The sequence below is a fragment of the Ciceribacter sp. L1K23 genome (assembly GCF_018122705.1).
GTDB lineage: Bacteria > Pseudomonadota > Alphaproteobacteria > Rhizobiales > Rhizobiaceae > Allorhizobium.
The window spans coordinates 2,926,569-2,982,438 of record NZ_JAGRRC010000001.1 but is presented as its reverse complement, the minus strand read 5'-3'; the positions used below and the strand labels follow the sequence as shown (position 1 = coordinate 2,982,438).

Here is a 55,870-nt window from a genome sequence, read left to right as displayed (position 1 = left end):
GGCACGGACGAAGGCGCCCCCGGTCTGCGGCCATACCACGCCCATTTCTACGCCTGTTATGTGCGTGACCCGGACGGCAACAAGCTCTCGGCCGTCTGCGAGAAGCCGGAATAACCTCTTCCGCTATTTTGCCGGAACATCGTCCGTGGCCACCGCCTTCCGGTGGCCCGAGACATTGGCGCCCGTTTCCGGTGGCAGGGCCAGGAAGGGCAGGACGGCCGTTAGCGACAGGACCGCGACCACGCCGAAAGCGGTATGGAAATCCGCAAGCGACAGAGCGGTGCCCTTCAGATGCGTGCTCGCCTCCAGGATGGCCGCCGCTGCAGCGACACCGAGCGCAAGGCTGATCTGCTGCAGTACCGAGCTGGTGGCAGTCGCCTGGCTCGCTTCCCTGTCATCGATCTCCGCATAGGCAAGTGCATTGATGCCGGTGAAGAAGAAGGAACGGCAGAAGCCTGCCACCAGAAGCACGCCCATGATCAGCGCGATTGATGTGCCCGGGTGAAAGAACGCATTGGCGGCGGTGGTCGTGGCACTTGTCACGGCTGCGGTGATCAGGACCGTGCGAAAGCCTGCCGCGGCGAACACCTTGCGCGCAACCGTTTTCGTCGTGATCGCGCCGATGGCGCCGACGAAGGTGATCATGCCGGATTCGAATGGCGTCATGCCGAAGCCGAGCTGCAGCATCAGCGGCATCAGAAACGGTATCGCGCCGGCGGCGATCCGAAAGACCGACCCGGCCGTCACCGAGGCGCGAAATGCGGGTTTTGAAAAAAGGCTCAGGTCTATAAGAGGGGCCGGATGGCGACGCGCATGGCTGACATAGAGCGCCGCCGCGATCAGTCCGATCAATGTGGTGCCGATACCGAGCGCCGGGGGAAGCGCCGGAAGGCTGACAACGGAAAGGCCGAACACCACGCCTGACGCCGCCAGCGCCGAGTAGACGAAACCCAGCCTGTCGATTGGCGGCGGGTTCGTCGACGGCACCTCGGGCAGGAATACGGTCGCTGCCCAGATGCCGATCGCGCCGATCGGCACATTGATCAGGAAGATCCAGTGCCATGAGAAATAGGTGGTGATGAAGCCGCCGATCGGCGGTCCCGTCAGCGGTCCGACGAGTCCCGGAATCGTCAGCAACGCCATGGCGGAGACGAGGTCACTGCGTTTCGTTGTCCTGAGCAGGACGAGGCGCCCGACCGGCGTCATCATCGCGCCGCCCATCCCCTGGAGGAAACGGGCACCGACAAAGAACGCCAGCGAATCCGCCATCGCGCAGAGGATCGATCCAAGCACGAAGACGACGATGGCGAGCCGGAACACACGCTTGGCGCCGTAGCGGTCGGCGATCCAGCCTGAGATCGGAATGAAGATCGCGAGCGCCACCATGTAGGCTGTCAGCGCGAGTTTCAGCGTGATCGGCCCGACGCCTAGATCCGCCGCAATCGCCGGAAGGGCCGTCGCGATCACGGTCGAATCCATCTGCTCCATGAAGAGGGCGACGGCGAGGATGAGCGGGACGATTCGGTTCATGAGCCGACGGTCGCGTGAGGGAAGGCGGGTTCTTTTACCGTGTGTCTTCGGTCGTGCCAATCCATCGCGGGGCCATTCCCCACGAGGCCCCGCCGCCTCCCGGTCACGGAGAGTTTATCGAATTCCGCAGGAACCGACCTCGCATTGCTTTCGTTTGGCCGCTTTCATCGTGCCGCAATAGGTACACGCCCGTGGAGGAGTGGGTAGAACCCTGCCGTGGTTCGTCAGGCGACGTTTGCGGTTCGTACCGAAGCGTCCTGACGATCTGTAACATCGGAGACGACATGGACGTTATGCCTATCAACGCGCCCGGGGAGCCGGAACCCGAAAGCGTCCATGTGCTCGCTGAAGTCGCGAGATGGATCCTGGAGGTCGAAACGTCAGGCATGATGGCCTTGGACCGTAGCGAGACCGCCACCGCGGAAGCCGCGTTCCTAGCCGACATGCTTGACGGTTGACGGTCTCCACTATTGGCCCGTCTCCACCGTTCCGGATCACGTGTGCGTGAGCCCCGCTTTCCGCGGAAGCCATGCCATCTAGTTTTAGCCTCGCGCACACCGAGAGGCGCCTTTCTAGAGATTTTGGAGGATGAGATGATTTCGCTGAAAAGAAGAGGTTTGCTTGGCGGCGCTGGTATGGTTCTCGCAACGCCGATGCTGATGAACCGCGCGGCCTTCGCCCAGCAACAAGTGGCTCAGGATCCCTCCAAGGCCGCTGACATCGACAAGATCATGCCGCCGGATACCCACCGGTTGAAATTGGGTAGCTTTGAAGTCGTCGTGATCAAGGATGGGTCTCGAGCCTCGGGCGCACCTCAGGAGACTTTCGGAACGAACCAGTCGGCCGATACCGTCGCTGCGCTTCTCGAACAGAACTTTCTTCCGGCAGATAATTTCGTCAACAGCTTCTCGCCCGTTCTTGTGAACACCGGATCTGACGTGATCCTGTTCGACACCGGACTTGGTGAGGGTGGCCGCGCCAACGGCATGGGTCGTCTGATCGAAGGTCTGATGGCCGCAGGCTACACCCGCGAGGACGTGACCGTCTTGGTCATTACCCACATGCATGGCGACCACATCGGTGGCCTGATGGAGGGCAGCGAGCCCGCTTTCCCGAACGCACGCTACGTTACCGGTCAGGCGGAGTATGATTTCTGGGTCGATCCGGCTCGAGAGGGAACGGCTGCCGAGGGCGGCCACAAGACCGTGCTCGCAAAGGTCAAGCCGCTCGCCGACAAGATGACGTTCATCGGCGATGGTGGCGAAGTGGTATCGGGCATCACCGGCATGGCGGCGTTCGGGCATTCGCCGGGCCACATGATCTACAACCTCGAATCGGACGGTCGACGGCTGCTTCTCACGGCCGACACCGCCAATCACTTCGTTCTGTCGCTGCAACGGCCGGAATGGGAGGTTCGCTTCGACATGGATAAGGCGGCGGCTGCGGCGACGCGCAAGAATGTCTTCGATATGGTCGCTTCGGATCGCATTCCGTTCCTCGGCTACCACATGCCGTTCCCAGCTGTCGGCTATGCCGAAAAGCTCGATACGGGTTATCGCTTCGTGCCTATCAGCTACCAGTTCGACATATAGGATAACGATGGCCGCGCGGGTTGTCCGTGCGGCCATGTTGCATGTCAAACGCGATAATAAAGTTCGTCTGCTGCCTGTTCGAGGTACTGGTGCATGCGGCTCGCGATCTCGGCCTCCTGCACGGGAACCCGCGCGTTGGCGAAGTCCTGGCGAATACGGTCGAGCAGCCGGTGCGGTTCGACGATCTGAGTGGTCGCGAGCGACCTGGCATAGGCCTCGACGTCATCGATGCCCATGACATAGCCTGCCCAACGTCCGATCATAGCCGCGCCACGCGCGTCGGCCTTGAAGCGAAGTTCCTGCTGGCGGGCGAACTGGGTTTCGAGCGCACGCGCCCGTTCGTTCAATGCGGTCATTTTTTGCCCCTTTTGTTGATGCGTCCGGTTGCCCCCCGCAACGCATGAGCCCGTTATAGACGGGGAAGTTTCAAGCCTCGTATAAACAGAGGCTAAAATTTGAACGTTCTACCGGATTTCTTTCCCCGGGCGCGCTTCGCCTGTCGCGATAATAAGTCCAAGACGTTTTGCTATTCCCTTCCTGTCATGAACGTGTTAACAGCCCTCGCCAACTTCCAAGCATTTCATGCAGAAGCGACCCGGTGAGGACAGTCCTTTTCCGGTGGACTCTGCCTATTCGAACGAAGGACTTTGGCAATGGCACGCATCGTAATGTCGGCAACCGGCGCGGAAGCGCTCACTTTTGACGACGTCCTCCTGCAGCCGGGGCACTCCGAGGTGATGCCGGGGCAGACGAATATCGCGACCCGGATCGCAAAGGACATCGACCTCTCCCTGCCGATTCTTTCCTCCGCTATGGACACGGTGACCGAAAGCCGCCTGGCGATTGCCATGGCGCAGTCGGGTGGCATGGGCGTGATCCACCGTAATCTCACCCCGGTCGAGCAGGCCGAGGAGGTCCGCCAGGTCAAGAAGTTCGAAAGCGGCATGGTCGTCAACCCGGTGACCATCAATCCGGAGGCAACGCTCGCGGAAGCGCTGTCACTGATGAAATCGCACGGCATCTCCGGCATTCCCGTCGTCGAGAACGGTGGCCGCCCGGGTCGCCTGGTCGGTATTCTCACCAACCGCGACGTCCGCTTCGCCTCGGACCATTCCCAAAAGATCCACGAGTTGATGACGAAGGAGAACCTCGTGACCGTCAGGGAGAACGTCGATCAGCAGGAGGCCAAGCGGCTTCTGCATTCTCACCGCATCGAAAAATTGCTGGTGGTCGACAATGACGGGCGCTGCATCGGCCTCATCACCGTCAAGGACATCGAAAAGTCCCAGCTCAATCCGAATGCCGCCAAGGATCTGCACGGTCGTCTGCGTGTCGCCGCCGCCATCTCGACCGGCGATGATGGCCGCGAGCGCGCCGAACGCCTGATCGAGGCGGGTGTCGACGTGATCGTCGTCGACACGGCCCATGGCCACTCCCAGAAGGTCCTGGATGCGGTTGCAGTCACGAAGAAGATGTCGAATTCGGTACGCATTATCGCCGGCAATGTCGCGACGGGCGAGGGTACTCGCGCCCTGATCGACGCCGGAGCGGATTGCATCAAGGTCGGCATCGGGCCTGGTTCGATCTGCACCACCCGCGTCGTCGCCGGCGTCGGCGTGCCGCAGCTGGCGGCCGTCATGGCTGCCGTCGAGGAAGCCAACAAGCATGGCATTCCGGTCATTGCGGACGGCGGTATCAAGTTCTCCGGCGACGTCGCCAAGGCGATCGCCGCGGGCGCCTCTGCCGTCATGGTGGGTTCGCTGCTCGCTGGCACCGACGAAAGCCCGGGCGAGGTCTATCTGTACCAGGGCCGTTCGTTCAAGGCTTATAGGGGCATGGGTTCGGTTGGTGCGATGGCCCGCGGCTCGGCAGACCGCTATTTTCAGGCTGAAGTCCGTGACACGCTGAAGCTGGTGCCCGAGGGTATCGAAGGCCAGGTACCTTACAAGGGTCCGGTGGCGGCCGTCCTGCATCAGCTCGCCGGCGGCCTGAAGGCGGCGATGGGGTATGTCGGCGGCGTCGATATCAAGGATTTCCAGTCGAAGGCGACCTTTGTGCGCATCTCCGGCGCAGGTCTTCGCGAAAGCCACCCGCACGGTGTTACCATCACACGCGAAAGCCCCAACTATCCGGGCGCAGCTTGAGGCTTTGAAGGCTCGGGCGGCACAGTCGCCGCCCTCCTTCCAAATGCATACTGAAAGACATTTGGATGACTGGTTTCGAGATATTCTGGCCGATCCTGGCGCAGGTTCTGCTTGTCTACGCACTCTACGGTCTGCTTCGTATTCGCCGCCGCAGCATGGTGCGCGAGGGACGGATGGACGACGACGGCATTCGCTGGAGCGCAAATGATCCCCCACAAAGCCTTGTCGTCAAGAACTGCATCGCGAACCAGTTCGAACTGCCCGTTCTGTTTTATGTATGCTGCATCCTGCTCTACATAACCGAAGCGGACAACCTGCCGTCGGTTGTCGCAGCCTGGGCGTTCGTGGCGTCGCGTTATGCCCATGCGGCCGTGCACGTCACCAGCAACCGGGTGTCGGTGCGATTTCCCCTTTTCATGGCCGGTTTTATCCTGCTTGGCGGCTTGTGGGGCTGGCTCGCCCTTTGGATGGCGACCTCCTGAACATTGACATCTCACGCGCTTGTGTCTTTGCGCGCGGGGCGCCTGTCCTATCTTCCTTCCCGCCGGCATCGAAGCCGGTCCGCGACAGGAGGAAGACACATGACGACTCCGGGTATCACCCAGGCGATGATCGATGCCTATGACGAGTACACGCACCTGACACTCGATCGGCGCGGCTTCATGGAGAAGCTTACGAAGCTTGCGGGCTCCGGCGCTGCCGCGGCGGCGATCATGCCGATGCTGGCCGCCAACAAGGCCAACGCCGCAATCGTAGACGAGGCGGACGCGCGCCTCGCTGCAGAGGACATCACCTATCCAGGCGCCGGCGGCGAGATGAAGGGCTATCTCGCGATACCGAAGGATGCCGCTTCCACATTGCCCGCTGTCATCGTCATCCACGAGAACCGGGGGCTCAACCCCCACATCCGGGATGTCGCGCGCCGCATGGCGCTCGAGGGTTTTGTCGCGCTCGCACCCGATTTTCTCTCCCCGCTCGGGGGCACGCCTGAGAATGAGGATCAGGCGCGGGAGATGTTCGGCACGCTCGACATGCCGGCGACGGTGGCGAACGGCGAGGCGACGCGTGCCTTCCTGGCTGCCTACGAGAAGGTGAACGGCAAGGTGGGCGCGATCGGCTTCTGCTGGGGCGGCGGCATGGTCAACCGCATGGCAGTCGCCTCTCCGGAACTGGGAGCCGGTGTCGCCTATTATGGCTCACAGGTGCCGGCCGATCAGGTGCCGCAGATCAAGGCGCCGCTGATGCTGCACTATGCCGGTCTCGACGATCGCATCAATGCCGGCATCGAGGCCTACAAGGCGGCGCTCGATGCGAACGGCAAGACGTATGAACTCCATATATATGACGGCGTAAACCACGCCTTCAACAATGACACGTCGGCCGCACGCTACGACAAAGCCGCCGCCGATCTGGCCTGGAGCCGGACCGTGGAATTTCTGAAGAAACACCTGGCTTGAGCGACGGCGAGGGGCGAGGCGTCCGCGTCGCCCTTTCGTGACCGTTTCATGAAACTTCGTCGCCATTGATATTGATCAAGCGACCGCGCGTCTCGCCCCTCTACCTTCCTGTCACGCCCGCATCGACGGATGCGGAACACCGATAGCGTGACAGTCAAGGAGTCTAGACATGGCATCGACAATGAAAGCCGCAGTCGTCAGGGAATTCGGAAAACCTCTGGTGATCGAGGAAATGCCGATACCGGAGCCGGGCCCCGGCCAGATTCTGGTGAAGTACGAAGCAACAGGCGTCTGCCATACCGACCTGCACGCCGCCAACGGCGACTGGCCGGTGAAGCCAAATCCTCCGTTCATCCCCGGACACGAGGGTGTTGGTTATGTCGCGAAACTGGGTGCCGGGGTGTCGCGCATCAAGGAGGGCGACCGGGTTGGCGTTCCGTGGTTGCATACGGCCTGCGGTTGCTGCTCTCCATGCCGCACCGGCTGGGAGACGCTCTGCGGCAGCCAGCAGAATACCGGCTATTCCGTCAACGGCACCTTCGCGCAATATGGCCTGGCCGATCCCGATTTTGTCGGTCGGCTGCCTGATAATCTCGAGTTCGGTCCTGCTGCCCCGGTGCTTTGCGCCGGCGTCACGGTGTACAAGGGCCTGAAGGAAACCGAGGTCAGGCCGGGCGAATGGGTTGTCATCTCCGGCATCGGCGGTCTCGGCCATATGGCCGTCCAGTATGCCAAGGCGATGGGCATGCATGTCGTTGCCGCCGATATCTTCGATGACAAACTGAAACTCGCCAAGGATCTTGGGGCTGATCTGTGCATCAACGGCAAGGCCGCGGATGCAATCGACCAAGTGCAAAAGGCGACCGGCGGCGTTCATGGAGCGCTCGTCACCGCCGTATCACCAAAGGCGATGGAGCAGGCCTACGGGTTTCTGCGGTCCAAGGGTACGATGTCACTGGTCGGCCTGCCGCCCGGCTTCATCTCCCTGCCGGTCTTTGAGACGGTGCTGAAGCGCATCACGGTGCGCGGTTCGATCGTCGGAACAAGGCAGGATCTTGAGGAGTCTCTGGTCTTTGCCGGTGAAGGGAAGGTCAAGTCTCACTTCTCCTGGGACAAGATCGAGAACATCAACGACATCTTCCACCGGATGGAAGAGGGCAAGATCGACGGCCGTATCGTGCTGGATCTCGCGGCCTGACAGGGCGGTGCAATGCGAGCGGAAGCCGGTAGAACTGCTTCCGCTCGCATTTTAAGAAAACCGGAGTAGAATCGTTCAAAAAGTGTGAATTCGCCTGCCTTATAACGTGCCATCAGGTCCACGATCGGGCCTTTTCCGGTGGGGGAGTGCGATGAGCGGGGGAAAGAGCGGCAAGGCCGGGGGGCGTTTGCAGCTCAGGAAAAGACCGCAGCAGGAGCGGAGCATTCAGCGGCTTGAGGCAATCCTCGCCGCAGCCCGCGAGCTCGTTGCCGAAAAAGGCGTCGAAGGGTTGAAAATGACCGAGATCGCCGCCGCCGCCGGTATCCCGATCGGGTCCCTCTATCAGTTCTTTCCGGAGCGCGCTGCTGTCATTCGTGCCCTTCACGATCTCTACACGTCTCGGGTTGAGGAAGGAACGCGGCGCGTTTTCTCGCAGATCACCAGTCTCGCTGCGGCGGAGGAACAGCTTTCCTGGGCTATCGACACGGCCTATGACTCTTTTCGAGGCGATCCCATCTACCTGCCGGTCTGGTTGTCTTCGATGTCAGATCGGGACCTGCAGACCTTGAATGTCAATCATCAGCAGCGCCTGACGCAGATTCTCTGCGATGCGTTCAGACCGCTTCTGCCCCAGGGCAGTGCGATCGATCTGGAAACGCGCGTGATGCTGTTCGTCTATCTTTCCGGAGCGGCAGTCCGGCGGGCCATGATCGAGGACGACGCAACGGCGCGCCGCATCCTTGACGAGTTCAAGGCATCCGTTCGCAAAACGCTGTTTTCCACCTGACGCGTTGTCTTACCAGCCGGGGATCATGTGTCCGGCGCGAAGGCGCGGATAGTAGCGCGGCAGACCCTTGATATCCCCTTCGAGCTCGTCGTCCACCGCCTGGGCCGGGGTGATGTTGTCGAGGCAGGCCGTGATGTGGTCGGTGATCGCATTCATCAACGAGCTGGAAAGCCCGGGTCGTTTCATCAGGCCGATCTGTACCGGTGGCAACGGCGGGAAACCATCCGACTGCGTCAGCACCTTCATGCCGGTTCGCAGGGCCGATTCTGGCAGGACCGACACCGCCATGCCGGCAAGGACGGCGGCGGCGACGACGGTCGACGACCAACTCGTGAACAGCACCTGATAATCGCGACCATCCGCATCCAGGGCCGAGCAGGCAAGCTGGCGCCAGTTGCAATCGCGGCGGCCGACAGCCAGCGGCACTGGGGCGTCGTCGCGAAGCGGGTGGTTGGCGGAGGCAACCCAGCAGAGCGGTTCGGTCCGCACGACGTCGGATTGGCGCAGCCTCGGATTGTGCGTTACAAGCGCGATATCGAGCTCGCCGCGGGACATCTTTTCAGAGAGGTCCACCGAGGGCTCGCACACGATGTAGAGCTCCACATTCGGATGGGTCTTCGCAAATCGCCCGATGATCTCCGGCATGTATCGGTCGGCGTAATCGTCGGGCGTTCCGATCCGCAGCGTCCCTTCCAGTCGATTGTCGTCGAAAGCGGCCAGCGCCTCGGAGTTCAGCCTTATGATGCGACGCGCATAGTTGAGGAGCTTCTCTCCCTCGGCAGAGAGGCGGTTTCCTCGGCCGTCCTTGACGAACAACTGCTTGCCGATCCGCTCCTCCAGGCGCCGCATCTGCATGGAGACGGCCGACTGTGTCTTGAAAACGCGACCGGCCGCTTTCGTGAAGCTGCCTGTATCCACGATCGCTATGAAGGTCTGCAATTGGTCGATATCGAGCGGCGCTGACATGGTTTCTCCCATCAGAAGGGCTGATGATAACTATTAGAAACATTCGTTGGACTGATCAATAGGTATACTTCATTCTCACCACCGTCACAGAGAGCGCAGGGGCAGATGCCGGATTGGCCGGCACCGGCAGCCAGTGAACTTTCCCGCCACGTGGGAGAGAGCGCCTATTTGTGCCTGGACGAGGAAGGACCAACGCCATGACCATGACAGGACGGCTACTCGAACTGGATATTGAACGGCCGGTTGCGCAGCGCGGCTTGGGCGTCAATCGTCTGTGGTCCCTCCTTGCCGATGTGTTCAGGGCGCTCGTCAATCGCCATGCCGCCACACGTCTCGCAGACCTCGATGACGCGCTGCTGAACGACATCGGTCTCACCCGTTCGGACGTGGAAAGAGTGCTTCGTACGTCGCCTCTTTCCGAAGACCCGACGCGGCGCCTGTCACTCGTGGCGCGGGCGCATGCGATGCGGGCCTTGCCTCCAGTTTGATCCACCGCACCCATCCCCGCAGGGTTGTGCCAATGCACCCTGCTCCTTGCCCGATGAAAGCCGCCTTTCATCGGGCTTTTTTCTTTCAATTTAGGACAAATTGATCCGATTTCGGCTGTGGAAAAGCCGCTGTGGTAACGGATTTCTAACCGCGTCACGTGATGCTGGTTTCAACCATTCATACTCGTGCGCCTTCTGAGCCGGAGCCTTACTCATGCGCCTTTCCAACAAGCTTCCCTTTGCGGCGGCAATGTTTGCCCTTGTCTCCATCGGAGCATCTACCGTCGCGAGCCTCTATCTCGAATACGGGCAGCTGCAGCAGCAGGTCTATGAGAAACTGGAAGCCACGGCCGACGGCCGCCGGAACGAGGCGCGTGGCTATCTGGAAGGTGTCCGCCTCGACATTTCGTCGCTGTCTTCGAGCTTTACCACCCAGCAGGCGCTGTTCGGCTTTAGCGGCGGCATGAATTTCCTCGGTGACGATCCGGCCAAGGAGTTGCATGCGCGATACATTGACGGCAATCCGAACCCGGAAGGCGAGAAATACAAGCTCGATACGGCGAAGAAGGACGCCTACGACCGCGCTCACAAGCAATATCACCCAGGCTTCCTCAAGCATCTTCAGGCGCAGGGATATTACGACGTCTTCCTCATCAATCCCGCAGGCGTCATCGTCTACACGGTGATGAAAGAGAGGGATTTTGGAACGAACCTGCTCTCCGGACCCTACAAGGAAAGCGGTCTGGCCAAGGTATTTCAGACCGCCATCCAGTCCAAGGACGGCACCGTTTCCATGTCTGAGTTCGAATCCTATGAGCCGTCAGCCGGCGCCGCCGCGTCGTTCGTGGCCTCTCCCATTCTCCAGAACGGTCGGCCGATCGGTGTCCTCGCCTATCAGTTGCCGAACGACCGCTTCAACCGGCTGTACGCAAACAGCAAGGGTCTTGGGACAAGTGGCGAAACCATACTGGTCAGCACGCGCGGCGAGGTCATCAACGACAGCGTTCATACGCCCGGAAACGATTCCCTTGCCGTGAAGGTGGATGCTCCGCTCGTCACTGCCGCGCTCAGCGGGCAAGAGTCGTTCGGCGAACTTCCCGGCTACCGCGACATGACCAGCTACGCGGCATCCTCGCCACTCGAATTTGCCGGCAGCCGCTGGGCGGTTGTCGCACTGGTCGATTCCCGTGAGGTCGCGGCAAAGCTTTACACATCCGCGATGGCCTCGATTGCCATTGGTGTCGTTCTCATCGTTCTCGGCTCCATCGTTGCCCTTGTCTATGCGCGTCGCCTGACGGCGCCGATCTCCAGACTTGTCGATGGGATGGCGGAACTTGCACGGGGCAACACGGACATCCGGCTTGATGGGCAGGAGCGTGCTGATGAAATCGGCGACATGGTTCGCTCCGTTGCCGTCTTCCGCCAGGCTGCCCTCGACAAGCAGATGCTCGAGCGCGAGGCTGACGAGCGCCGGAACGCAACCGACGCTGACCGCCGCGCCCGCGAAGCCGAAAAGGCCGCGGAGCAGGCGCAGCTCAGCGAAGCAATTGAGATTCTCGGAAACGCGCTGCAACGCCTCGCCAATGGTGACCTGACGGCCCGGATCGACCGGCCGTTCGGCTCCAATCTCGATCGTCTGCGGGTCGACTTCAACGCTTCTCTCGAGCGACTGTCGCAGACGGTTGCCTCCGTGAGAGCCAACGTGACCGAAATCAACGGCAAGAGTGGCAAGGTCGGCAGCCTCACCGATGATCTGTCGCGCCGCACCGAGCAGCAGGCCGCCGCCCTGGTCGAGACCTCCTCGGCAATCCGCCAGATCATGGAAGCCATTCGTCATTCGTCGGAGCGCGCGGAAATCGCGTCAAAGCTGGCCGCCGATGCGCGTGGCAATTCGGACCGCTCCGGCAATATCGTCGGCGATGCCGTCAGCGCCATGGAGCGTATCGAGAATGCCTCGTCGGAAATCTCGAAGATCATCAACGTCATCGATGAGATCGCCTTCCAGACAAACCTGCTGGCACTCAACGCCGGTGTCGAAGCCGCCCGTGCCGGCGAGGCGGGCAAGGGTTTCGCCGTCGTCGCCCAGGAGGTGCGGGAACTCGCCCAGCGTTCCGCGAATGCCGCCAAGGATATTAAGGCGCTGATCACCAAGTCGGGCGAAGAGGTGGCAAACGGGGTGGGTCTCGTGAAGGAGACTGGGTCGGTGCTATCGACGATCGCCGGACAGGTCGTGGAAATCAACGATCACATCCATTCGATCGCCGGTGCGGCACGGCAGCAGTCCGCCGGTCTGAAGGAGATCAGCGGCGCGGTCGTGCGGATGGAGGACTCCACCCAGAAGAACGCTCAGGCCGCGATGCAGACGAATGCCGACATGCGCCACCTCGCCAGCGATGCCGAGGGGTTGGCGGCGCTGATCGATCAGTTTACCGTGGATGGCAGCGATACGGCAGGTTTGTCGCGTCCATCGAATACCCGCTTCGAAAGTGCCGCGTCCCCGGCGCCCGCCAACATTGCCGCCCCGGCGTTCCGCGCCGCGCCGCGCGTTGCCCCCGCCACGGACAAGGCGCGACCGGTAGCCTCGCCCGCCCGCTCGCTTCTCAACAAGCTGTCGGCGGGTTTGGGTGGCGGCAAGCCGGCGCAAAACGAAAAGCCCGCCGGCGATGCGGACTGGCAGGAATTCTGATCCGGCCTCGTGAAGACCGATACAAAAAGGCCGCTTCGTTGATGACGAGGCGGCCTTCTTCGTTTCAGAGTGTTATGCCGATCATGCCGGCTTGGAGTTCTTTGGCTCCGGGCCGTCCGTTTCTTCCGAAGTCGTGGACTGGGCGGACGTCGAGGCCGACAAATAGCTGTCGAAGATCTGCTCCATGCTTTTTTGGTAGCTCTTCTGTACTTCAAGCCCGCTGTCGAACATCGAGTTGAGCATGTCCTGGAAAGCCGTTGCACCGCCGTCAGCAGAGTGCTTTGCTTCAGGACTCGGGCTCGCGGCCTGACCGGATGCGGAGCCGATCATCTCCTGAAATGCCTTGGCAAACGGATTGTCCATGAACGGATTTGCCGCCGCCTTCGATTGCGCGGTCGGCGCCATGCCCATCATCTGCTGGAATGCCTGGGTGAACGGGTTATCGAAGGGATTGGCCGCCGGTTCGGGTTTTTTCGGCGCAAAACCCGCGCTTTCCAGCCATTGCTCCATCATCGCCCCCATCGGCGTGTTGGCGAAAGGATTGGACGCGGGCAATTGCCCTGTGGCCTGCTTGAACAGCCCGCCCATCAGGGTATCTGCCATTGCCGGCATCATCTGCTTCAGAATCTCCTGGCCAATGCCCGTCATCTTTGCCGCCTGGGCTGCTATCGCCCGCGAGACCTCTTTCGAGCCGAACAGATGCTGGAGCACCGTGTTGCCGTCTGCCACGCCCTGCGGCGTGAACGCCTTCGTCATATCCTCGAAATACTTGGCGTAGTTTGCCGAGCCCATGGAGGCGAGCAGGGCGGAGAAATCGTAAGGGTTGGTCGCACTTCGCTTCAGTCCCGATGAGAAGGCCGGCGTCAACGCTGCCATCGCCTTCAGCACCTGTTCCTGCGCCAAGCCGAACTGCTTAGCAGTCGCCTCCATGGCCGCGCCGTTTTGAGCCTGTAGCATCATGTCGAACAGCGGCAACATCGGCGATCCTCTTTCGGATGGAGCGAAGCATCTATACGTCACTATATCCGGAAACGTGCGTCCGCAAACCGGCTTTTTACCGCCGGTGGCGCAAAGTCACAGTGAAATCGGCAGGTTGCGGACGATAAGCGGTCGACGTCAGTACTGGTACTCGTCGAAGACGGGTTCGACCGAACCGTTCCACCGGCCCTTGTAGAGCGACAGGAGATCGTCCGCGAGCGTCGTGCGCTTGGCGAGTATTTCGTCCAGCGACCCGAGGAAGACACTCTCGTCCTGGCCCTCGCCATTGAGCCGTCCGCGGCGCTTCAGTCCCCCGCGCGAAATCGACACGGTCTCTCGCGCGATGTCGTAAACGGTGCCTCCTGCAAGCGGCGCGTCGAGGCCACCTGTCGGTACCGCGTTCCGCAGTGCGATCACGTCGGCATGCGACCAAGATGCGGTCAGCGCATCAGCGGCGTCCAGTGCATCCTGATCATAGAGTAGACCGACCCAGAACGCTGACAGGGCGCAGATACGCCGCCAGGGTCCACCATCCGCTCCGCGCATTTCGAGGAAGCGCTTGAGGCGTACGTCCGGGAACAGTGTCGACAGGTGGTTGGTCCAGTCGCCGAGAGTCGGTTCCCAATCCTTGATCTCACCCTTCAGCGCGCCGTTCATGAACTGGCGGAAAGTGATGTGGGTACAGTCGTGATAGCGCCCGTCGCGGACGACGAAATACATCGGCACATCGAGCGCCCATTCGACGTAGTCGGCGAACCCAAAATCGTCATTGAGCGTGAAAGCCGGCACGCCGGCGCGCGCATTGTCGGTGTCGCGCCAGATTTCGCCGCGCCAGGATCTGTAACCGTTCGGCCTGCCCTCGGTGAACGGCGAGGACGCGAAGAGCGCCGTCGCGATCGGCTGCAGTTTCATGCCGACGCGCATCTTCTTGCGCATGTCCGCTTCCGAGGAAAAGTCGAGATTCACCTGGATCGTGCAGGTGCGGTACATCATGTCGAGACCGTGGCTGCCGACCTTCGGCATGTAGCGCGTCATGATTTCGTAGCGCGATTTGGGCATCCGGGGCGTTTCGGCCAGCGACCACTTCGGGCTGCCGCCGATGCCCAGGAAGCGTATCCCCATCGGCTCGGCGATCTCCCGCAGCATGGCGAGATGCTGGTTGGATTCCTTGCACGTCTCATGCAGCGTCTCGACGGCGGCGCCAGATAATTCGAACTGCCCCCCCGGCTCGATCGAGATGGCGCCCTGACCGCTGCCGCCGGCGAGCCCGATAATCTTCCCGCCGTCCATGATGGGTTCCCAGCCAAGCGTCTTTTGCATGCCGGTCAACAGCGCCGAGATGCTGGCCTCGCCGAAATACGGAACGGGAGAGTGGTCCGTCTTGAAGAAGGCGAACTTTTCGTGCTCCGTGCCGATGCGAAACGCGCTTTCGGGTTTGCAGCCCCCGGCGAGATAGTCGGCGAGTTCTCCGACGGACTGGATGGGCGTCTGGTCGGTGGTGTCACGGGCCATGTGGAATACCTTGTGGCAGTGCCGGCCCGCGGGGGTCACGGCGTATCTCTGGCTGATTGGACCGGATTGAGCCGGTTCGCAAGTGAATTTCTTTCAACGGCTTGTCAAAGGCTGTAAACGGCGGCTCGCCCTGTTATCGGAGCTATAGGGGAGTCAGGCCCAGTCCCCGACAGTCGCCTGGATAACGGCCATTGCAGCGACCGCCGCCGTGTCTGCGCGCAGTATCCGTGGACCGAGCGGGATCGCGGTGACGAAATCGCGGCTTCGCAAAAGCTGCCGTTCCTCATCTGAAAACCCGCCTTCCGGTCCGACGAGAAGCGCCAGCCTGCGTTCACGGATCGCCGAAAGCGCCTGGAGAGGGTTTTGCGTGCTGCTATCCTCGTCGCAGAAAATGATGCGCCGATCCGTCGGCCAGGCGTCGAGCAGGTCCTTGAGCTTCTGCGGCGCCTTTACCTTCGGAATTGCCAGCACCCCGCACTGTTCCGCGGCTTCGACGGCGTTGGCCTGGAGACGGTCGATGCTGCCGACCTTGCCCTGCACGTGCTGGGTCATCACGGGCTGCAGAATGCCCGCGCCCATTTCGACCGCCTTCTGCACGAGGTAGTCCATCCGCCCGACTTTGAGCGGTGCGAAGAGGAACATCAGATCACAGGGCGCAGGTTGAGGTCGCGTCTGTTCAACAGCCATCATGACGATCTTCTTGCGGCTTGGAAACTCGACACGCGCTTTCCATTCGCCGTCGCGGCCGTTGAAAAGCAGCAGTTCCGTGCCGGCCTCGTATCGCAGCACGTTGGCGAGATAGTTGAACTGTTCAGGGCTCGCCTCGATCGAAGCTCCCGCCGAGAGAGCGGCTTCGATGTAGAGCCGCTGCATCTTGTAGTTCGCACGCATGGTCGTTCCGTTGTCCCTAGACGAAGACGGCGAACATAACCCAGTAGAGCACGGCGGCAAGGCCGGCCGATGCCGGAACGGTTACGATCCACGCCGCAACAATCGTCATGAAGTGGGAACGGCGGACAAGGTATCGGCGGCGCATCTCATCCGGGTTTGGTGGACGCCGGTCTTCGATCTCCCAGCGGTCCGCCTTCATCCGCATATATTCCATGCGTCGCTTCGAGTTCCTCGTGTACCACTCGCGGAAGAAGCCGACACCGAAAACCGCGCCCACGGCTATGTGTGTGGAACTGACCGGAAGGCCAAAGGCGGAGGCGACGATGACGGTCAGCGCCGCCGAAAGCGCGACACAGAAAGCGCGCATCGGATTGAGCTTGGTGATCTGTTCGCCCACCAGCCTTATCAGGCGCGGACCGAACAGCAGAAGTCCGAGCGAGATGCCGGCCGCGCCGATCACCATGACCCAGAGAGGGATGTGAACATTGGAGGCGATCTCGTGGGATTGGGCCGAATAGACAATAGCCGAAAGTGGCCCGATGGCGTTCGCGACATCATTTGCGCCGTGAGCAAAGGATAGTAGCGCGGCCGAGAAGATCAGTGGCAGTTGGAACAGCCGCCGCAGTGACTGGTTCCGGTTTTCGAGCCCTTCCGACTGCCGCCGGATGAGCGGCACCGCGAGCACCCAGGAGGCGAAGCCGATGACGAGACCGATCAGGAGCGCGACCGGGAGCGTGATCGTCAGGACCCTGTTCAGCCCCTTCAGAGAGATGTAGGCCGCGAAAGCGCCGGCCATCACGGCGATCAGGACAGGAACCCAGCGACGCGCCGAGTCGATCTTGTCGTGCCGGTAGATGATGAATTCCTTGATGAAGGCGAGAAAGAGAGCCGCGACGATGCCGCCAAGCAGGGGCGAAATCACCCAGCTGGCCGCAATGCCACCCATCGATATCCAGTTGACGGCGGAAAAGCCTGCGGCGGCGATGCCCGCACCCATGACGCCGCCGACGACCGCATGCGTTGTCGAGACGGGTGCGCCGATCCATGTTGCAAGGTTTACCCACAGGGCCGAGGAGAGCAACGCGGCGAGCATGGCATAGGTGAAGGCATCGGCATTGCTGACAGAGGCGGGATCTATGATGCCTTTGGATATGGTGGAAACAACGTCGCCGCCGGCAATCAGCGCGCCCGCCGTCTCGAACACGGCGGCGATGATCAATGCCGTGGTCATGGTCATGGCGCGCGAGCCAACCGCGGGGCCGACATTGTTGGTCACATCGTTGGCGCCGATGTTCATTGCCATATAGGCGCCGATGGCGGCGGCCGCCACCACGAGCAAGGCACCGGGTTTGTCCACGACGGTGACGCCGGCGATAAGCGTTGCGGCGATCAGGAAGATGAGCGAGAAACCGAGCGGAGCAAACCGGCGGGAAACGTGCTGCGTCGCCTCTTCCACATAGGTGATCTTGTCCAGATCCTTGTCGAGCGTGGGCTTGTAGAGCTTCGGCTTGGCCTTTGCCATAGACAGTATCTTTCCCGTCCGGGAGCCGGTTATCCGGCTCGGGAGCTATCGTTGTCGCAAGTTCGTGACATCTGGACGTCTTTCCGAATGGAAAACCTCCATCAATGGGGAGACTGCGTAACCGCAATCCCGGCCGCGATCAACATGACATTTCTGTGACAGGCTGATATTCTCAGGAATTCAGGGGCTTCCCGCTGCCAAGGCCATCATTTTTGGCGATTTGCTGCAGCTTGTGGAAAAGGACCTTCAATTCGGGTTCCTGCACCCGTGCGGCCGCCTCCTCGCAATTGACCCATTCCAGCCGACGGGAAGCTTTTTCGGGAAAGTCCTTGGACATGTCCTTCACTTCCAGAAGATGAACCTGCACCTGACAGGTGATCTTCAGGCCGCTGTCCATGCCTTTCGGATAACGGAATGTGCCGAATGGCTCGCGCTCTGCCTTGCCTTTGACGCCAGCTTCCTCCCAAGCCTCCCGTTCGGCGACGGCGTGGGATTTCTTACCCTGCATCGGCCAGCCTTTCGGAATGACCCAACGTCCGGTATCGCGGCTCGTGACCAGCAGCACTTCGATGTCCTGTTGCTTCTTGCGCTTGCGATAGCAGATCGCGGCATATTGCTGGCGCGGTGGGCGGCGCAACATCAGCTGAACGTCATGGGCGATGCGGGTCATCAGGGTCAAGGTTGGCAAATCCTCCTACAGGAAAAGGTAATGTACGTGGCTTGCGCGACAATGGTGTGCGCAGCCCATCAAGCAGAATCGATAGTTGATATGACTATCGCTGGTATCGTTTGCTACTGGTCTGGAACCGTCAAGCCGCGTTTTCTTTGCGCACCAACGGAAAAGTGACCATTATTGGTCTAGCCAGCGGCTGAGGCCTTCCACGATACCGTCCGCCTCGTCTTTGGTGGCGTGGTAGAAGCGGGGTTCGTTCCCGACGATACGCCTGAGTTCGTCCCGACCATTCCGCGGAATGATACCCCGGACATTGGGAAGCTCGAACATGGCTGCGTCATTGCCCGTGTCGCCGGCGACGACGACTTCGTCCAGGGCAATGTCCAGTCGCCCGCATATCCAGCGGAGTGCCATACCCTTATCGGCGGTGGCAGGAAGGATGTCGAGGTCGCGGTCGCTGGAGTAGACCACCTTCACAGACAAACCCTCCGCCCGCAGGCGCGCTTCCAGTTCACCGAGGCTTTCTTCGGTCGCATCGTGAAAATACCAGCTGGACTTCAATGCATGCTGATACCGGTCGGGTTGTCGCTCAAAGCCGGGCAGGCGCTGAAGCACAGCGGCGACCCGTTCGCTGTCGTAGTTTTCGCGCAGTGTCGCCGAATAGATATTTGACAGATCCGGGTCTTCGCCCGCGTGAAGCATCGTTCCGACGCCGCCGATCACGATATCGGCTTCAGGCAGGCCTTCGCCGGCCGTGAATTCCAGTATGTCGTCGACCAGCCGGCCGCTATTGTACACGAGCAGGGGGCGGGTGGACGGATCGAGAGTGTTCCAGAAATCGGCAAAGCGACGGGACGCGTCGCGGTTTCCCGCAAGCGTCCCATCGATATCCGATGAAAACAACCGGATCGCCATCAGTCGCCGTCGTTCCACGGTTCAGCCCAATCGCCCTCGTCCAACATGGCCTGCGCTGCCGGACGGCCCTCGACCAGCGAGATCATCTGCTGCGCGATCCCGGTCCAGGTGAACAGGCTTCGGGCCTTGTGAGCACCCATGCGTGACAGTCGACCGTAAAGCCGTGAGTGCTTGAAAGGCTTCATCATCGTAATGCCAAGATCCTCCTTGTCGAAAGGATCGGCGAAAAGGGCATGTCGGCCGTAGCTGACAGCACGGAAGAGACCGCCATGTACGGTAATGACGGTTGGCGTGCCGCTTGCCATCGCCTCGATTGCGGTCATCCCGAACGGCTCGTAGCGGCTCGACAGCACGAACATATCGGCGGCCCGGTAATAGTCGGGAAGATCTTCGTCCGCGATGAAGCCTGAGAAATCCACACGATCCTCAATGCCGAGTGTTTTTACACGTTCATGCAACTCGTCCAGGATCTTCTGCTCCTGCTCGTCCAGGTTCTCCCCGCCGAGCGCAAGATGCAGGCGCGCGTCCGGCACGCGTTCCGCCATCACCGAAAATCCGTCGATCAGCAGGTCGTAACCCTTGTTGGTCGCAAGTCGACCAAGTGCCAGGACCACCTTGCCTTCGAACCCAAGGCGGTTGCGGATCATCTGTCGAGAAGCGTTCGAAACCGGATAGAAGCGATTGTCGTCATAGCCGGGCGGGATCATGTGCACGCGGCTCTTCGAAAGACCGTAGTCTTCCTGAAGCATGTCGAGCTGGATGGGCGTCGTCGCCACGACCAGCTGGCAGCTTCGGTAGATGATCAGCTCGTGCTGGATACGTTCCTTGAAATTAAACTCTTCCTCGAACTTGTCCGCACGCTCGGGATAGTCCGTCTCCATCTGGCGCTTTTTCCAAAGACCGAGAGAGTGTGGCGTGTGGATGTGCGGAATTCCCAACGCTTCCGACAGTCGCTGACCTGCCACGCCGCCGTCCCAGTAGTGGCTGTTCACGAACTGGTAGGTGAGTTGTTCGCGCTTTATGAAGCGCAACGCCTTCTCACCCCATTCAGTGAGGTATCGGTGCAGGTACTCCTTCGGAATAAAGTCTTTTCCACCGCACGGTATGCGCACGACCCTGACAAGTTCGTCAACCTCGTCTATTTCCGGCTGGTCTTCGAAGCGACGCGTGTAGATGTCCACCTTGTGGCCGAGCTGCGCCAGTTTCTTGGCGAGCTCAAGCACGTAGACGACCTGGCCTCCTGTATCCGCCGCGCCCAGAGGTGGGTGGGCAGCCACATAGCCGTGGGTTGAAACCAGCGCAATACGCGGCACTTCGGACGTGTCGTTTTGAGTGTGCATGGTGATCCAATGTTAGAAATGTCTTGCTGCTGAAGCAAGATAAAAACGCTATGGGCTCCTATTTGTTCCTTGAAAGAGAATTTTTTTTCCACCCTTGTGCCGGTAAATACTCCAGAGGCTGGCCAAACATCCCAATGTGTGGCGATTAGCAGAGTTTGGAGCGGATCAGCACTGTCACCGGTTGAGGTGCTGCGTCAGGGAGTAGTTGGTCCCTGTCGTTGCAGAAGCCTCAGCCGCGAGACACGCCCGCGTTCGTCCGCACGTTCGGCATCATCGACAGCCTGCCTGACGAAGTCGATATGAGCCTGGGCAGCGCCCTTGGCGGCGGCCGGGTCGCTTGCCATGATCGCATTGTGAATGTCCAGATGCTGAGCGAGCAGGGCAGCGCCCGAATTGCCGTAGCGGAACACGGCCTGGCGATTGAAGAATATGCCTTCGCTGAGGAGCCGGTAGCAGGCGCGCATCGTGTGCAGCAGGATGATGTTATGTGCTGCTTCGCCGATTGCGTTGTGAAACTCCACATCGGCTTTGAGTTCATCCTCCGCCCGTCCTTCGGCATGAGCCTTCCTCATGTCGTTCACGATACGGGAAAGCAGCGCCTTGTCGGTGTCTGTTGCGCGGACGGCGGCCAGTTCGGCGGTCAGACCCTCGAGCTCCCGACGGTATTCCAGATAGTCCCGGCTGGCGCGCGAATGGCGGGAGATCAGTTCGATCACCGGTCGTGAGAAAACCTGTCCGATGATGTCGGCGACAAACGTGCCGCCACCATGATGGCTGACGAGAAGTCCGCGACCTTCGAGCTGTTTCAGCGCCTCCCTCAGGATCGGACGCGAGACGTCGAGTTCTGCGGCGAGGTCACGTTCCCCCGGCAACCGGTCGCCGTCGCGCAGCACGCCGTCAAGGATCAGGCCCTCGATCTGTCGCACCACCTCGTCCGCGGTGCGACCATGACTGATACTGGAAAACAGCTTGTTGTCGTCCACGGGCGGCCTCCTCAGACGATGTCTACCGGTGCGCGGAGGCATGGTCAAATAATTGATCCACTTTGACGGCATCAGTCCGAAATGCGGCAAAAGAGTAGACTGCCGCCGGCCCCTGATATTTGTTAAGGATGAAGGAGACGGGCAACCGCTGGAGGGATCGCGTGGCAGGTGGTGGATTTGCATTTCCGGTTGCACCGGAGCGGGCTCTTGTTCTGGGGGAGATACACGCGCGTCCATACGCGCTGGTCAAAACGAGCCGCGTCATTTTTCAACTTGCGTTTATGATGGACGGCGGATCGGCTGTGCACCACTCCGTAATATCGGAACTCGCGCGCGCTCGCGGTGTTTCTCCGCCCGACAAGAATGCCAGGCATCACGCGATGGCCTGGGGGCAGGGCACGCTCCGGTGGGAGCGGCATACGGAGTTTTCAACCTTCTTCTGGGACGGGCCTCTTCCGGAAAAATTCGGCGGCGAGGTGGCGGTCCATCCGTTTGGCGACGGTTTCTCGCCTCCTGGCTCCCTGATGTCGGGAATACGCCTCGAGATCCGTCCGGATGGTCCCGAGGCAGAGGCTGCGATTGCCTGCTTCGATCCCGCAAGTCTCTGCTACAGCGATCTGAAGAAGGGGCAGGCGGCGGTTCTCACGGACTTCTGTCAGGACGGTAACGGGTTGACGCAGATTTTGCTCATCGATCACGGCCTGACAGATGCGGGGCGGGGGGCGGTGGTGCAGAGGCTGCTCGACATCGAGACCTATCGCACGCTCGCGATGCTCGGACTGCCGCTCGCACAGACGCTCTCGCCCGAGATGCGACGGATCGAGGACGGGCTGACTGCGGTGACGCAGCGGATGAAGGCGAACGCTCGGGAAGAATCCGACGCGATCCTGTCGGAGATCACCCGGCTTGCTGCCGAACTCGAGGCCAATGCCGCGCTTAGCCTATACCGTTTCGGCGCCTCGCGGGCCTATGATGGCATCGTCCGCGAGCGGGTGCGCGCCCTCGATGAAAGCCCCGTGCCCGGTTACGAAACATTGGGCTCGTTTCTGGAGCGGCGCCTGGCGCCCGCCATGCGCACCTGTCAGTCCGTGGAAGAGCGCCAGGCGAACCTCTCCCGCAAGCTTGCCCGCGCGACGGGGCTCGTCCGCAGCTGGATCGACGTGGAGATGGAGCGCCAGAACGGCGACCTACTGGCCGCGATGAACCGGCGGGCGGAGATGCAGTTGCGCCTGCAGCAGACCGTCGAGGGACTCTCCGTCGCGGCCATCTCCTATTACGTCGTGGGCCTCTTGGGTTACCTCTTCAAGGCGATCCCGCACGAGATACTGCCGGTCGATCCGGCGATGCTGACGGGACTTTCGGTGCCGATCGCAATTCTGGGTGTCTGGTGGGTTGTCCGCCGGATCAGGCGGCATCACGACGTCTGATCCGGTCGTCTATCAGGCCGTTGCCTTGAGAGCGTGTCGTTTACCCTTGCCGATCGCTGGCAGAAAGACCGTCAGCAGTCCAAGCAGAGGCAGGTAGGAGCAGATCGTGTAGACGAATTCGATGCCGTGGCTATCGGCGATCACGCCGAGCACGGCCGCGCCGATACCGCCGACGCCGAAGGCAAGGCCGAAGAACAGCCCGGCGATCATGCCGACGCGACCGGGCACCAGTTCCTGGGCAAACACCACGATCGCCGAGAAGGCGGAGGCGAGCACGAAACCAATTACGACCGTGAGCACGATGGTCAGCGTGTAGCCCGCATAGGGCAGTGCCAGCGTGAAGGGCAGGGCGCCCAGGATCGAGAACCAGATCACGAACTTCGTCCCGAACCAGTCCGACATCGGGCCGCCCGCAATCGTTCCGACCGCCACCGCGCCAAGGAAGACGAACAGCAGAATCTGTGCCTGCTGCACCGAAACGCCGAAGCGCTCGATCACGTAGAACGTGTAGTAGCTCGACAGGCTCGTCATGTAGAGGTGCTTGGAAAACACCAGCACGGCCAGGACGGCGATTGAGAACAGCACTCGGTTTCGCGACATAAGATTCTGCGGGATGGCGACGGGGCGTTTGGCGTTGGTCCTGCGATGATCCGCATACCAGCGCCCGACGCGCCAGAGGATCGTCATGCCGACGAGCGCGATGACGGCGAACCATGCGACGCTCTCCTGGCCGCGGGGCAGGACGATAAAGGCCGCGAGCAGCGGGCCTATGGCCGTGCCGAAATTGCCGCCCACCTGGAACAGCGCCTGAGCCAGTCCATGACGCCCGCCCGAGGCAAGCCGTGCGACGCGGGAGGCCTCGGGATGGAAGATTGATGAGCCCAGACCGACGACGCCGGCGCCCAGAAGCAGCATCCAGTAGCTGTGTGCATAGGCAAGCAGCACGAGGCCAGTGAGCGTCGAGGCCATTCCGGCGGCTAGCGAATAGGGTAGAGGACGCTTGTCGGTGTACATGCCGACTAGCGGCTGCAGGAGCGAGGCCGTCACCTGGAACACGAACCCGAGCAGGCCGATCTGCGTGAAGTCGAGCGCGTAGCTGTCTTTGATCATCGGGTAGAGCGCCGGGATCAGAGACTGCATCGTATCATTGAGCATATGGCAGATGCTAATCGCCATGATGATACGGAAGACAGTGTCCTCTGCCCCAGGGGCACCCACGCTCATCGTCGTATTGCTCACGGAGATGTTTCCTCGATTTGTTTTTCGTCATGTCATAGGTCGGTTGTCGTCCGGCGGCTTTCGTGATTTGGTCCAGTTGTTTTGCAAGTGGGCCAAGCCGGGAGCGCGCAGATGGATTTCGAGTTTCTGCACAGCCTGAGGGACATCGACGGTGCCAATCTACCGGTGAAGTCGATGGCGCGCCGCTACGCCGCTGGTCATCAGGTGCCTGCGCACAACCACAATCGCGCTCAACTGCTCTATGCCAGCGAAGGCGTGGTGATCGTCTCGACGAGGGAGGGACGATGGATGATCCCGCCCGAGCATGCGCTGTGGATTCCGCCCCATGTGGAGCATGCGGTGGAGATGCTGGTGGATGTGAAGATGCTGTCGCTTTACCTCGCCGCCGATATCGTGCCGGGCCTGCCGGACGCCTTCCGGGTCATGAACGTGACCGACCTCGCGCATGAGCTGCTCGTCGCCGCCGTCGAGCCCGCGCCGGAGGATGATGTTCCGGGACGGCTCGAACTGGTAACACCGCTGCTGTTGCACGTCATTCCAACGCTGCCGCAGGTGCCGCTCGGTTTGCCCTTTCCTGCCGATCCGCGCTTCGCCGCCCTTTGCCGCCGCTTTATGGCGGCACCCTCTCCCGATGTATCGATCGAGCATTGGGCGGCTGAACTCTCGATGAGTCGGCGATCCTTCACCCGTGCGTTTCGGCGACAGACGGGACTCAGTCTCTCCACATGGCGGCAACAGGCGTCGGTCTTTTCCGCCCTGCCGCGTCTGGCTGCCGGCGAACCGGTTACCGGTGTTGCGCTCGATATGGGTTACGACAGCATTGGGGCCTTCATCACCATGTTCAAGCGGGTTCTCGGCGCCTCGCCGCGCGCCTACCTGACAGCCCGTGGCGGAAATCGGTCTCAGCGTTCCCAGTAGGGGGTAGGGCCATAAAGGTCGGCGAGGAAGTCGATGAAGAGACGCACTTTTGCCGGTAGAAATTGCCGGCTCGGATAGACGGCGGAGAGCTGGACATTCGATGAACCTTCATAGTCCGGCAGGACCTGAACCAGCCTGCCGCCCCTCAGTTCGGGGCCGACATCCCATGTCGAGCGCAACGCAATCCCGAGGCCGGATATGACGGCCTCTCGTATCACCTCACTGGAATTGGTGACAAGCATGCCCTCGGGGCGAATGTTGATCATGCCCTCCGGTCCCTTGAGGCGCCATGAATCCTGGTTGTGGGCCGGCAGGCACCGATGGTGTTTCAAATCCTCGATCGCCTTCGGAACACCATATCGTTCGATGTATCCGGGCGCGGCGCACAGAACGCGTCGGACGGGCGCCAGACGCCGGGCGACAAGGCTGGAGTCGGTGAGTTCGGCGATCCGGATCGCAAGGTCGAAACCGCCGCCGACGATGTCGGTGAAGTCGTCCGAAAGCACGAGGTTGATAGCGAGCTCTGGATGGGTCTCCATGAAGCGGATAAGATGCGGCGCGATATGCATGCGCCCGAACGAGGTGGGCGCGGAGATTTTCAGTGTTCCGCGCACCTCCGAGGAACGACCGGCGGCGAAGGCTTCCGCCTCTTCCAGACCAGCCAGCACCGCCAGCACGCGTTCATGAAAGCCCTGTCCAGCTTCGGTAAGGGAAATCTGCCGCGTCGTTCGCTGCAGCAGGCGAGTGCCCAGTCGATCCTCAAGTCGCTTGATGCGTTTGGAGACGACCGCGGGCGACAAGTTCAGCGCGCGTGCAGCAGTCGACATGCTGCCTGTCGAGATCACACGGGCAAAGACTTCCAGATCGCCGAGATTGGTCATGAGCTATTCTTTCCGAAATCGTCATAAGTTTATACCATTTGCGCCTTCGCGGGTGAAGTGGTAAAGAAATAATACCAATTGCGGGTGTGTGGCCGCATCGTGTATGCCTTTATCAAAAGGGGAGGCCTTCATGACGGAAGCGATAGCGTTCATCGATCCCGATCCGACGATCCTGTCGCGGCGGGCCGAAATCGTTGCCGACCTTGCCGATCTCCTGCCGCCCGAGCGCTTGATCCACGAGCCTTTCGAGCTCGTGCCGTTTGAGACCGATGGATTTCTCGCCTATCGGCGTCGACCTCTGGCGGTCGCGCTGCCGGAGACCACGGCACAGGTGGCGGGGGTCATGCGTTATTGCCACAAGTATGGAATCCCGGTCGTGCCGCGCGGAGCCGGCACCTCCCTTTCCGGCGGCGCGATACCGCAGGAGGATGCGGTCGTGATCGGGTTGTCTGCGATGACTCGCATTCTTGAGGTCGACTACGCCAATCGATGTGCAACGGTTCAAGCCGGTGTCACCAACCTGTCGATTTCCGAGGCGGTGTCCGCCGATGGTTTCTTTTACGCACCTGACCCATCGTCGCAGCTCGCCTGCACCATCGGTGGCAATATCGGCATGAATTCTGGCGGCGCGCACTGTCTGAAATATGGGGTTACGACCAACAACCTCCTGGGCGTGAAGATGGTGCTGGTCGACGGCACGATCATCGAGCTCGGCGGCAAGGCCCTCGATGCCGAGGGGCTTGACCTGCTTGGTCTCGTCTGCGGCTCCGAGGGCCAACTCGGCATCGTCACCGAGGCGACGGTCCGCCTGCTCGCCAAGCCCGAGGGGGCAAGGCCCGTGCTTTTCGGTTTCGACAGCTCCGAGGCTGCCGGTGCCTGCGTTGCCGACGTTATCGGCGCCGGAATTGTCCCTGTTGCCATTGAGTTCATGGACAAGCCCGCCATCGAAATCTGCGAGGCCTTCGCCAAGGCCGGCTATCCTCTCGACGTTGAAGCCTTGCTGATCGTCGAAGTCGAGGGCTCAGAAGAGGAGATGGAGGCGATGCTCGCAAGCGTCGTCGAGATCGCCAAGCGCCATGGCGTCAGGACTGTCCGCGAAAGCCAGTCGGCAACCGAGGCGGCGCTGATCTGGAAGGGGCGCAAATCCGCTTTCGGGGCGACGGGACGCATAGCCGACTATATCTGCATGGATGGCACCGTTCCGCTCGGGCAATTGTCCTATGTGCTGCGCAAGACCGAGGAAATTGTAAGGCGCTATGGCCTGCGTTGCGCCAACGTCTTCCACGCCGGCGATGGCAACATGCATCCGTTGATCCTCTACAATATCAATGACCCCGAGGACGCGGCGAAGGCCGAGGCCGCCGGTATGGATATTCTAAGGCTCTGCGTGGATGCTGGCGGCTGCCTGACCGGCGAGCATGGTGTCGGCATCGAGAAGCGAGACCTGATGCGCCATCAGTATACTGACGCCGACCTGGCTCAGCAGATGGCCGCCCGGGCAGCCTTCGATGCCGACTGGATCCTCAACCCGTCGAAGGTGTTTCCGCTCGAGGGGAGAGGCTGATGCTGTCGCCGAACACGGAAGCCGAAGCCGCCGATATCATCCGCGCGCACGCCGACAAACACATGCCGCTGGAAATCGTCGGCGGTGGCACTCGGGGTGGGCTGGGAAACACGGTCCGAGCCGATGCGGCGATTTCCTCTGCCGGCCTGACGGGCATCGTCGCCTACAACCCGGCCGAAATGGTCATCACCGCTCGCGCTGGCACCACGATTGCCGAGATCGAGGCGGCCTTGGCCCAGAACGGCCAGATGATGGCCTTCGAACCGATCGACCATCGCGGCATCATGGGGACAACAGGCGAGCCCACCGTCGGTGGACTGTTTTCCACCAATGCCTCCGGACCCCGCCGTCTGTCTGTCGGTGCCGCGCGTGATCACCTGCTTGGCGTACGTTTCGTCAATGGTCGTGGTGAGGCGGTCAAGGCCGGTGGCCGGGTGATGAAGAACGTTACAGGCCTGGATCTCGTCAAGCTGCTCGCCGGATCGCATGGCACGCTGGGTTTTTTGACCGAAGTGACCTTCAAGGTCCTTCCGCGTCCTCGCCGCGCCGAGACGCTGGTACTATCGGGTCTCGATGACGAGCTGGCGACAAAAGCGATGGCCGCGGCCATGGCGCTGCCGCTCGAAGTGTCCGGCGCTGCTCACCTGCCGGAAAGCGTCAGGGGTCGTTTCATCAGCGGCCAGTTGCCCGACGGTCCCGCGACCGTGCTTCGCATCGAAGGGCTCGACGCCTCGGTTTCGCTGCGAATGGAGAAGCTGACCGCCGCGATGAATGGCTTTGGTTCCGCCGAACGTCTTGGTCCTGACCAGACCGCCGAACTGTGGTCGCAGATTCGCGACGTTGCACCCTATGCCGATGGTACTATGCGCCCGCTCTGGCGCGTCTCGGTGGCCCCAACGGAAGGCGAAAAGCTCGTCGCGGCCCTGCGGCTGGAAGCGGGCGTCGATGCCTTTTACGATTGGCAGGGCGGTCTCGTGTGGATGCGTATGGAAGCCGACCCCGAGGCGGACCTCGTCCGGCGTTACGTCAAGGCGCTCGGCGGCGGCCACGCCACGCTTGTCAGGGCTCCGGCGCATGTGCGCGAAGCAACATCCGTTTTCCAGCCGCTGACCCCGGCCGTAGCCGCTCTCACGGAGCGATTGAGAGAAAAATTTGACCCGGCGGGCATCTTCAACCCCGGCCGCATGGCAAGAGGAGAAGCAGCGTGACCGACCCGTACTCGCAGATCCCGCAGCGTCCCGAGCAGAGCTGGTTGGAACCCGGCAAGCTCAATGTCCAGCTCGTCTACGGTCTCTATATCGCCAGCCTCGTGCTCGGCGTCAGCTCGATCGTCGGCGTCGTCATTGCCTATATCAATCGGGGCAAGCTCGGCGGCTGGGTCGAGACGCACTACACCTGGGCGATCCGCACCTTCTGGATCGGGCTTCTCTACTCGCTGATTTCGCTGGTGCTGAGCTTCATCGTCATCGGCGTGCTCGGCTTCATCGCCACGCTCGTCTGGTTCATCGTCCGTGTCGTCATCGGGCTTCAAAAGGCTGGTCGCGAGGAGCCGATCAGCAACCCCGAGGGCTGGATCGTCTGAGGTCGAGACCTCGCAACTGGAGTACCATCGTGCAAACCAATTTCACCGCCGAGCAGCTCACCGATCCGCATGTGGCGGAGGCCGAGGGTATTCTGCGCAAGTGCGTGCATTGCGGTTTCTGCACGGCCACCTGTCCGACCTATGTGACGCTCGGCAACGAGCTCGACAGCCCTCGTGGCCGTATCTACCTGATCAAGGACATGCTGGAGAACGACCGACCTGCCGACAAGGATACGGTCACCCATATAGATCGCTGCCTCTCCTGTCTCGCCTGCACGACGACCTGTCCCTCCGGCGTCGATTACATGCATCTGGTCGACCACGCCCGCATCCACATCGAAAAGACCTATCGCCGGCCGTTCATGAACCGGCTGACGCGTAACATCCTGGCGCTGGTGCTTCCGTATCCTGCACGGTTCCGCGCGGCCCTGACGCTTGCGAAACTCGGTCGTCCGTTCGCGGGCATCTTCAAATCGATCTCACCGCTGAAGCCGTTTGGCGCAATGCTGGAGTTGGCCCCGGCGAGGATACCGGCGTCGTCGTCTTTCGCCCGTCCGGCAACGCACACCCCAACGACCGCAAGGCGCGGTCGGGTCGCCATCCTCACCGGTTGCGCCCAGCCTGTGCTCGACCCCAGGATCAACGAGGCAACCATCCGTCTGCTGACGCGGCTCGGCGTCGAGGTGGTCGTGCCCGAGGGTGAGGGTTGTTGCGGTGCGCTGGTCCACCATATGGGCCGCGAGGAGCAGTCGCTGCAGGCCGCTCGTCGTAACGTCGATGTCTGGATGCGGGAGGTGCGAAACGGCGGCCTCGACGCGATCATTATCACCGCGTCCGGTTGCGGTACGACGATCAAGGACTATGCACATATGCTGCGCCTCGACCCGGCCTATGCTGACAAGGCCGCCCGAGTCTCGGCGCTTGCGAAGGACGTGACAGAATACCTCGTTTCGCTCGATCTGCCGCCTCAGGAGAAGAAGGGTCTGACGGTCGCCTATCATTCCGCCTGCTCGATGCAGCACGGCCAGAAGATCACCATGCCGCCGAAGCTCCTTCTGAAGAATGCGGGCTTTGCGGTGAAGGACCCGGCGGAAGGGCACCTCTGTTGCGGGTCGGCCGGCACCTACAATATCCTCCAGCCGGACATCTCTGCCACGTTGAAAGCCCGCAAGGTCAAGAACATCGAGGCGACGAAGGCGGACGTCATCGCCGCCGGAAATATCGGCTGCATCACCCAGATCGCGAGCGGCACCGCCATTCCAATCGTCCACACGGTCGAGTTGCTGGACTGGGCCTATGGCGGCGAACGGCCGGGGGCGCTGGCCGACCGGTGACCTGTCCCACCGTGATACGATTGCCCGCTCGGTCGCTAAGTTAGAAATTAAGAATTTCCCGATACAGTCGTCGCTTGAGGGCATTCGACTTGCCACCTGGAGGAGGTGCGACATGAACGGACGTCTAGCGGCATTCGGCGCGATCGTTCTCGCCCTGTGGCCGGCTGTCGCCGCCGCTGATCTGGTCTATTGCGCGACTGACGACAAGTGGTTGAAGTTGTCGGTGGAGACCATGCTATCCGATGACAAGGACAAGGAACCCGTGCGATTTCGCGGAGCTATGTTGCTGAAGCAGGCGGCGATGCCGGGTGACCACAGGGCAATGCGTTTCAACGGATCGATGATGCGGCGATACTGGGGCGAGGGCGACGACGTGAAGCTTCGCCTGTCCTCCGAAAGTCGTTTCGGCAAGCCGTTGTTGACGCTGGATATTGATCTCGGCAACCGCCAGGCCGATATCGGCCGCATACGCTTCTCAGGATCCTATTCGATGGTATTGGACCCCCAGGCGAAACCGCAGTCCGGTACGGACGCCGCCCTGAAGGGCCAGCTTCTCTGTCAGGTCCGCTGATCACCAACTGTATGTGAGCCCGGCGTTGACCGCGTTCGTGAGGATGCGGGTCTTCAATGTCGCGCCGCTGTCGATCTCGGCATCGACCCAGGAATAATTGCCCTTGTACTCCACGAATGCGGACCATGCATCCGTGAACCTGTAGGCAACGCCGGCCTGCGTCTGGATTGTCGGTCCACCGATCTGGTACTCGCTGGTCTCGTTGCCGTTACGCGTTACCTCGACATGCGGAATGTTGACGCCGGCGCCAGCGCCGACATAGGGCACGAATCTCGACCCCTCAATCGGAAAACGATAGAGAGCATTGACGGTCAGAAGATTGATACCGTCGGTGAATTCGAAATGGTCCCAGCCGCTCTCGGCAAGCGTCTCGTCGTCCGCGTAAACCTTGGCATGGGTGTAGTCGATCGACAGGCCGAGATTGGGTCGGCCGAAATCCTCCAGCCACCATGTCGCCCTTGCGCCGTAATAGGGCGGCATCGAAAACGACTTGCCCTCCCAGCCCGCCGTGAAGTCCGGCTCGTCCGAAACCTCGACCTCGCTGTGCGGCGCCGACTGAAAGCCGCCATAGATCGAAACAGCCATTTCCGCTTTTGCTGGCAGTGCTGCCATGAAAACGGCGAGGTAGATCCCGATGAGTGTCAGGGCAGGCTTCTGAATCATGAAAGGTGTCCGCGCTTGAATATATGCGGCGCACCTTACAGGCCTTTTGTATCGGTTATTTGTCTGCCTTTGTGACAGGCTCGAACAACAAAAAATGGCCGGACGCGGCTTCCGCTGTCCGGCCAGATGAGCTGATTGGGTGCGGTCAACCGCCGAACATCGTGCGCAGAATGTCGATGCCCTTGTCCTGGAAGCTTACTTCGCCCTGGCGGTTTCCGGGTCCGACCACGATGACCTTGGTGCCGACATCGGCACGAGCATAGAGATGCTCCACGTCCTTGTTCATCATGCGAATGCATCCGGACGACATGTTCTGACCGATGGTCCAGGGCTGGTTTGTCCCGTGAATGCGGAAGATCGTGTCGCGTCCGCCCTTGTAGAGGTACATCGCGCGTGCGCCGAGGGGATTGTCCGGGCCGCCCTTTTGGACGATCGGCAGGATATGGCCCTTGGCGGCTTCGCGGGCGCGCATCGATGCCGGCGGGCGCCATTCCGGCCATTCCGCCTTTCGGCCGATCTTCACCACGCCCGACCAGCCGAAGCCGTCGCGACCGACGCCGACGCCATAGCGGGTCGCGCGGTTCTTGCCTTCGACGTAGTAGAGAAACTTGTTGTTGGTATCGATGATGATTGTGCCGGGTTTTTCGTCCGTCACGAGATGCACCACGCGCCGCTTGTACTTTTCAGCCACCTGCTTCTTCTGGGCGACCAAGACCACGTCGTTGCGGCTGTCCGCAGGCACGGCGTTCCCGGCATTTGTAAACGCGTGTGCGGATACCGGCGTCATGACGCTGGTAATGGCCAAGGCAGCAGCGGCCGCGGCATTGACGTATTTCGACATGATAATCCCTCTCAATCCTCAGGGGCGAGAGGTTTACCCAAGTTTCGCCGCAATTCAAGGCCGAGCCGTCACGGTAAAGCGGAATTGAAGATCTTCCGGCAGTAAAGTTATGCCGGAAGATCAATCATTGGCAATTCAGATCACGATGACCTTGGTTCCGACGTTCACGCGCTCGTAGAGGTCGACGACGTCCTCGTTGCGCATGCGAATGCAGCCGGAGGAAACACCCGAGCCGATCGTCCATGGCGCATTAGTGCCGTGGATACGGTAGAGCGTTGAGCCGAGATACATGGCACGCGCGCCGAGCGGGTTTTCGGGGCCGCCTTCCATGCGTGCCGGAAGGTAATGGCCCTTGGCAGCTTCTCGAGCGATCATTTCCTTCGGCGGCACCCAGCTCGGCCATTCGCGCTTCGCCGTGACCTTATGCGTCCCGGCCCATTCGAAGCCAGGTTTGCCGACCCCAACGCCGTAGCGGCGTGCCTGTCCGCCCTCCATCACGAGATAAAGGAAACGGTTGTTCGTATCGATCACGATCGTGCCCGGTTTCTGGGCTGTGTCGTAGGCGACGATCTGCGGCAGGAACTGCGGTTCGATCTGTGTCCTGACGGGATTGTTCGGCCGCACCGCGACCGGCTGCATCTGCTGCTGGCCCCGCAAGATCTGGCCGGCAGGCGATCGCGGTTGGGGCGCCGCCGGCCGCGCGTAGACCCGCGGTCGAACGTCGGCACCGCCAAGTTGCATTACCCAGGGCGCGCTGAGATCGGGACTGACGATCACGGGTGGCCGCTGCTGATAGCGGTCATTGGCCGTGGCCGGATGCAACGTCGCCAGCACCAGGCCGGCTGCCAGAAGCAGGGATGTCTTCATCATCGGATCTACTCGCTACTATCAACCGAAGAACGGGGAGCACGGCGCTCCATCCCCGCGATGCTGGCATCATGCACCTGCCCATTTGGTAAAGAGAGGCTCATGAAAAGGCTGCCGATCCCGTAAACCTTTCGTCAGGGTTAGCGCCCGGTTTTGAAATCCGGTGAACAAATGGTAAACGCCTCCGACCAAGACGGAGAATCATCCCGATGCACACCGACGGCCTGATCACCGGCGAAGACGGTCTTTCCCGCTGCTTCTGGCACGGCGGGCTGGAGGATTACCGGCGCTATCACGACGAGGAGTGGGGCCGTCCAGTCACCGACGATCATCGCCTGTTCGAGAAGATCTGCCTCGAAGGTTTCCAGTCCGGTCTCTCGTGGCTGACAATCCTCCGGAAGCGCGAGGCGTTCCGGGATGCCTTTGCCGGCTTCGATTTCCGCAAGGTTGCGGTCTTCGGCGATGATGATATCGCCCGTTGTCTCGCCGATGCAGGCATCGTCCGCCATCGCGGCAAGATCGTCTCGACCATCAACAATGCCCGCCGCGCTGTCGATCTGGTGGCGGAATTCGGCTCGCTGGCGCGTTATTTCTGGAGTTTCGAACCGCCGGCCTCGGAACGCCCCCCGACAATGGACTACGCGACGCTGAAGGCAAACCCGACCTCGCCGACCTCCGTGCGCCTGTCGAAGGACCTGAAGAAGCGTGGCTGGACCTTTGTCGGCCCGACTACCATCTATGCCTTCATGCAGGCCATGGGCCTAGTCAACGACCATATCGAGGGCTGCTGCTGCCGCGACAAGGTCGAGGATATGCGTCGCGCCTTCAAACGGCCCTGACCTAATCGATCGTGACCGCCAGCACGCGACTGATTTCGGTCAGCGACCGGCCTGACTGGCTTCGCCACGTGTTGAAGGCCTGCTGAACCGCCGCCATGTCCCGCGCCGAACTCGGGACCTTATCGACCACGCCTTCCGCGATCAAGCGGTTCACGACGCTTTGCGACAGGATGAAACTCTCCAGGCCGGAGAACCGCAGGAAATACTGCCCTGTATTGCCGCCCAGCCTGGCGCCGCGCTTTTTCAGGAGATCCAGCAGTCCAACATAGTTCTCCGCCGGCCAATCGGCGAAGAACCTGCCGGCGCTTCCATGTTCCGTCGCGATATCCGCGATGAACCGTGCGTTCTCCTGAACCGCCCTGATCTTCGGACCATGCCGCACGATCCGGCTGTCGGAAACGAGCCGCTCGAAATCCTCGTCGTGCAGCATGGCGCAGCGGCCGATATCGAAGCCGTCGAAGGCCGCCTCGAACCCCGGCCACATGGCGTCCACGACCTTCCAGTTGAATCCGGACTGGAAGATGCACTTGGTCATCAGGGCCAGGAAACGGTCGTCCGGCGTGGCGGTGATCTCTGTCCTCGGCTTTGGAAACTGCAGCGTCGCTTCCAACTCGGCGGCACCCTTGCGCTCAACCGCCATCGCCCACAACTCATCGAACGTGCGCATGTCTCCCCCTCTTTGACGATAGTTAGCGAAGCTGTTCGATCAGGTCGGGCAGTTCACCCAGATGGCCGATCTCCCGAAAACGGGGCGCATCGGCGGGTTTGTCCACATGCTCCAACACCCAGGTCAGTTCGTGCGGCACGAACACGCCCCAGGCGCCGGCGGCGATCGCCGGCACGACATCCGACTTCAGCGAATTGCCGATCATCATCGCCCGCTCCGGTCCCTCGCCGTTTTTGCCGAAGATCCGGCGGTAGGTGGTTGCAGACTTGTCGGACACGATCTCGACCGCGTCGAAATAGTCGCCGAGCCCCGACTGCGCCAGCTTGCGCTCCTGATCGAACAGGTCGCCCTTGGTGATCAGCACGAGGAAATGTTTTCCGACAAGCGCTTCGAGCGCGTCTCGCGCATGCGGCAGGCATTCGACGGGATGGTTGAGCAGTTCGCGGCCGATCGACAGGATATCGGCAACAACTTTCGTCGGCACCCGCCCTTCCGTAATCTCAAGCGCCGTCTCTATCATCGAAAGCGTGAAGCCCTTGATGCCAAATCCGTAGTGGCTGAGGTTACGCTTCTCCGCCTCCAAAAGCCGTTCGGACACATGCTCGCCCTCGGCAAAGTCTGCGAGAAGCGAGCGGAAATGCTCCTCGGTCAGCCGGTAATACTGTTCGTTCTGCCAAAGCGTGTCGTCGGCGTCGAAACCGACAACGGTGATGGGATGCTTGCTCATCGGACGATCCGTCCTGTCTTGTCGCGTTCTGCGAACCATAGGAGGCGGTTGCGGCGAAGGGAAGGCCGTCACGGTATTCCGAGCACTGCGATGAGGATAAGGCTCAATCCGCCGAGCACCAGCAGCGAGATCACCGCAGCCAGCATCACGCGACCGCCGGCTCGTGCCGTATGGCGGATATCGACCGAAAGCCCCAGCGCCGCCATCGCCACGATCGTGAGCATGCCGGATGCCTCTGCCAACGGTGCAAGCGCCATCGGCGGAATGAGGTCGAGCGACCGCATTGCCATGAGCAATGCGAAGCCGACAATGAACCATGGTACCATGTGCCTGAGCGAGGGTCGCTGATGTCTCCCGCCGTGAATGAGGCCGAGCGCGAAGATCACGGGTCCGAGCATAAGCACACGGATCAGCTTCACCAGGGTTCCGGTCTGGATACTCGCGATACCGATCGGTGCGGTCGCGGCGAGAACCTGCGGCACGGCATAGACCGTCAGGCCTGCAAAGGTGCCGTACTGGATGTCGGAGAGGCCGGCGACGGTGTTGAGAACAGGCATGCCGAGCACGACCGCCACGCCCAGAACGGCGGTAAAGGCGATCGAAGCCGCCACATCGTCGGGTTTCGCATCGATCACCGGCGCCGTTGCAGCGATTGCCGAATTGCCGCAGATGGAATTGCCGCAGGCGATCAGCGTCGCGAGCTTGGGCGGCAAGCCGACAGCACGGCCGACCCAATAGCTGAGCAGGATCGAGACGACGACGGTGAGCGCGATACCCGCGACCAGCCAGGCGCCGGCGCGGCCCAAGGCTTCGAGGCTGATCGATGCGCCGAGCAGGACCACCGCGCATTCCAGCAGGATACGGGCGGAAAAGTCGATGCCGGGATCGAAGCGTCGGTGAAGACTGAATGTCGAGCGAACCAGCGTCCCGACCACAATCGCCAGCACCAGGCTTTCAAGCCAGCTGTGGCCGAATACGCTGAACTCAAGCTTTTCCAGCATGACCGCCGCGAGTGTGACGAGGAGGCTGAGGGCAATGCCGGGCAGGTGACGGATGGATTGGGAAAGTTGGGGCATCGAGGATGATCCGTTGTCCATCCGCATTTCCCATACCCTCATGTGGCTTTCCATCGAATAGTATGTCAGTATTCGTTCGATAAAATCGAATGATGTCGCCTCATGACTTTTGAACAACTTGCCATCTTCATCGCCGTGGCTGAACGCGAGCATCTGACGCGTGCCGCGGATGCAATCCATCTGACGCCATCGGCCGTCAGTTCCGCGATCCGCAAGCTTGAAGCCTTCTATCGGGTGACGCTGTTCAATCGTATCGGGCGCCGAATCGAACTGACGCGGGAAGGGCGCGCCTTCCTGCCGGAGGCCCGTGCGGTTTTGGCGCGTGCCAAGGCAGCCGAGCTCATGCTGGCTGAAATGGGTGGCCTTGCCCGCGGCTCGCTCGCCGTCCGGGCCAGCCAGACGGTGGCAAGCTACTGGTTGCCGCCAATGCTCATGCGCTTCCATGCCGATCATCCCGGTATCAACCTCGCCCTAACGACCGGCAATACGGCGACCGTGACGCGTGCCGTCCTCGATGGCGAAGCCGATCTGGGTTTTGTCGAGGGACCGGTCGACGAGCCGGCGCTTTCCGTGACGCGGGTCGCCGACGATGAAGTCGTCGTGGTCGTGGCGCCGGATCACCCCTGGGCGACCGGACAGGCGCTTGAATTCGGGGATCTGGCGGAGAGCGGACGCTGGGTCATGCGCGAGGCGGGTTCCGGTACGCGCGCCGTCTTCGAGGATGCCCTCGCCACGAACGGCATCGACCGCGCCCGGTTGGTGATCGTACTGGAACTTCCGTCCAATGAGGCGGTCCTGTCGGCTGTCCGGACCAGTGGCTGCGCGGCTGCCGTTTCCCGCATCTCGGCGGAAACGCTGTTGCTTGAAGGGCATCTCGTCAGGGCGAACATTGCGCTCCCGGCGAGGCAGTTTTCGCTCCTGCGTCACAAGGAGCGCCGCGTCAGCAAGGCCGCGCTGGTGCTGACGGAACTCTGTCTTTCCCTTACCGACGCCACGATGAAGGTCTGACCTGTTAGCCTTGCAATGCGGACCACGCTCTGCATGATGCCGCCCGACGACCGTTTGGAGGGTCGAGGCGATAATGCCGTCGCTGTCGTCCTCGCGGTGCCAAACGCGGAAAGGATGTCGCACGTGACGAAAACGCGGATTGCGCTGGTCGGCCTCGGTATGGCCGTCACTCCCCACGCTCGGGGGCTGATGGATCTCTCCGGCAAAGTCGAGGTCGCCTACGCCTTCAGCCCGAGCGAGGCGCGGCGGCGGGCCTTCGGCGAGAAATTTCCGTTTCCGCTTTGCGACGACATCGAAACGATCCTCGCGGATGATAGCGTCGACGCCGTCGCTATCCTGACTCCGGCCAATACGCATGGCGAACTGGTCGAGCGCTTCGCCCGCGCCGGCAAGCACGTGCTTCTGGAAAAGCCGCTCGACATCACCACGGGCCGCACGGAAAAATTGGTGGCGGTCTGCCGAGAGGCTGGCGTCAAGCTTGGCGTGGTGCTGCAGCACCGGTTCCGCCCGGCGGGGGAGACGCTGGCGAAACTGATCCGCGACGGCGATCTCGGAGCGATTGTCGGTTGCTCCACCATCATCCGGCTCTGGCGTCCACAGGGCTACTACGATGAACCCGGCCGTGGAACCTTCGCGCGCGATGGCGGCGGTGTGCTGATGTCGCAAGGTATCCATACGCTGGATCTGATGCTGAGCTTGGCGGGACCCATCAGCGACGTAACCGGTTTCGCGGTCACGACGCCGGTGCATCGCATGGAGACGGAAGACATGGTCTGCGCCACCGTGCGTTTCGAAAATGGCGCCATTGGCACGATCGACGCGACCACGGCCGCCTTTCCGGGTTTCGCCGAAGAAATCATCCTGACCTGCGAGAAGGGCACCGCCGTGCTGCGGGGAACGGAACTCTTAGTGCAGTTGCAGGACGGCCGCCGGATTACGATTGAACCCGACCGCTCGGCCGGCGGCACCGGCGCCGACCCGATGGCGTTTCCGCATGACTATCATCGCGCTGTGATGGCGGATTTCGTCGATGCGATCCGGAGGAACCGCGAGCCGAGGGTCACCGGCGAGGAGGCGCTCAAGGTGCACCGCCTGATCGACGCGCTGATCGAAACGGGCCGCACCGGCGGACCGGTGCGGCTTTCTTCGTGAGACTTGCGGCTACTGCTGGCCGTTCTTCGCCAGCCAGTCCCGCATGAAGGCGATTTCGCCTTCCTGCGCAGCGATCACCTCTTCGGCAAGCTTTCGGATCTCCGGGTCTTTGCCGTGTTCCAGCACGATCCGCGCCATGTCGATGGCGCCCTGATGGTGCGGGATCATGCCACGCACGAAATCGACATCGGCGTTGCCGCTGTAGGCAATCGCCATGTCGGTATGCATGCGCGCATTGGCCTCTTCGAAGGCCTTGGTAGAAGGCGTCGCGTCGTCCGAATGATCCATTGCGGCATGGCCGCTGTGATCGGTGGCCTCCTGGGCATGGGCGATCGTGATGCCAGCGACGGCGATGACGGTCGCGGCGAGAAGTGTCTTCAAGGACATGATGTTTCCCTTTCTGAACGGGACAGAATTTAAACTCTGCCGGCTTTCCGGCGGTTGCATTCGGTCGCGTCAGTAACGGGGAGGAGGATCGAGCGGTGCCCGTGTAAGCGAAACGAGGCGGATGGAGTTCCGCGCGGCTTCGGCGGCACGGGCGGCTTTGCCCGGCAGGGGCGAACGGAACTCCGCCGGCAAGGTCAGGCAAGCCGTGCAATGGGCCGTCAGCTTCAGGATTTTCGCTGGAGCGTGCTCGGTATTATCGTTCATCACCGACTGGTCGGCTGTGTGCACAGCGGAGTGGGGACAATCCGCCTCCATCGTGCCTGCCGGCAGTTCGGCCATAACGGCGGCCGACGCCACGCCAACCATGCCGGTGAACGGCATGGCGCCGTAGGCGAGCGCCGAAAGGACCAGCAGGAGGCGGATCATCGCTGTCATGGCGTCGACTTTATCCGCCTTCTTGTCCAAAGTCAGGCGGCGTTTGGTCACATCGTGGTGTTCGTCGCGGCGATGACGGTGTGCACGATCTTGTAGTCGCCGCTCTCCTCGCCGAGTGGCGCCACCGGCCATTCCCATTGCGCGCTATGATAAGGCGGGACGACACCGAACAGCAGGTCGAATGCCTCGTGCAGATGCCCCGTACGGTCGATGACAGCATACGATATGTCCGTCACGAGGCAGGTCGCGCAGGGCAGGTTTTGCATCCCTTTGACATGCGCCGAAACGAGTTCCCTGGCAGGGTCGGCCCAGTCTTCGCCGGTCTGTTCCATCCGCCGTTTCACCGCCATGCCCATCTGCGAGGCGAGATTGGCCGAAACGACGAAGTCGAGATAGGGAACCTGCCGCAGGAAGGCGAGCGGTTCCGGATCCTGCACGCCGCTGCCCGCATCGAAACCCGAAACATCGCGTTCGATCAATCGCACGTTATGCAGCCGCTGTCGCCGAAGCCTGAACCGCACGCTGGCGAGATGCACGAGGTCGACCAGCACCACCGTGTCGAAGATCTGCGACAATTCGCGGATCGGCACGTCGCGCAGCAAGCCGGAGCCGAGCACGACCGCCGTTCGCCTCTGCTTCAACGTCGCGGCGGCGGCAAGGATCGTCGCCTTCGTCTGGTCTTCGTGCCCGCGCCACGCCTTCGCGCAACGGTTCGCGCGGGACCAGAGGTTTACGGAATAGCGGATCGCACCGCGATGCGCGGGCGTGGTCAGCGGCCATGTCGCCGCATAATTCAGGACTTCGAGGATCATGGATTTTTATGTCTGCAAAAGGCGACTATTGCGTCCGGGCGTCGTTTGGCGCGTCGGGGCTTTCGCCGTCGACAGGCGCGGATGCATCAGGCTCGCGCGCGGCGCGGGTGATCACCATGTCGCTGAGATAGGCTTGGAGGCTGAGGCCCGCGTCGGCCGCCTGCTGCTCGAGCGCGGCGCGCATCTCTTCCGTCATCTCGATCGTCATCTGCTTCTTCAACGGCAGGCCCCCTCGTTTTAGAGGGTGAACATATCACCCGTTTGAAGCCTGTTCCAGCCTTCGCAAGTGTTCCGCCCCTTGCCGCCAAAACCTTGATCCTCTAAGACACCGGCACCTGAAAATCACAAGAAATCCGGTGCCCGCATCATGAGCGACAAGAACAAGAAGCCCCAGAAGCTGAAGGCCCGCCTGCCGCGTGGTTTCGTGGATCGCGAGGCCGCCGATATCAGGGCCGCCGCGGAGATGATGGAGAAGATCCGCGAGGTCTACGAGCGCTACGGCTTCGACCCGATCGAGACCCCGCTTTTCGAATACACCGACGCGCTCGGCAAGTTCCTGCCCGACTCGGACCGCCCGAACGAGGGCGTCTTTTCGCTGCAGGACGACGACGATCAGTGGATGTCGCTGCGCTACGATCTGACCGCCCCCATGGCTCGTCACGTCGCCGAGAATTTCCAGGAAATCCAGCTGCCCTACCGCACCTATCGCGCCGGCTACGTCTTCCGCAACGAAAAGCCAGGCCCCGGCCGCTTCCGCCAGTTCATGCAGTTCGACGCCGATACCGTCGGCGCACCGGGCGTCCAGGCCGATGCCGAAATGTGCATGATGATGGCCGACACGCTGGAAGCGCTTGGCATCAAGCGCGGCGACTATGTGATCCGGGTGAACAACCGCAAGGTTCTCGACGGCGTGATGGAAGCCATCGGGCTGGGTGGAGAGGAGAATGCCGGTCGGCGGCTAGGTGTGCTGCGGGCGATGGATAAGTTCGACAAGTTCGGAATTGAAGGCGTACGTTTGCTGTTGGGCAAAGGTCGAAAGGACGAATCCGGCGACTTCACAAAAGGTGCTGAACTCGATGATGAACAGATTCGAATTGTCACCAATGCGCTGTTTTTTTCACCATCAGAAACAGTCGAAGATGGTGCTATAGTCCATAGTAATCAGCGCGTTCTGGCGTTTCTAGCAGCTAACCAGCGGTCCAATGACTCGCTGCAGCAAGGCTATGACGAACTCTGGTCGATGTCCGAAATGTTCAGATCGGCCGGATATAAGGAAGATCAAATTCGAATTGACGTGTCCGTCGTCCGCGGCCTGGAATACTACACCGGCCCCGTCTACGAAGCCGAACTCACCTTCGACGTCACCAATGAAAAGGGCGAGAAGGTCGTCTTCGGTTCGGTTGGCGGCGGCGGGCGGTATGACGGTCTCGTCTCGCGCTTCATGGGTCAGCCGGTCCCGGCCACGGGCTTCTCGATCGGCGTCTCGCGCCTCATGACGGCCCTGAAGAACCTCGGCAAGCTCGGTCAGGACGACGTGCAGGGTCCGGTCCTCGTCACCGTCATGGATGGCGATGTCGAGAGCATGGGCCGTTACCAGCGTTTCACGCAGGCTCTGCGAGCAGAGGGCATCCGCGCCGAAATGTACCAGGGCAATTGGAAGAAGTTCGGCAACCAGCTGAAATACGCCGACCGCCGTGGCTCGCCGATCGCCATCATTCAGGGCGGCGACGAGCGCGAACAGGGTGTCGTGCAGATCAAGGACCTGATCGAGGGCAAGCGCCTGTCCGGCGAGATCACCGACAATGCCGAATGGCGCGAGGCCCGCGTCGCGCAGGAGGTGGTGTCCGAGGCGGAACTAGTCGCCAAGGTCAGGGAAATCCTCGCCGCCCAGGCGGAAGATCGCCGCCGGGCGAAGGGCGGCTGAAATGCCCCTGACCGACATGCCGGAATTCGCTGGCACCATTTTGCAGGAATTCGGCTCGCGTGGCACCACACGCGTCGACACGCCGGTGATCCAGCCGGCCGCCCCCTTCCTCGACATGGCAGGCGAGGATCTGCGTCGTCGTATCTTCCTCACGGAAAACGAGCGCGGCGACAGCCTCTGCCTGCGCCCGGAATTCACCATCCCCGTCTGTCTTCGCCACATCGAAACAGCGACAGGCACGCCGAAACGATATGCCTATCTCGGCGAGGTTTTCCGTCAGCGACGTGAGGGCTCCAACGAGTTCTATCAGGCAGGCATCGAGGATCTCGGCGATCCCGCCGTTGCTGCCGCTGACGCAAGGGCGATTGCAGATGCGCAGGCAGTGTTGGCGCGCCTCCTTCCAGGCCGTCGTCTGTCGGTAACGCTGGGCGATCAGGGCGTGTTCGAGGCAGTGGTCCACGCGCTCGGCCTGCCGGCAGGCTGGCGCAAGCGGCTCATCCACGCATTCGGCGACGCCGATCATATCGAGCAATTGCTGCTGAAGCTCGCCTCGCCGCAGAATGGCAGCGGACTGGAGCCACAGGTCGCGACCCTTCTTGCAAGCGGTGACGAAAGGGCACTCATTGCCCATATCGATAAAACCATGCAGGAAACCGGCTATTCGACCAATGCCAGCCGCTCACCAACCGAGATCGCCCAGCGCCTGAAGGAGAAGCTGACGCTAGCCGAAACTCGACTAGATGGCGCTGCACTTCTGCTTTTGCGCGAGTTCCTCTCGCTCGAACTGCCGTTGTCGGAAGCATCCGCGGCGCTCTCCGGCTTCGCCGATGCGGCGGGTCTGAGGCTGGGCGACGCGGTGTCGCGCTTCGACGAACGCGTTGCGGCGCTCGCCAATCTCGGCGTCGATCTCGAGGGGGTTGTCTATCGCGCTGCCTTCGGTCGACCTCTCGACTACTACACCGGACTTGTCTTCGAAATCGCGATGGAAGGCCAGAGCGCCATCCTCGCCGGCGGCGGTCGCTTCGATCGCCTGCTGACCTTGCTCGGGGCCGAGACCCACATCCCGGCGGTCGGTTTCTCGCTCTGGCTCGATCGTATCGAGACCGCGAGGAGTGCGCCATGACGATCACCATCGCACTCCCTTCAAAGGGCCGGATGAAGGACGACGCCACGGCTGTCTTCGAAAAGGCCGGCATGAAGATCGCTGCCGTCGGCAATGACCGATCCTATCGCGGTCGCGTCGAAGGCTGGGATGATGTCGAGATCGCCTTTCTTTCAGCGTCTGAGATTTCCCGCGAAATCGGTAATGGCACGGTCGATTTCGGCGTGACGGGGGAAGACCTCGTGCGCGAGGGGCTCGCCGATGCGGATGGTCGAGTGGAGTTCTGCGCCCGCCTCGGCTTCGGTCATGCCGACGTCGTTGTTGCCGTTCCGGAAATCTGGCTCGACGTCGACAGCATGGCCGATTTGGGCGACGTGGCGGCGGATTTCCGAACACGTCATGGCCGCCGCCTGACCATCGCGACGAAATACTGGCGTCTGACGCAGCAGTTCTTCTCCCGCCAGCACGGCATCCAGCTCTACCGCATCGTCGAAAGCCTCGGCGCGACGGAAGGTGCGCCCGCTGCCGGACAGGCGGACATCATCGTCGACATCACCTCCACCGGCTCGACGCTCCGGGCAAACCATCTGAAAATCCTGTCCGATAGCGTCATCCTTCGATCCGAGGCCTGTCTGGTTCGAGCCCGCAAGACGGAGCATGAAGGTGACGCGACGGTGGCGCGGATCGTCAGCGCGGTACAGTCGGTGCTCTGATGGATGAGGCCGAACGGATCGCTGGCCTTTACGAGCGACATGCGGTTGCCTTCGATCGCATAAGAGGCCGGAACCTGTTCGAGAAACAATGGCTCGATCGGTTTGCGGAAGGCCTTTCGACGAATGCTGCGGTGCTCGATATCGGGTGTGGTTCCGGTGAACCGATCGCCGCCGATCTTGTTGCGCGAGGACTGCGTGTCACCGGCATTGACAGCTCGCCGACGCTGATCGACCTTTGCCGCAGCCGGATGCCGGGTTCCGAATGGTTGGTGACTGATATGCGAACGATGGACCTTGGGCGGCGCTTTCAAGGTCTCATCGCCTGGCACAGCTTCTTTCACCTCACGCAGGATGACCAGCGTTCGATGTTTGCCCGCTTTGCCACGCATGCGGCGGCGCGCGCGATGCTGATGTTCACCTCCGGTCCCGCCGACGGCATAGCAATTGGTGAATTCGAGGGTGAACCTCTCTATCACGCGAGCCTGGCGGCGGAAGAATATCGGGCACTTCTGAAAGACAACGGCTTTGTCGTCGTCGATCACGTGGCGAATGATCCTGATTGCGGTGGGGCGACGGTGTGGCTGGCGCAAAGGGTATGAATTTGCCGGTCGCGCCAGCCTTCGGACCTGTCCCTACTTCATCGTGATATGGACCCAGCCGCCTGTTTCACCGGTCAGCACACCCTGGTCGGCCGGAGCAGGGCGCTCGAGAGCCTTGAAGAGAGTCTCGGTCTTCGTCCAGTAAGGCACATACCATTCGCGATCGACATCCATGATCAGAACCCGGTCCGTCGCGGCATCATAGGCACCGATCGGCGACACGTGCGGTCCGTCCCAGTCTCCGGTAACCACACCCTGGTTGAAATAGACCAACACGAGGTCCTTTGCCGATTCCTCGTTCGCGGCCAAGAGCGCGCGGAACGCATCAAGTGTCGCCGTCGTGTCCTTCGTCGGCTGCGCGGCCTCGACCTTCGCATCAATGTTGAATGCTTTCAGACTCTGGGCGGTATCCTCGGTGAGGTCGGCGAAGGTCACTCCATCGCCCTCGTCAGCAGCCTGCTCGGCCCAGCGTTCATCCTTGGTCGCTTCCAGGAGATTGTCCTGGGTCACGAGAGTGTCCTCCGCCATGGCGGGCAGTCCACGAAGTGTGTTCACCGCAATCGTTACCGATGCGAGCGAGCATGCCGACGATGTTTGCTGGTGGATGTAGAACGGGGAAATTGCCCAGTAGTCTGGCGCGGCGGCGGTTTTGAGATAGGCGTGATCGGCCGTGATCGGTGTCGCATCGGCTCCAAGTTTCGGCTTCGGCGGGTCGGCCGCCATGGCAGCGCCATTCGCCGTCAGCAGTGCGATCGACAGGGTTGCTGTTCGTAGGAATGTCATGTCTGCCTCTCCGATCATTTTTGACGAGGCACTATCCCACAAAGGCAAGCGAAAACAAGAAGAGGCCGCCGAAGTTCTCCGGCGGCCTTCCGACAGTTCTTGACGGTGTATCAGGCGATTGCGGAAGCGGCGCCGCGGCGGGCGTCGATCGAGTAGGCGCCGGCACCGATGACGGCGAGAAGAATATAACCGCCGGCGAGGGTGATGTTCTTCATGACCATGATCTGGTTCAGCGTGTTGATCCAGCCGAGCGCGCCTTCCGGCCAGCCTTCGATGGCCACGGTGCCGGTGTGGAAGACGAGACCGGTGAAGACGCAGAAGAGCGCCACCGTCCAGGCGGTGATCCGGGTCTGGAAGCCGACGAGCAGGAAGAGGCCAGCGATCAGTTCATAGAGGCCGGCGAGGTAGGCAAGTGCGGTTTCTGCCGGGAGACCGGCGCCGGCGATCATGCCAGCGGTGCCGGCCGGATCGGCAAGCTTGCCAAAACCGGACATGATGAACATGAAGGAAAGCAGCACGCGGGCAAGAAGAATGAGCGCGTTATTGGTCGAGGACATGTGTTTCTCCTGAAACGATGGAACGGACTTGCTATGCGCAGTGGCCGCAAGATGCGTTTTTTCCATCGTCTCGCATAGATAAACAACGATGCACATTTCGTTCGAGAAACGTGAACAGTAGTCTTGTAATGCTGATGACGTCTTACGCGAGCCGGGCGAGGGCGGCGGCGGAAATCTTGAACTTAGGAAAAAGAAAGACGCCGGCCATGGTGCCGACTTCGGCCTGTTCCTCCAGTCCTGCAGATTCCCCGATGCAGAACACAGGCTGGCGTCGACCATCGCCGTGATGGATTGTCGTGGAGTAGCAGAAGGACGACGAGGTCGTCGCGGCTTGTTCGAAAAGTCCCAGGATGTGTGCCCTGTCCTGGGTTTCATAACACCGCATCATGCTCAGCAGCCCACACTCGGGCCCATCCACACCGTGGAGCGCCTTTGCATATTCGCCAAGGCGGATGACGCCATTGGCAAGGTCGCCGACCCAGCCCTCGGCCATTGAAAATCGATTGATCAGGTCCAGGCCACTCTCATCCGTGGCGTTATGCGATGCGTCGAAGGCTTCATCTACGCTGGACTTGCATATTTTGAACAAGACGATCCCCCAAAAGTCTTAAGCCAAAGCAGGCTTCTCCGGCAGCGCGGAGAATTTTAAGAAGATTGCCGCCAACGGCCCCCCGGGGCAGCAAATTCAGTATCAGTTTTACGCTACTCGACCCCTCGACGATACGATTGCAACCAATCGTCGTCACCGGCCCCGCAATATGTTTCCGTCTGACGCATGTCCGATCGCCGCCGTTGTTTTTTCCATCGGAAGCCCTCGGACATCGAAATATTCCGAACGACATCTAATGCGTTGGCGGGTGATTGAAACTCGGGCAGCGTTATAGTTGCTTTTTCCTCTTCGGCAATTCTTTTTTGCATAGCGACGAGAATGCTCGCCTAAGTCATTGTTTTTGCCGTTTGTGTACCATTTCGTTACAGTTCATTTTTCCACATGTCGCGTTCGACCGTCGGAACTCCCGGCGCCGCTGGCGTGGTGATGGTCGTAGACCCCTGGCCAGGATTCGCGTCCCGCGGATTGCGATCTTCCTTTTTTAGAAACTCTAACATCACCGATATATAAATCAATTGCCGATTGAGCCTCCCCCTCGGGCCTGTTCTTTGCTTTTGGAGTAAAGGCAAAGAAAAGGGCGGTCCGGAGACCGCCCTGCCAAATGAACCGGCTGGTTCAGATATGAGGCATATGCCTCACATCATGTCCATGCCGCCCATGCCGCCCATGCCGCCCGGCATGCCGCCGGCAGCTTCCTTCTTCGGAAGTTCGGCGATCATGGCTTCGGTGGTGATCAGCAGCGAAGCAACCGAGGCTGCGTTCTGCAGGGCGGTACGAACGACCTTGACCGGGTCGACGATACCCATGGCGATCATGTCGCCATATTCCGACGTCTGGGCGTTATAGCCGAAGTTGTCGGTGTTGCTTTCCAGGATCTTGCCGACCACGATCGAAGCTTCGTCACCAGCGTTGGTGGCGATCTGGCGAACCAGCGACTGCAGCGCCTTACGGACGATGTTGATGCCGGCTTCCTGGTCGTCGTTCGCACCCTTGACGGTGATCTTGGTGGACGAGCGCAGCAGAGCCGTGCCGCCGCCGGGAACGATACCTTCCTGAACAGCCGCGCGGGTTGCGTTCAGGGCGTCGTCGATACGGTCCTTGCGTTCCTTGACTTCGATTTCCGTCGAGCCCCCAACGCGGATCACGGCAACGCCGCCTGCGAGCTTGGCAAGACGTTCCTGCAGCTTTTCGCGGTCGTAGTCCGAAGTGGTTTCTTCGATCTGAGCCTTGATCTGGGCAACGCGGCCTTCGATATCCGACTTCTGGCCGGCACCGTCGACGATCGTGGTGTTTTCCTTGGAGATCGAGACCTTCTTGGAACGGCCGAGCATGTCGAGCGTGACATTCTCGAGCTTGATGCCGAGATCTTCGGAGATCACGGTGCCGCCGGTCAGGATCGCGATGTCTTCCAGCATGGCCTTGCGGCGGTCGCCGAAGCCCGGAGCCTTGACGGCAGCGATCTTGAGGCCGCCACGCAGCTTGTTGACGACGAGCGTTGCGAGAGCTTCGCCTTCGACGTCTTCAGCGATGATGACGAGCGGCTTGCCGGTCTGGACGACAGCTTCGAGAACCGGGAGCATGGCCTGAAGGTTCGAAAGCTTCTTCTCGTGCAGCAGGATGTAGGCATCTTCCAGGTCAGCAACCATCTTTTCCGGGTTGGTGACGAAGTAGGGCGACAGGTAGCCGCGGTCGAACTGCATGCCTTCGACGACTTCGAGTTCGGTTTCAGCGGTCTTGGCTTCTTCGACGGTGATAACGCCTTCGTTGCCGACCTTCTGCATGGCTTCCGCGATGTCACGGCCAACCTGCGTGTCGCCGTTTGCCGAGATCGTACCGACCTGGGCGACTTCTTCCGAAGTCGAGATCTTCTTGGCCTTGGCCTGGAGGTCCTTGACGACTTCAGCAACAGCAAGGTCGATACCGCGCTTCAGGTCCATCGGGTTCATGCCGGCGGCAACGGCCTTGTTGCCTTCGCGAACGATGGCCTGGGCAAGAACGGTTGCGGTCGTGGTGCCGTCGCCGGCGATGTCGTTGGTCTTCGAAGCAACTTCGCGGACCATCTGTGCGCCCATGTTCTCGAACTTGTCTTCGAGTTCGATTTCCTTGGCGACCGATACACCGTCCTTGGTGATGCGCGGAGCGCCGAAGGACTTGTCGATGATAACGTTACGACCCTTCGGGCCGAGGGTAACCTTCACGGCGTCAGCGAGGACGTCGACGCCATGCAGCATCTTTTCGCGCGCGGTGCGGCCGAATTTGATTTCTTTAGCAGCCATATTCAAAACTCCCGGAGCTTAGCTCTTTGGTGAATTGTTGATGTGGGATACGGATCGGCAGATCAGCCGATAACGCCCATGATGTCGGATTCCTTCATGATCAGAAGGTCGACGCCATCGAGCTTGACTTCGGTGCCCGACCACTTGCCGAACAGAACGCGGTCGCCGACTTTGACGTCGAGAGCCACCTGCTTGCCGTTTTCGTCGCGGGCACCCGGGCCGACGGCGACGATTTCGCCTTCAGCGGGCTTTTCCTTGGCGGTGTCCGGAATGATGATGCCGCCCTTGGTCTTTTCTTCGGACTCGACGCGCTTTACAACGACGCGGTCGTGCAGGGGGCGGAAGTTGGTGCTTGCCATTGTCTAATCCCTCGATCAAATGACATTGGCGGATCTCAGGGACCCGCGTGATGATGTTAGCACTCGCCATTGAAGAGTGCTAGCGACGTCGATTTAGGGACAGCACCGTGCGGAGTCAAGAACGGCTCCGAAAAAACCGTGAGCCGCACCTGATTGGGTGACTAGAGTGCGCGAGGCTGCGCTGGCGGTCAGAGCGGCATCATCTGAAACACGCCGAAATGCCCAGCTATGCGGTTCTCCGCCAGGAACGCGGCGGGTTCGAATTGGGTGCTCTCGTAGAATGCGTCGACGGCCGCCTTGGCCTGGCGGAGTGATGCCGCGTTTTCCCATTCCACCACCGTCACCACTTCAATTCGATCCTCGACTTCCATGATCGCGACCCTGTTGTAGAGGCAGCCGGACAGAGTGTCGAAATAGCCATGGATGAGCGCGAGACGGTCTGCAAAGGCAGCAAGGCTGTCGCGAGGGCAGTCGAAGCGATCAATGCGGAAAATGCTTGCACTACGAGGAAATACGGAAGCGGCGTTCATGAGGGGTCTCCGGAAGAGTTGTCATTGAATGCCGCAGACGATAGAACCTCAAGTAAACTTGAGATCAAGGGCAAATGATGACGAGTGGTAGGAAAATGACGGACGGGTTTCTGACGGTCGGCGAGGTCGCGTTACGCGCCGGTATCGCCGTATCCGCTCTTCACTTTTACGAGCGGGAGGGTTTGATCGGCAGTTGGCGGACTTCCGGAAACCAGCGCCGCTATCCGCGCGGCGTCCTGCGACGGGTCGCGCTCATCAAGACGGCACAACGGCTCGGAGTGCCTCTCGCCGACGTCCGCGAAGCGCTCGCCACCTTGCCGCAGGACCGCCCGCCGACGGCCGCGGACTGGCGTCGGCTTTCAACCAATTGGCGTAGTAAGCTGGACGAGCGCATCGGCACGCTCGTGGCACTCCGGGATCAACTTGACACTTGCATCGGATGCGGCTGCCTGTCGCTGGATGATTGCCCGTTGCGCAATCCGGATGACAATCTTCGCAAGGAAGGTCCAGGCCCGCGCCTCATGCCCTGATAAGCGCAACGCGGCAAAAGACCTTGCCTTTGGCCTCCGCCTTTGCAATGTGGGCCGCTGACTTCATCGAACCGGGATCGGGGTACATGGCCGCGCGCATCGAAAACCTGAACGCTATCAGCGATCGTTATGACGTCGTGCTCTGCGACGTATGGGGCGTGCTGCACAACGGCGTGGACGCCTTCGCGTCGGCGTCGGACGCCCTTTCCCGCGCCCGGGAGAACGGCTTGACCGTCGTTCTTATCACCAATTCGCCTCGCCCGTCGCCGGGTGTCATCAGCCAGTTGCGGATGATCGGAGTCGCCGATACCGCCTATGACCGGATCGTGACATCGGGAGACGTGACCCGCACGCTGATCGCCGCAGGCCCGAAGAAAATCTTCTTCCTCGGGCCGGACCGGGACCTGTCGCTCCTTGATGGCATCGATGTCGTGCCGACAGACGTGTCGGACGCCGAAGCCATAGTCTGCACCGGATTCTTCGATGACAAAAAGGAAGTTCCGGAAGATTATCACGAGATGCTTGCCGGCTTCTCCGCCAGGAGCATTCCGTTGATCTGCGCCAATCCGGATCTCATCGTTGAGCGTGGTAGCCGAATGATCCCGTGCGCCGGAGCCATCGCCGCCTACTACCAGCAACTGGGTGGAGCGACCCGGATCGCTGGAAAGCCGCACAGCCCGATCTACGAGGCATCGCTCGTGGCGGCCCGCGATGCCCGTGGCGGCGAGGTTGATATGACGCGCGTTGTCGCCATCGGCGACGGTATGCCCACGGACGTGCGTGGCGCTCTCGATTATGGCCTGGACCTGCTCTACATCTCCGGTGGCATTCACGCTGCCGAATACACCGTAAACGGTAAGCCGGACGAGGCGATCCTCAATGCTTGGCTCGAACGCGAGAATGCGACGCCGAAGTACTGGATGCAGCGCCTCGCCTGAGAGAATTCCCGATGACGGTTTTTCATCGCAACGAGAAGAAGGACCTGCTGCCGGACCGCTTGAAAGGCGGTGTGGTCGCCATCGGTAATTTCGACGGCGTACATCGCGGACATCAGAGCGTGCTGGACCGTGCGCTGGAACTTGCCGGAGACCGCGGTGTTCCGGCGCTCGTGCTGACGTTTGAGCCGCATCCTCGCACTGTTTTCCGTCCCGATGCCCCTGTGTTCCGGTTGACGCCGGCGCCACTGAGGGCACGCCTCCTGGAGGCGATGGGTTTCCACTCGGTGATCGAGTATCCCTTCGACATGGAGTTCTCGCAACGCTCTGCCGAGGAGTTCGTGAGGACCATTCTTGTCGATTGGATCGGCGCCAGCGAAGTGGTCACGGGTTTCGATTTTCACTTCGGCAAGGGTAGGGAAGGAGGGCCAGCCTTCCTGATGAACGCGGGGAGCCGCCACGGCTTCGGCGTCACTCTCGTCGATGCGTTCCGGGATGAGGGATCTGAAGTGGTCTCGTCCAGCCGTATCCGCAAACTGCTGTCGGAGGGCGCCGTTTCCGAGGCCGCCGGGCTGCTCGGCTATCGCTTCACTGTCGAGGCGGAGGTCATCAAGGGGCAGCAACTGGGCCGGACCTTGGGCTATCCCACGGCGAACATGGCCCTTGCTGAAGAGTCTGAACTGAGGCCCGGCATCTATGCCGTCCGCTTCCGCCGACAAAACGGAACTCTCCACGACGGCGTTGCGAGCTTCGGCTATCGTCCGACGGTCACCGATCACGGCGCCGCACTGCTTGAGACCTATGTCTTCGATTTCGCAGGAGATCTATACGGTGAACTCTGTTCCGTATCCTTCTTCGGCCACCTGCGGGACGAGCTGAAGTTTGATGGACTGGAGCCCCTCGTCGCTCAGATACGGCAGGACGAAGATGAGGCACGAGCGCTTCTTTCGGGCGTGCGGCCGCTTGGCTCTCTGGATGCCTCCATTTCGTTCTGAATGCTGTTTTTCGAACGAGTTTTGGGCTAGTCCAAACGAGAATACGACTTCATCAATTATTCTGAAACCTGTTGCCTATCTAATGTAACAACACACAATTTAAAATAGAAGTGTTGGATGCTCGATCTCAGTACGGTCTTTCTTTATACCGCGCTGCTTAATCTCGCGGTTGCGATAGCGACAACAGTTGGCTGGCTGAGCAATCATCGTCAGAAGGAGCTGTTGATCTGGTGCCTTGCTGCCTGGTCCATCGTGGTCGGCGGCATGATGATGGCCATGCCGAAGACCGTCGGCTTGCAGGCGATCGAGTATATAGGTGGCATCGTTTATATCTGCATGGCCGGCCTTCTGGCGCTCGGCTTCAAGGAATTCTTCGGACTGCGCTACCGCTGGTGGGAGGCGTTCGTCGTCTCACTAGTGGTGTCCATTTGCCGGGTTGGTCTGAAAGTCATGGATTTTCCGATTTCGGCCCACGTTCCTCTCATTTACCTTGGCACAGCGGCGAATCTGGTGTTCGCGGCGACCGTGATTCACCGGGCGACGCGTGGCAGGAAGCTGCCCTCCAGTCGCCTGGCGGTGGTGGTTTATAGCCTGTTCGCATTTGCCAATGCCGTGGTGGCCGCAATAGCGGCTGTATCTCCATTGCGCATCGAAGATGGTCTTCCGGTAGCGTCCTGGCTCGGCCCGACCAGTATTCTCCTCGCCATCTTCACGTTGAGCGCATTTCTGCTGACGATCGTCTTGAAGCTTGAACGGGTGAGCGAAGACCATCGCAGGCTCGCCGATACCGATTACCTGACGGGTATTCTCAATCGCCGCCGCTTCATGGAGGAGGCGGAACTGCTCTCACGGACAACGGGCGGCGCGATCGCGCTGATCGATATCGATCACTTCAAGCGCATAAACGATACCCACGGCCATGCTGGCGGGGATGATGCGCTGGTTCAGTTTTGCGAACATGTTGTCTCGGCAATGCCGGCGAACGCCGTCTTCGGCAGGTTAGGCGGAGAAGAGTTCGGTCTTTGCCTGCCGCGTCACGACCATGCGGCTGCGACCATCGTTCTCGAACATTTGCGGAGCGCGATCGCCACCCGCGAAATCCGCTCCGGAAAGAGTGCGTTCTACCTTACATTCTCATGCGGCTTTACAGTCATGGATCGCGACGACCGGGCGCTTGACGCCTGGGTGGTTGAAGCGGACCAAAGCCTCTACGTCGCCAAGACGGAGGGCCGCAATCGTGTTGTCGCGACCCCGGTCAATCGTGAGCCGTCGACCCCAACACACGTCTATTCCCGTACGGCCTGACCGCCCGCGAAGCCGTTTCGGGAAACAATAGTGTGCCCTTTGTCGGCCTCCGACATTCTTGTTTCCGACCTCTTCCTTTTCCCCGTAAAACCGCTTAAACAACCGCCACCATGACCCGGGTTTGGCTGCGTATCTCTATTCGAATTATTGGCCCGGCCTTCCGCGCGCTTTGAAAGCTGCCGGAGGGTCCGGGTTTTCGGCGCTTGTCCGGCGCCTCATCAACCGCCAGATTTCCCGATTTTTTCCGGCGCATACGCGCCGCTGCGATGGCTAGATCATGACCGATACCGCTGAAAAAGTAGACTACTCCTCCACTCTCTATCTGCCTGAGACCGACTTCCCGATGCGCGCCGGCTTGCCGCAGAAGGAACCGGAGATGGTCAAGCGCTGGCAGGAAATGGGTCTCTACAAGCGCCTGCGCGCCTCCGCCGCCGGCCGCGAGAAGTTCGTCCTCCACGACGGCCCGCCCTATGCCAACGGCAACATCCATATCGGCCACGCGCTGAACAAGATCCTGAAGGACGTCATCAACCGCTCCTTCCAGATGCGCGGTTTCGACGCCAACTACGTGCCCGGCTGGGACTGCCACGGCCTTCCGATCGAGTGGAAGATCGAGGAGGAGAACTACCGTTCGAAGGGCAAGGAAAAGCCCGACCTCAAGCAGCCGTCAGCCATGATCGAGTTCCGCAAGGAATGCCGCGCCTATGCCGAAAAGTGGATCGGCGTCCAGTCGGAAGAGTTCAAGCGCCTCGGCATCGAGGGCGACTTCGACAATCCCTACACGACGATGAACTTCCACGCCGAAGCCCGCATCGCCGGCGAATTGCTGAAATTTGCCAGTTCTGGCCAGCTTTATCGCGGCTCCAAGCCCGTCATGTGGTCGGTCGTCGAGCGTACCGCGCTGGCCGAAGCGGAAGTCGAGTATCAGGATTATGAGAGCGACACGATCTGGGTGAAATTCCCGGTCACGGAAGGGCCGGCCGATCTGAAGGGCGACTTCGTCGTCATCTGGACGACGACCCCGTGGACCATGCCGGGTAACCGCGCGATCTCGTTCTCCTCGCGCTTCGCCTACGGTCTCTACAAGGTCACGGCGGCTGAAAACGACTTCGGTCCGCAGCCCGGTGAAAAGCTGATCTTCGCCAAGCGGCTCGCCGACGAATGCGCCGCCAAGGCCAAGGTGACCTTTGAATTGGTTCGCGATGTCGAAGGCGATGAACTCGCATCGATCACCTGCGCCCATCCGCTCGCCGCACTCGGCTACGACTTCAAGGTGCCGCTCCTCGACGGCGACCACGTCACCGACGACGCCGGTACCGGTTTCGTGCACACCGCGCCCGGTCACGGTCGTGAGGACTTTGACGCGTGGATGGACAATGCCCGGGCGCTTGAAGCTCGCGGCATCTCGTCCCGCATCCCCTTCACCGTCGACGATGCCGGCTACTACACCAAGGATGCTCCTGGTTTCGGCCCGGATCGCGCAGGAGGTCCGGCGCGCGTCATCGACGACTCGGGCAAGAAGGGCGACGCCAACAAGGTCGTGATCGAAGCCCTGATCGCCGCGAACAACCTGTTCGCTCGCGGCCGCCTGAAGCACACCTACCCGCATTCCTGGCGCTCCAAGAAGCCGGTGATCTTCCGCAACACGCCGCAATGGTTCGTCTACATGGACAAGGACCTCGGCGACGGCTCGACGCTGCGCTCGCGGGCGCTGAACGCCATCGACGAGACCCGCTTCGTGCCGGCCATGGGCCAGAACCGCCTGCGTTCGATGATCGCCGACCGTCCAGACTGGGTTCTGTCGCGTCAGCGCGCCTGGGGTGTGCCGATCTGCGTCTTCGCCGATAGCGATGGCAACGTGCTGAAGGACGAGAAGGTCAATGCCCGCATCCTCGAGGCCTTCGAGGCCGAAGGGGCGGACGCCTGGTTCGCCGAAGGCGCCAAGGAGCGGTTCCTCGGCAACGAGCATGACCCGGCCAAGTGGACCCAGGTCATGGACA

Annotated in this window: 58 protein-coding genes (2 of these 58 only partly in view); 29 read left to right on the top strand and 29 right to left on the bottom strand. The window is 61.1% G+C overall.

Translation table 11 applies throughout. The features are described 5' to 3' along the window. A protein-coding gene (locus J5J10_RS14415; RefSeq protein WP_211930402.1) for a VOC family protein crosses the window boundary here: on the top strand, positions 1 to 114 show its 3' end. It extends 270 nt beyond the left edge of the window; only the last 114 of its 384 coding nucleotides appear in the window; its start codon lies off the left edge, out of view; its stop codon occupies positions 112 to 114. A gap of 9 nt (positions 115 to 123) precedes the next feature. Here J5J10_RS14415 and J5J10_RS14410 read toward each other — a convergent pair whose 3' ends face one another. Further along, on the bottom strand, positions 124 to 1,530 hold the full coding sequence (locus tag J5J10_RS14410) for a DHA2 family efflux MFS transporter permease subunit (RefSeq protein WP_211930401.1): 1,407 nt from the start codon (positions 1,528 to 1,530) through the stop codon (positions 124 to 126). A gap of 284 nt (positions 1,531 to 1,814) precedes the next feature. On the opposite strand from J5J10_RS14410, the gene J5J10_RS14405 reads away from it, so the two are divergent. Together J5J10_RS14405 and J5J10_RS14400 are read left to right on the top strand one after the other, a co-directional pair. After that, positions 1,815 to 1,988, top strand: a complete 174-nt coding sequence (locus J5J10_RS14405) for a hypothetical protein (RefSeq protein WP_208548468.1) — start codon at positions 1,815 to 1,817, stop codon at positions 1,986 to 1,988. A 135-nt stretch (positions 1,989 to 2,123) separates the two neighbouring features. Continuing rightward, entirely contained in the window at positions 2,124 to 3,122 is a 999-nt protein-coding gene (locus tag J5J10_RS14400; protein WP_211930400.1) for an MBL fold metallo-hydrolase, read from the top strand. Positions 3,123 to 3,166: 44 nt separating this feature from the next. Here J5J10_RS14400 and J5J10_RS14395 read toward each other — a convergent pair whose 3' ends face one another. Next, positions 3,167 to 3,478 (bottom strand): ATPase inhibitor subunit zeta, encoded by a 312-nt coding sequence (locus J5J10_RS14395; RefSeq protein WP_211930399.1) that lies wholly within the window; start codon positions 3,476 to 3,478, stop codon positions 3,167 to 3,169. 297 nt (positions 3,479 to 3,775) lie between these two features. Here J5J10_RS14395 and guaB point away from each other — a divergent pair, with 297 nt between their 5' ends. From guaB to J5J10_RS14370, 5 genes are all read left to right on the top strand, one after another. Next, the gene (gene guaB, locus J5J10_RS14390; RefSeq protein WP_208548471.1) at positions 3,776 to 5,266 is read left to right on the top strand and encodes an IMP dehydrogenase; all 1,491 of its coding nucleotides are present in this window, start codon (positions 3,776 to 3,778) and stop codon (positions 5,264 to 5,266) included. Between the two features lie 65 nt (positions 5,267 to 5,331). Beyond that, a complete protein-coding gene (locus tag J5J10_RS14385) occupies positions 5,332 to 5,748 on the top strand; it encodes an MAPEG family protein (protein WP_208548472.1) in 417 nt (138 codons plus the stop codon). A gap of 99 nt (positions 5,749 to 5,847) precedes the next feature. Then, on the top strand, positions 5,848 to 6,723 hold the full coding sequence (locus J5J10_RS14380; RefSeq protein WP_211930398.1) for a dienelactone hydrolase family protein: 876 nt from the start codon (positions 5,848 to 5,850) through the stop codon (positions 6,721 to 6,723). 169 nt (positions 6,724 to 6,892) lie between these two features. Continuing rightward, entirely contained in the window at positions 6,893 to 7,921 is a 1,029-nt protein-coding gene (gene adhP, locus J5J10_RS14375; RefSeq protein ID WP_211930397.1) for an alcohol dehydrogenase AdhP, read from the top strand. Positions 7,922 to 8,072: 151 nt separating this feature from the next. After that, positions 8,073 to 8,708, top strand: coding sequence for a TetR family transcriptional regulator (locus J5J10_RS14370; protein WP_211930396.1), 636 nt, complete (start codon positions 8,073 to 8,075; stop codon positions 8,706 to 8,708). A gap of 9 nt (positions 8,709 to 8,717) precedes the next feature. On the opposite strand, the gene J5J10_RS14365 is transcribed toward J5J10_RS14370, so the two are convergent. Further along, positions 8,718 to 9,674, bottom strand: a complete 957-nt coding sequence (locus J5J10_RS14365) for a LysR substrate-binding domain-containing protein (RefSeq protein WP_208548476.1) — start codon at positions 9,672 to 9,674, stop codon at positions 8,718 to 8,720. A 197-nt stretch (positions 9,675 to 9,871) separates the two neighbouring features. Here J5J10_RS14365 and J5J10_RS14360 point away from each other — a divergent pair, with 197 nt between their 5' ends. Together J5J10_RS14360 and J5J10_RS14355 are read left to right on the top strand one after the other, a co-directional pair. Further along, positions 9,872 to 10,162 carry a DUF1127 domain-containing protein gene (locus J5J10_RS14360; protein WP_208548477.1) on the top strand — a complete coding sequence of 97 codons (291 nt, stop codon included), beginning with the start codon at positions 9,872 to 9,874 and terminating at the stop codon, positions 10,160 to 10,162. A gap of 214 nt (positions 10,163 to 10,376) precedes the next feature. Continuing rightward, a complete protein-coding gene (locus J5J10_RS14355) occupies positions 10,377 to 12,848 on the top strand; it encodes a methyl-accepting chemotaxis protein (RefSeq protein WP_208548478.1) in 2,472 nt (823 codons plus the stop codon). A gap of 81 nt (positions 12,849 to 12,929) precedes the next feature. On the opposite strand, the gene J5J10_RS14350 is transcribed toward J5J10_RS14355, so the two are convergent. The 8 genes from J5J10_RS14350 to J5J10_RS14315 all read right to left on the bottom strand — a co-directional run bounded on the left by J5J10_RS14350 (position 12,930) and on the right by J5J10_RS14315 (position 21,662). Then, positions 12,930 to 13,826, bottom strand: coding sequence for a DUF937 domain-containing protein (locus J5J10_RS14350; RefSeq protein WP_211930395.1), 897 nt, complete (start codon positions 13,824 to 13,826; stop codon positions 12,930 to 12,932). Between the two features lie 138 nt (positions 13,827 to 13,964). Next, complete coding sequence (locus tag J5J10_RS14345; RefSeq protein WP_211930394.1) at positions 13,965 to 15,338, bottom strand: glutamate--cysteine ligase; 1,374 nt, start codon at positions 15,336 to 15,338, stop codon at positions 13,965 to 13,967. A 153-nt stretch (positions 15,339 to 15,491) separates the two neighbouring features. Next, positions 15,492 to 16,229 carry a 16S rRNA (uracil(1498)-N(3))-methyltransferase gene (locus tag J5J10_RS14340; RefSeq protein ID WP_211930393.1) on the bottom strand — a complete coding sequence of 246 codons (738 nt, stop codon included), beginning with the start codon at positions 16,227 to 16,229 and terminating at the stop codon, positions 15,492 to 15,494. Between the two features lie 16 nt (positions 16,230 to 16,245). Then, entirely contained in the window at positions 16,246 to 17,751 is a 1,506-nt protein-coding gene (locus J5J10_RS14335; protein ID WP_208548482.1) for an inorganic phosphate transporter, read from the bottom strand. A 172-nt stretch (positions 17,752 to 17,923) separates the two neighbouring features. Continuing rightward, a complete protein-coding gene (locus tag J5J10_RS14330; RefSeq protein ID WP_211930392.1) occupies positions 17,924 to 18,430 on the bottom strand; it encodes an NUDIX hydrolase in 507 nt (168 codons plus the stop codon). Positions 18,431 to 18,601: 171 nt separating this feature from the next. Then, positions 18,602 to 19,339: an HAD-IIB family hydrolase gene (locus J5J10_RS14325; RefSeq protein WP_349252071.1), complete on the bottom strand. Its 738-nt coding sequence runs from the start codon at positions 19,337 to 19,339 to the stop codon at positions 18,602 to 18,604. Further along, positions 19,339 to 20,679 carry a glycosyltransferase family 1 protein gene (locus J5J10_RS14320; protein ID WP_211930391.1) on the bottom strand — a complete coding sequence of 447 codons (1,341 nt, stop codon included), beginning with the start codon at positions 20,677 to 20,679 and terminating at the stop codon, positions 19,339 to 19,341. Before J5J10_RS14320 ends, J5J10_RS14325 begins: the two co-directional genes overlap by 1 nt. A gap of 194 nt (positions 20,680 to 20,873) precedes the next feature. Next, positions 20,874 to 21,662: a FadR/GntR family transcriptional regulator gene (locus tag J5J10_RS14315; RefSeq protein ID WP_349252070.1), complete on the bottom strand. Its 789-nt coding sequence runs from the start codon at positions 21,660 to 21,662 to the stop codon at positions 20,874 to 20,876. Positions 21,663 to 21,823: 161 nt separating this feature from the next. Here J5J10_RS14315 and J5J10_RS14310 point away from each other — a divergent pair, with 161 nt between their 5' ends. Beyond that, positions 21,824 to 23,089, top strand: coding sequence for a DUF3422 family protein (locus tag J5J10_RS14310; RefSeq protein WP_208548486.1), 1,266 nt, complete (start codon positions 21,824 to 21,826; stop codon positions 23,087 to 23,089). 12 nt (positions 23,090 to 23,101) lie between these two features. On the opposite strand, the gene J5J10_RS14305 is transcribed toward J5J10_RS14310, so the two are convergent. Next, on the bottom strand, positions 23,102 to 24,313 hold the full coding sequence (locus tag J5J10_RS14305; protein ID WP_211931249.1) for an MFS transporter: 1,212 nt from the start codon (positions 24,311 to 24,313) through the stop codon (positions 23,102 to 23,104). Between the two features lie 126 nt (positions 24,314 to 24,439). Between J5J10_RS14305 and J5J10_RS14300 the strand changes: the two genes are divergently transcribed. Further along, on the top strand, positions 24,440 to 25,246 hold the full coding sequence (locus J5J10_RS14300) for a helix-turn-helix transcriptional regulator (protein ID WP_211930390.1): 807 nt from the start codon (positions 24,440 to 24,442) through the stop codon (positions 25,244 to 25,246). On the opposite strand, the gene J5J10_RS14295 is transcribed toward J5J10_RS14300, so the two are convergent. Then, positions 25,231 to 26,127 (bottom strand): LysR family transcriptional regulator, encoded by an 897-nt coding sequence (locus tag J5J10_RS14295; RefSeq protein WP_211930389.1) that lies wholly within the window; start codon positions 26,125 to 26,127, stop codon positions 25,231 to 25,233. The genes J5J10_RS14300 and J5J10_RS14295 overlap by 16 nt on opposite strands. A 130-nt stretch (positions 26,128 to 26,257) precedes the next feature. Here J5J10_RS14295 and J5J10_RS14290 point away from each other — a divergent pair, with 130 nt between their 5' ends. From J5J10_RS14290 to J5J10_RS14270, 5 genes are all read left to right on the top strand, one after another. After that, on the top strand, positions 26,258 to 27,691 hold the full coding sequence (locus J5J10_RS14290) for an FAD-linked oxidase C-terminal domain-containing protein (RefSeq protein WP_211930388.1): 1,434 nt from the start codon (positions 26,258 to 26,260) through the stop codon (positions 27,689 to 27,691). Further along, positions 27,691 to 28,899, top strand: coding sequence for a glycolate oxidase subunit GlcE (glcE, locus tag J5J10_RS14285; RefSeq protein ID WP_211930387.1), 1,209 nt, complete (start codon positions 27,691 to 27,693; stop codon positions 28,897 to 28,899). Before J5J10_RS14290 ends, glcE begins: the two co-directional genes overlap by 1 nt. Further along, a complete protein-coding gene (locus tag J5J10_RS14280; RefSeq protein WP_211930386.1) occupies positions 28,896 to 29,273 on the top strand; it encodes a hypothetical protein in 378 nt (125 codons plus the stop codon). Before glcE ends, J5J10_RS14280 begins: the two co-directional genes overlap by 4 nt. Positions 29,274 to 29,302: 29 nt before the next feature. After that, positions 29,303 to 30,607, top strand: coding sequence for a glycolate oxidase subunit GlcF (gene glcF, locus J5J10_RS14275; RefSeq protein ID WP_211930385.1), 1,305 nt, complete (start codon positions 29,303 to 29,305; stop codon positions 30,605 to 30,607). 112 nt (positions 30,608 to 30,719) lie between these two features. Then, a complete protein-coding gene (locus tag J5J10_RS14270) occupies positions 30,720 to 31,178 on the top strand; it encodes a hypothetical protein (RefSeq protein WP_208548493.1) in 459 nt (152 codons plus the stop codon). Here the strand turns inward: J5J10_RS14270 and J5J10_RS14265 are convergent, their stop codons facing one another. The 3 genes from J5J10_RS14265 to J5J10_RS14255 all read right to left on the bottom strand — a co-directional run bounded on the left by J5J10_RS14265 (position 31,179) and on the right by J5J10_RS14255 (position 33,552). Beyond that, on the bottom strand, positions 31,179 to 31,790 hold the full coding sequence (locus tag J5J10_RS14265) for an outer membrane beta-barrel protein (RefSeq protein ID WP_249116914.1): 612 nt from the start codon (positions 31,788 to 31,790) through the stop codon (positions 31,179 to 31,181). Positions 31,791 to 31,986: 196 nt separating this feature from the next. Then, positions 31,987 to 32,682, bottom strand: coding sequence for a L,D-transpeptidase (locus J5J10_RS14260; protein WP_211930383.1), 696 nt, complete (start codon positions 32,680 to 32,682; stop codon positions 31,987 to 31,989). Between the two features lie 135 nt (positions 32,683 to 32,817). Continuing rightward, positions 32,818 to 33,552 carry a L,D-transpeptidase gene (locus J5J10_RS14255; protein WP_211930382.1) on the bottom strand — a complete coding sequence of 245 codons (735 nt, stop codon included), beginning with the start codon at positions 33,550 to 33,552 and terminating at the stop codon, positions 32,818 to 32,820. A 206-nt stretch (positions 33,553 to 33,758) separates the two neighbouring features. Between J5J10_RS14255 and J5J10_RS14250 the strand changes: the two genes are divergently transcribed. After that, entirely contained in the window at positions 33,759 to 34,388 is a 630-nt protein-coding gene (locus J5J10_RS14250) for a DNA-3-methyladenine glycosylase I (RefSeq protein ID WP_211930381.1), read from the top strand. Between the two features lies 1 nt (position 34,389). Here J5J10_RS14250 and J5J10_RS14245 read toward each other — a convergent pair whose 3' ends face one another. From J5J10_RS14245 to J5J10_RS14235, 3 genes are all read right to left on the bottom strand, one after another. Then, a complete protein-coding gene (locus J5J10_RS14245) occupies positions 34,390 to 35,055 on the bottom strand; it encodes a DNA-3-methyladenine glycosylase I (protein ID WP_211930380.1) in 666 nt (221 codons plus the stop codon). Positions 35,056 to 35,077: 22 nt separating this feature from the next. Next, the gene (locus J5J10_RS14240) at positions 35,078 to 35,782 is read right to left on the bottom strand and encodes an HAD family hydrolase (RefSeq protein ID WP_211930379.1); all 705 of its coding nucleotides are present in this window, start codon (positions 35,780 to 35,782) and stop codon (positions 35,078 to 35,080) included. Between the two features lie 68 nt (positions 35,783 to 35,850). After that, the gene (locus tag J5J10_RS14235; protein ID WP_249116745.1) at positions 35,851 to 36,879 is read right to left on the bottom strand and encodes a YeiH family protein; all 1,029 of its coding nucleotides are present in this window, start codon (positions 36,877 to 36,879) and stop codon (positions 35,851 to 35,853) included. An 81-nt stretch (positions 36,880 to 36,960) separates the two neighbouring features. Between J5J10_RS14235 and J5J10_RS14230 the strand changes: the two genes are divergently transcribed. Next, positions 36,961 to 37,866, top strand: coding sequence for a LysR substrate-binding domain-containing protein (locus J5J10_RS14230; protein WP_211930377.1), 906 nt, complete (start codon positions 36,961 to 36,963; stop codon positions 37,864 to 37,866). 123 nt (positions 37,867 to 37,989) lie between these two features. Continuing rightward, positions 37,990 to 39,018, top strand: coding sequence for a Gfo/Idh/MocA family oxidoreductase (locus J5J10_RS14225; protein ID WP_211930376.1), 1,029 nt, complete (start codon positions 37,990 to 37,992; stop codon positions 39,016 to 39,018). Between the two features lie 9 nt (positions 39,019 to 39,027). Here the strand turns inward: J5J10_RS14225 and J5J10_RS14220 are convergent, their stop codons facing one another. The 4 genes from J5J10_RS14220 to J5J10_RS14205 all read right to left on the bottom strand — a co-directional run bounded on the left by J5J10_RS14220 (position 39,028) and on the right by J5J10_RS14205 (position 40,872). Further along, positions 39,028 to 39,405 (bottom strand): DUF305 domain-containing protein, encoded by a 378-nt coding sequence (locus J5J10_RS14220; RefSeq protein WP_211930375.1) that lies wholly within the window; start codon positions 39,403 to 39,405, stop codon positions 39,028 to 39,030. Positions 39,406 to 39,474: 69 nt separating this feature from the next. After that, a complete protein-coding gene (locus J5J10_RS14215) occupies positions 39,475 to 39,891 on the bottom strand; it encodes a hypothetical protein (RefSeq protein WP_211930374.1) in 417 nt (138 codons plus the stop codon). Continuing rightward, on the bottom strand, positions 39,888 to 40,652 hold the full coding sequence (locus tag J5J10_RS14210; RefSeq protein ID WP_211930373.1) for a hypothetical protein: 765 nt from the start codon (positions 40,650 to 40,652) through the stop codon (positions 39,888 to 39,890). Before J5J10_RS14210 ends, J5J10_RS14215 begins: the two co-directional genes overlap by 4 nt. Positions 40,653 to 40,677: 25 nt before the next feature. Beyond that, the gene (locus tag J5J10_RS14205; RefSeq protein ID WP_208548505.1) at positions 40,678 to 40,872 is read right to left on the bottom strand and encodes a hypothetical protein; all 195 of its coding nucleotides are present in this window, start codon (positions 40,870 to 40,872) and stop codon (positions 40,678 to 40,680) included. 147 nt (positions 40,873 to 41,019) lie between these two features. Between J5J10_RS14205 and hisS the strand changes: the two genes are divergently transcribed. The 4 genes from hisS to J5J10_RS14185 are packed head-to-tail and all read left to right on the top strand — an operon-like array spanning position 41,020 to position 44,990. After that, positions 41,020 to 42,576 (top strand): histidine--tRNA ligase, encoded by a 1,557-nt coding sequence (hisS, locus tag J5J10_RS14200; RefSeq protein WP_211930372.1) that lies wholly within the window; start codon positions 41,020 to 41,022, stop codon positions 42,574 to 42,576. A 1-nt stretch (position 42,577) separates the two neighbouring features. Then, positions 42,578 to 43,699 carry an ATP phosphoribosyltransferase regulatory subunit gene (locus J5J10_RS14195; protein ID WP_211930371.1) on the top strand — a complete coding sequence of 374 codons (1,122 nt, stop codon included), beginning with the start codon at positions 42,578 to 42,580 and terminating at the stop codon, positions 43,697 to 43,699. After that, positions 43,696 to 44,391: an ATP phosphoribosyltransferase gene (gene hisG / locus J5J10_RS14190; RefSeq protein WP_211930370.1), complete on the top strand. Its 696-nt coding sequence runs from the start codon at positions 43,696 to 43,698 to the stop codon at positions 44,389 to 44,391. Before J5J10_RS14195 ends, hisG begins: the two co-directional genes overlap by 4 nt. Further along, on the top strand, positions 44,391 to 44,990 hold the full coding sequence (locus J5J10_RS14185) for a class I SAM-dependent methyltransferase (protein WP_211930369.1): 600 nt from the start codon (positions 44,391 to 44,393) through the stop codon (positions 44,988 to 44,990). The genes hisG and J5J10_RS14185 overlap by 1 nt, the downstream gene beginning before the upstream one ends. A gap of 33 nt (positions 44,991 to 45,023) precedes the next feature. Here J5J10_RS14185 and J5J10_RS14180 read toward each other — a convergent pair whose 3' ends face one another. The 6 genes from J5J10_RS14180 to J5J10_RS14155 form a co-directional block, all read right to left on the bottom strand. Beyond that, a complete protein-coding gene (locus J5J10_RS14180) occupies positions 45,024 to 45,773 on the bottom strand; it encodes a phytochelatin synthase family protein (protein WP_211930368.1) in 750 nt (249 codons plus the stop codon). A 110-nt stretch (positions 45,774 to 45,883) separates the two neighbouring features. After that, positions 45,884 to 46,330 (bottom strand): DoxX family protein, encoded by a 447-nt coding sequence (locus J5J10_RS14175; RefSeq protein ID WP_211930367.1) that lies wholly within the window; start codon positions 46,328 to 46,330, stop codon positions 45,884 to 45,886. Positions 46,331 to 46,472: 142 nt separating this feature from the next. Next, positions 46,473 to 46,919 (bottom strand): hypothetical protein, encoded by a 447-nt coding sequence (locus J5J10_RS14170; RefSeq protein WP_249116744.1) that lies wholly within the window; start codon positions 46,917 to 46,919, stop codon positions 46,473 to 46,475. A 656-nt stretch (positions 46,920 to 47,575) separates the two neighbouring features. After that, positions 47,576 to 49,216, bottom strand: coding sequence for a chaperonin GroEL (gene groL / locus J5J10_RS14165; RefSeq protein ID WP_208548512.1), 1,641 nt, complete (start codon positions 49,214 to 49,216; stop codon positions 47,576 to 47,578). Positions 49,217 to 49,278: 62 nt separating this feature from the next. Beyond that, a complete protein-coding gene (groES, locus tag J5J10_RS14160) occupies positions 49,279 to 49,575 on the bottom strand; it encodes a co-chaperone GroES (protein ID WP_208548513.1) in 297 nt (98 codons plus the stop codon). A 188-nt stretch (positions 49,576 to 49,763) separates the two neighbouring features. Then, the gene (locus tag J5J10_RS14155; RefSeq protein WP_208548514.1) at positions 49,764 to 50,105 is read right to left on the bottom strand and encodes a hypothetical protein; all 342 of its coding nucleotides are present in this window, start codon (positions 50,103 to 50,105) and stop codon (positions 49,764 to 49,766) included. Positions 50,106 to 50,200: 95 nt separating this feature from the next. On the opposite strand from J5J10_RS14155, the gene soxR reads away from it, so the two are divergent. From soxR to ileS, 5 genes are all read left to right on the top strand, one after another. Next, positions 50,201 to 50,635 carry a redox-sensitive transcriptional activator SoxR gene (gene soxR, locus J5J10_RS14150; RefSeq protein WP_249116743.1) on the top strand — a complete coding sequence of 145 codons (435 nt, stop codon included), beginning with the start codon at positions 50,201 to 50,203 and terminating at the stop codon, positions 50,633 to 50,635. A gap of 86 nt (positions 50,636 to 50,721) precedes the next feature. Next, the gene (locus J5J10_RS14145) at positions 50,722 to 51,573 is read left to right on the top strand and encodes a TIGR01459 family HAD-type hydrolase (RefSeq protein WP_211930365.1); all 852 of its coding nucleotides are present in this window, start codon (positions 50,722 to 50,724) and stop codon (positions 51,571 to 51,573) included. Between the two features lie 11 nt (positions 51,574 to 51,584). Then, positions 51,585 to 52,565 (top strand): bifunctional riboflavin kinase/FAD synthetase, encoded by a 981-nt coding sequence (locus J5J10_RS14140; protein WP_211930364.1) that lies wholly within the window; start codon positions 51,585 to 51,587, stop codon positions 52,563 to 52,565. Positions 52,566 to 52,682: 117 nt separating this feature from the next. Beyond that, positions 52,683 to 53,870 (top strand): GGDEF domain-containing protein, encoded by a 1,188-nt coding sequence (locus J5J10_RS14135; RefSeq protein WP_211930363.1) that lies wholly within the window; start codon positions 52,683 to 52,685, stop codon positions 53,868 to 53,870. 277 nt (positions 53,871 to 54,147) lie between these two features. Next, a protein-coding gene (gene ileS / locus J5J10_RS14130) for an isoleucine--tRNA ligase (RefSeq protein WP_211930362.1) crosses the window boundary here: on the top strand, positions 54,148 to 55,870 show its 5' portion. Its footprint extends 1,196 nt past the window's final position; 1,723 of the gene's 2,919 nt are visible here — the first part of the coding sequence; its start codon is at positions 54,148 to 54,150; the stop codon falls past the right edge of the window.

Coding starts and splice junctions, on each gene's coding strand:
- J5J10_RS14410 (WP_211930401.1), bottom strand. CDS start 1,530: ATGAACCGAATCGTCCCGCTCATCCTCGCCGTCGCCCTCTTCATGGAG.
- J5J10_RS14405 (WP_208548468.1), top strand. CDS start 1,815: ATGGACGTTATGCCTATCAACGCGCCCGGGGAGCCGGAACCCGAAAGC.
- J5J10_RS14400 (WP_211930400.1), top strand. CDS start 2,124: ATGATTTCGCTGAAAAGAAGAGGTTTGCTTGGCGGCGCTGGTATGGTT.
- J5J10_RS14395 (WP_211930399.1), bottom strand. CDS start 3,478: ATGACCGCATTGAACGAACGGGCGCGTGCGCTCGAAACCCAGTTCGCC.
- guaB (WP_208548471.1), top strand. CDS start 3,776: ATGGCACGCATCGTAATGTCGGCAACCGGCGCGGAAGCGCTCACTTTT.
- J5J10_RS14385 (WP_208548472.1), top strand. CDS start 5,332: ATGACTGGTTTCGAGATATTCTGGCCGATCCTGGCGCAGGTTCTGCTT.
- J5J10_RS14380 (WP_211930398.1), top strand. CDS start 5,848: ATGACGACTCCGGGTATCACCCAGGCGATGATCGATGCCTATGACGAG.
- adhP (WP_211930397.1), top strand. CDS start 6,893: ATGGCATCGACAATGAAAGCCGCAGTCGTCAGGGAATTCGGAAAACCT.
- J5J10_RS14370 (WP_211930396.1), top strand. CDS start 8,073: ATGAGCGGGGGAAAGAGCGGCAAGGCCGGGGGGCGTTTGCAGCTCAGG.
- J5J10_RS14365 (WP_208548476.1), bottom strand. CDS start 9,674: ATGTCAGCGCCGCTCGATATCGACCAATTGCAGACCTTCATAGCGATC.
- J5J10_RS14360 (WP_208548477.1), top strand. CDS start 9,872: ATGACCATGACAGGACGGCTACTCGAACTGGATATTGAACGGCCGGTT.
- J5J10_RS14355 (WP_208548478.1), top strand. CDS start 10,377: ATGCGCCTTTCCAACAAGCTTCCCTTTGCGGCGGCAATGTTTGCCCTT.
- J5J10_RS14350 (WP_211930395.1), bottom strand. CDS start 13,826: ATGTTGCCGCTGTTCGACATGATGCTACAGGCTCAAAACGGCGCGGCC.
- J5J10_RS14345 (WP_211930394.1), bottom strand. CDS start 15,338: ATGGCCCGTGACACCACCGACCAGACGCCCATCCAGTCCGTCGGAGAA.
- J5J10_RS14340 (WP_211930393.1), bottom strand. CDS start 16,229: ATGCGTGCGAACTACAAGATGCAGCGGCTCTACATCGAAGCCGCTCTC.
- J5J10_RS14335 (WP_208548482.1), bottom strand. CDS start 17,751: ATGGCAAAGGCCAAGCCGAAGCTCTACAAGCCCACGCTCGACAAGGAT.
- J5J10_RS14325 (WP_349252071.1), bottom strand. CDS start 19,339: ATGGCGATCCGGTTGTTTTCATCGGATATCGATGGGACGCTTGCGGGA.
- J5J10_RS14320 (WP_211930391.1), bottom strand. CDS start 20,679: ATGCACACTCAAAACGACACGTCCGAAGTGCCGCGTATTGCGCTGGTT.
- J5J10_RS14305 (WP_211931249.1), bottom strand. CDS start 24,313: ATGAGCGTGGGTGCCCCTGGGGCAGAGGACACTGTCTTCCGTATCATC.
- J5J10_RS14300 (WP_211930390.1), top strand. CDS start 24,440: ATGGATTTCGAGTTTCTGCACAGCCTGAGGGACATCGACGGTGCCAAT.
- J5J10_RS14295 (WP_211930389.1), bottom strand. CDS start 26,127: ATGACCAATCTCGGCGATCTGGAAGTCTTTGCCCGTGTGATCTCGACA.
- J5J10_RS14290 (WP_211930388.1), top strand. CDS start 26,258: ATGACGGAAGCGATAGCGTTCATCGATCCCGATCCGACGATCCTGTCG.
- glcE (WP_211930387.1), top strand. CDS start 27,691: ATGCTGTCGCCGAACACGGAAGCCGAAGCCGCCGATATCATCCGCGCG.
- J5J10_RS14270 (WP_208548493.1), top strand. CDS start 30,720: ATGAACGGACGTCTAGCGGCATTCGGCGCGATCGTTCTCGCCCTGTGG.
- J5J10_RS14265 (WP_249116914.1), bottom strand. CDS start 31,790: ATGGCAGCACTGCCAGCAAAAGCGGAAATGGCTGTTTCGATCTATGGC.
- J5J10_RS14260 (WP_211930383.1), bottom strand. CDS start 32,682: ATGTCGAAATACGTCAATGCCGCGGCCGCTGCTGCCTTGGCCATTACC.
- J5J10_RS14255 (WP_211930382.1), bottom strand. CDS start 33,552: ATGATGAAGACATCCCTGCTTCTGGCAGCCGGCCTGGTGCTGGCGACG.
- J5J10_RS14250 (WP_211930381.1), top strand. CDS start 33,759: ATGCACACCGACGGCCTGATCACCGGCGAAGACGGTCTTTCCCGCTGC.
- J5J10_RS14245 (WP_211930380.1), bottom strand. CDS start 35,055: ATGCGCACGTTCGATGAGTTGTGGGCGATGGCGGTTGAGCGCAAGGGT.
- J5J10_RS14240 (WP_211930379.1), bottom strand. CDS start 35,782: ATGAGCAAGCATCCCATCACCGTTGTCGGTTTCGACGCCGACGACACG.
- J5J10_RS14235 (WP_249116745.1), bottom strand. CDS start 36,879: ATGGACAACGGATCATCCTCGATGCCCCAACTTTCCCAATCCATCCGT.
- J5J10_RS14230 (WP_211930377.1), top strand. CDS start 36,961: ATGACTTTTGAACAACTTGCCATCTTCATCGCCGTGGCTGAACGCGAG.
- J5J10_RS14220 (WP_211930375.1), bottom strand. CDS start 39,405: ATGTCCTTGAAGACACTTCTCGCCGCGACCGTCATCGCCGTCGCTGGC.
- J5J10_RS14210 (WP_211930373.1), bottom strand. CDS start 40,652: ATGATCCTCGAAGTCCTGAATTATGCGGCGACATGGCCGCTGACCACG.
- hisS (WP_211930372.1), top strand. CDS start 41,020: ATGAGCGACAAGAACAAGAAGCCCCAGAAGCTGAAGGCCCGCCTGCCG.
- J5J10_RS14195 (WP_211930371.1), top strand. CDS start 42,578: ATGCCCCTGACCGACATGCCGGAATTCGCTGGCACCATTTTGCAGGAA.
- hisG (WP_211930370.1), top strand. CDS start 43,696: ATGACGATCACCATCGCACTCCCTTCAAAGGGCCGGATGAAGGACGAC.
- J5J10_RS14185 (WP_211930369.1), top strand. CDS start 44,391: ATGGATGAGGCCGAACGGATCGCTGGCCTTTACGAGCGACATGCGGTT.
- J5J10_RS14180 (WP_211930368.1), bottom strand. CDS start 45,773: ATGACATTCCTACGAACAGCAACCCTGTCGATCGCACTGCTGACGGCG.
- J5J10_RS14175 (WP_211930367.1), bottom strand. CDS start 46,330: ATGTCCTCGACCAATAACGCGCTCATTCTTCTTGCCCGCGTGCTGCTT.
- groL (WP_208548512.1), bottom strand. CDS start 49,216: ATGGCTGCTAAAGAAATCAAATTCGGCCGCACCGCGCGCGAAAAGATG.
- groES (WP_208548513.1), bottom strand. CDS start 49,575: ATGGCAAGCACCAACTTCCGCCCCCTGCACGACCGCGTCGTTGTAAAG.
- J5J10_RS14155 (WP_208548514.1), bottom strand. CDS start 50,105: ATGAACGCCGCTTCCGTATTTCCTCGTAGTGCAAGCATTTTCCGCATT.
- soxR (WP_249116743.1), top strand. CDS start 50,201: ATGACGGACGGGTTTCTGACGGTCGGCGAGGTCGCGTTACGCGCCGGT.
- J5J10_RS14145 (WP_211930365.1), top strand. CDS start 50,722: ATGGCCGCGCGCATCGAAAACCTGAACGCTATCAGCGATCGTTATGAC.
- J5J10_RS14140 (WP_211930364.1), top strand. CDS start 51,585: ATGACGGTTTTTCATCGCAACGAGAAGAAGGACCTGCTGCCGGACCGC.
- J5J10_RS14135 (WP_211930363.1), top strand. CDS start 52,683: ATGCTCGATCTCAGTACGGTCTTTCTTTATACCGCGCTGCTTAATCTC.